General features: G+C 72.4%; 46 protein-coding genes, 1 tRNA gene and 4 pseudogenes. 25 read left to right on the top strand and 26 right to left on the bottom strand.

The window, feature by feature from the left end; translation table 11 throughout:
* A pseudogene (locus tag MCBG_RS27480) lies at positions 1 to 846 on the bottom strand (alpha/beta fold hydrolase); the annotation flags it as partial.
* 247 nt (positions 847 to 1093) lie between these two features.
* Entirely contained in the window at positions 1094 to 1423 is a 330-nt protein-coding gene (locus MCBG_RS27485) for a hypothetical protein (protein ID WP_043329183.1), read from the bottom strand.
* 331 nt (positions 1424 to 1754) lie between these two features.
* Here MCBG_RS27485 and MCBG_RS27490 point away from each other — a divergent pair, with 331 nt between their 5' ends.
* Genes MCBG_RS27490 through MCBG_RS27500 form a run of 3 tightly spaced genes read left to right on the top strand, consistent with a single transcriptional unit; the run spans position 1755 to position 4280 of the window.
* Positions 1755 to 2246: a DUF3145 domain-containing protein gene (locus tag MCBG_RS27490; RefSeq protein WP_013287841.1), complete on the top strand. Its 492-nt coding sequence runs from the start codon at positions 1755 to 1757 to the stop codon at positions 2244 to 2246.
* A gap of 33 nt (positions 2247 to 2279) precedes the next feature.
* The gene (locus MCBG_RS27495; protein WP_043329186.1) at positions 2280 to 4004 is read left to right on the top strand and encodes a glycoside hydrolase family 3 protein; all 1725 of its coding nucleotides are present in this window, start codon (positions 2280 to 2282) and stop codon (positions 4002 to 4004) included.
* A 57-nt stretch (positions 4005 to 4061) separates the two neighbouring features.
* On the top strand, positions 4062 to 4280 hold the full coding sequence (locus MCBG_RS27500; protein ID WP_043331041.1) for a hypothetical protein: 219 nt from the start codon (positions 4062 to 4064) through the stop codon (positions 4278 to 4280).
* An 89-nt stretch (positions 4281 to 4369) separates the two neighbouring features.
* On the opposite strand, the gene fabF is transcribed toward MCBG_RS27500, so the two are convergent.
* The 5 genes from fabF to MCBG_RS27525 form a co-directional block, all read right to left on the bottom strand.
* On the bottom strand, positions 4370 to 5596 hold the full coding sequence (gene fabF / locus MCBG_RS27505) for a beta-ketoacyl-ACP synthase II (protein ID WP_030503633.1): 1227 nt from the start codon (positions 5594 to 5596) through the stop codon (positions 4370 to 4372).
* 2 nt (positions 5597 to 5598) lie between these two features.
* Positions 5599 to 5838: an acyl carrier protein gene (locus MCBG_RS27510; RefSeq protein WP_007072348.1), complete on the bottom strand. Its 240-nt coding sequence runs from the start codon at positions 5836 to 5838 to the stop codon at positions 5599 to 5601.
* 83 nt (positions 5839 to 5921) lie between these two features.
* A complete protein-coding gene (locus tag MCBG_RS27515) occupies positions 5922 to 6866 on the bottom strand; it encodes a beta-ketoacyl-ACP synthase III (RefSeq protein ID WP_043329189.1) in 945 nt (314 codons plus the stop codon).
* Positions 6867 to 8033, bottom strand: a complete 1167-nt coding sequence (locus MCBG_RS27520; protein ID WP_043329191.1) for an acyltransferase domain-containing protein — start codon at positions 8031 to 8033, stop codon at positions 6867 to 6869.
* A 98-nt stretch (positions 8034 to 8131) separates the two neighbouring features.
* Positions 8132 to 9406, bottom strand: a complete 1275-nt coding sequence (locus MCBG_RS27525) for a PucR family transcriptional regulator (protein WP_274479170.1) — start codon at positions 9404 to 9406, stop codon at positions 8132 to 8134.
* A 100-nt stretch (positions 9407 to 9506) separates the two neighbouring features.
* Between MCBG_RS27525 and MCBG_RS27530 the strand changes: the two genes are divergently transcribed.
* The gene (locus MCBG_RS27530) at positions 9507 to 9836 is read left to right on the top strand and encodes a hypothetical protein (protein WP_043329196.1); all 330 of its coding nucleotides are present in this window, start codon (positions 9507 to 9509) and stop codon (positions 9834 to 9836) included.
* Positions 9837 to 9880: 44 nt separating this feature from the next.
* On the opposite strand, the gene MCBG_RS27535 is transcribed toward MCBG_RS27530, so the two are convergent.
* On the bottom strand, positions 9881 to 10549 hold the full coding sequence (locus MCBG_RS27535) for a hypothetical protein (RefSeq protein ID WP_043329199.1): 669 nt from the start codon (positions 10547 to 10549) through the stop codon (positions 9881 to 9883).
* A gap of 191 nt (positions 10550 to 10740) precedes the next feature.
* On the opposite strand from MCBG_RS27535, the gene MCBG_RS27540 reads away from it, so the two are divergent.
* Positions 10741 to 11331 (top strand): copper resistance CopC family protein, encoded by a 591-nt coding sequence (locus MCBG_RS27540; RefSeq protein WP_043329202.1) that lies wholly within the window; start codon positions 10741 to 10743, stop codon positions 11329 to 11331.
* Positions 11332 to 11507: 176 nt separating this feature from the next.
* Here the strand turns inward: MCBG_RS27540 and gltX are convergent, their stop codons facing one another.
* The 3 genes from gltX to MCBG_RS27555 all read right to left on the bottom strand — a co-directional run bounded on the left by gltX (position 11508) and on the right by MCBG_RS27555 (position 15610).
* A complete protein-coding gene (gene gltX / locus MCBG_RS27545; protein ID WP_082931128.1) occupies positions 11508 to 12917 on the bottom strand; it encodes a glutamate--tRNA ligase in 1410 nt (469 codons plus the stop codon).
* Positions 12918 to 13022: 105 nt separating this feature from the next.
* Complete coding sequence (locus MCBG_RS27550; protein WP_043329208.1) at positions 13023 to 14300, bottom strand: MFS transporter; 1278 nt, start codon at positions 14298 to 14300, stop codon at positions 13023 to 13025.
* On the bottom strand, positions 14297 to 15610 hold the full coding sequence (locus MCBG_RS27555; RefSeq protein WP_043329210.1) for a GH1 family beta-glucosidase: 1314 nt from the start codon (positions 15608 to 15610) through the stop codon (positions 14297 to 14299). Before MCBG_RS27555 ends, MCBG_RS27550 begins: the two co-directional genes overlap by 4 nt.
* A 201-nt stretch (positions 15611 to 15811) precedes the next feature.
* Here MCBG_RS27555 and MCBG_RS27560 point away from each other — a divergent pair, with 201 nt between their 5' ends.
* The gene (locus MCBG_RS27560; protein ID WP_030503643.1) at positions 15812 to 16258 is read left to right on the top strand and encodes an SRPBCC family protein; all 447 of its coding nucleotides are present in this window, start codon (positions 15812 to 15814) and stop codon (positions 16256 to 16258) included.
* Between the two features lie 135 nt (positions 16259 to 16393).
* On the opposite strand, the gene aceE is transcribed toward MCBG_RS27560, so the two are convergent.
* A complete protein-coding gene (aceE, locus tag MCBG_RS27565) occupies positions 16394 to 19138 on the bottom strand; it encodes a pyruvate dehydrogenase (acetyl-transferring), homodimeric type (protein ID WP_043329212.1) in 2745 nt (914 codons plus the stop codon).
* Between the two features lie 189 nt (positions 19139 to 19327).
* On the opposite strand from aceE, the gene MCBG_RS27570 reads away from it, so the two are divergent.
* From MCBG_RS27570 to MCBG_RS27605, 8 genes and pseudogenes are all read left to right on the top strand, one after another.
* Entirely contained in the window at positions 19328 to 19732 is a 405-nt protein-coding gene (locus tag MCBG_RS27570) for a secondary thiamine-phosphate synthase enzyme YjbQ (RefSeq protein WP_043329214.1), read from the top strand.
* 56 nt (positions 19733 to 19788) lie between these two features.
* Positions 19789 to 20271 (top strand): MarR family winged helix-turn-helix transcriptional regulator, encoded by a 483-nt coding sequence (locus tag MCBG_RS27575; RefSeq protein WP_043329216.1) that lies wholly within the window; start codon positions 19789 to 19791, stop codon positions 20269 to 20271.
* A gap of 63 nt (positions 20272 to 20334) precedes the next feature.
* Positions 20335 to 20913, top strand: coding sequence for a hypothetical protein (locus tag MCBG_RS35350; protein WP_369799334.1), 579 nt, complete (start codon positions 20335 to 20337; stop codon positions 20911 to 20913).
* 665 nt (positions 20914 to 21578) lie between these two features.
* A pseudogene (locus MCBG_RS27585) lies at positions 21579 to 23509 on the top strand (transketolase C-terminal domain-containing protein); the annotation flags it as partial.
* Between the two features lie 110 nt (positions 23510 to 23619).
* Positions 23620 to 24054, top strand: a complete 435-nt coding sequence (locus tag MCBG_RS27590; RefSeq protein ID WP_013287823.1) for a DUF3052 domain-containing protein — start codon at positions 23620 to 23622, stop codon at positions 24052 to 24054.
* Positions 24055 to 24062: 8 nt separating this feature from the next.
* Complete coding sequence (locus MCBG_RS27595) at positions 24063 to 24530, top strand: peroxiredoxin (protein ID WP_043329219.1); 468 nt, start codon at positions 24063 to 24065, stop codon at positions 24528 to 24530.
* 82 nt (positions 24531 to 24612) lie between these two features.
* Positions 24613 to 24684: transfer RNA gene (locus MCBG_RS27600), tRNA-Val, on the top strand.
* 286 nt (positions 24685 to 24970) lie between these two features.
* A complete protein-coding gene (locus MCBG_RS27605; protein ID WP_223201351.1) occupies positions 24971 to 26086 on the top strand; it encodes an FUSC family protein in 1116 nt (371 codons plus the stop codon).
* Between the two features lie 175 nt (positions 26087 to 26261).
* Here MCBG_RS27605 and MCBG_RS27610 read toward each other — a convergent pair whose 3' ends face one another.
* Positions 26262 to 26468: a hypothetical protein gene (locus MCBG_RS27610; protein ID WP_043329221.1), complete on the bottom strand. Its 207-nt coding sequence runs from the start codon at positions 26466 to 26468 to the stop codon at positions 26262 to 26264.
* 123 nt (positions 26469 to 26591) lie between these two features.
* Here MCBG_RS27610 and MCBG_RS34875 point away from each other — a divergent pair, with 123 nt between their 5' ends.
* On the top strand, positions 26592 to 26723 hold the full coding sequence (locus MCBG_RS34875) for a hypothetical protein (RefSeq protein ID WP_255358637.1): 132 nt from the start codon (positions 26592 to 26594) through the stop codon (positions 26721 to 26723).
* A gap of 442 nt (positions 26724 to 27165) precedes the next feature.
* Here the strand turns inward: MCBG_RS34875 and MCBG_RS27615 are convergent, their stop codons facing one another.
* From MCBG_RS27615 to MCBG_RS27630, 4 genes are all read right to left on the bottom strand, one after another.
* A complete protein-coding gene (locus MCBG_RS27615) occupies positions 27166 to 27732 on the bottom strand; it encodes a hypothetical protein (protein WP_140946364.1) in 567 nt (188 codons plus the stop codon).
* Between the two features lie 173 nt (positions 27733 to 27905).
* The gene (locus tag MCBG_RS27620; RefSeq protein WP_043329224.1) at positions 27906 to 28391 is read right to left on the bottom strand and encodes a hypothetical protein; all 486 of its coding nucleotides are present in this window, start codon (positions 28389 to 28391) and stop codon (positions 27906 to 27908) included.
* Positions 28392 to 28454: 63 nt separating this feature from the next.
* Positions 28455 to 29012 (bottom strand): RDD family protein, encoded by a 558-nt coding sequence (locus MCBG_RS27625; protein WP_043329225.1) that lies wholly within the window; start codon positions 29010 to 29012, stop codon positions 28455 to 28457.
* A gap of 108 nt (positions 29013 to 29120) precedes the next feature.
* Positions 29121 to 29768, bottom strand: coding sequence for an XRE family transcriptional regulator (locus tag MCBG_RS27630; RefSeq protein ID WP_369799335.1), 648 nt, complete (start codon positions 29766 to 29768; stop codon positions 29121 to 29123).
* 133 nt (positions 29769 to 29901) lie between these two features.
* On the opposite strand from MCBG_RS27630, the gene MCBG_RS27635 reads away from it, so the two are divergent.
* The 3 genes and pseudogenes from MCBG_RS27635 (at position 29902) to MCBG_RS34425 (ending at position 31914) form a co-directional block, all read left to right on the top strand.
* Complete coding sequence (locus MCBG_RS27635; RefSeq protein ID WP_043329227.1) at positions 29902 to 31098, top strand: helix-turn-helix domain-containing protein; 1197 nt, start codon at positions 29902 to 29904, stop codon at positions 31096 to 31098.
* 267 nt (positions 31099 to 31365) lie between these two features.
* Positions 31366 to 31743, top strand: a pseudogene (locus MCBG_RS35355) (hypothetical protein); the annotation flags it as partial.
* Positions 31729 to 31914, top strand: coding sequence for a hypothetical protein (locus MCBG_RS34425; RefSeq protein WP_222949147.1), 186 nt, complete (start codon positions 31729 to 31731; stop codon positions 31912 to 31914). The pseudogene MCBG_RS35355 and the gene MCBG_RS34425, both read left to right, overlap by 15 nt.
* A 4-nt stretch (positions 31915 to 31918) precedes the next feature.
* Here MCBG_RS34425 and MCBG_RS27645 read toward each other — a convergent pair whose 3' ends face one another.
* From MCBG_RS27645 to MCBG_RS27660, 4 genes are all read right to left on the bottom strand, one after another.
* Positions 31919 to 32428 (bottom strand): hypothetical protein, encoded by a 510-nt coding sequence (locus tag MCBG_RS27645; protein ID WP_043329229.1) that lies wholly within the window; start codon positions 32426 to 32428, stop codon positions 31919 to 31921.
* 133 nt (positions 32429 to 32561) lie between these two features.
* Positions 32562 to 34277, bottom strand: coding sequence for an ATP-binding cassette domain-containing protein (locus tag MCBG_RS27650; protein WP_223201352.1), 1716 nt, complete (start codon positions 34275 to 34277; stop codon positions 32562 to 32564).
* 201 nt (positions 34278 to 34478) lie between these two features.
* On the bottom strand, positions 34479 to 36326 hold the full coding sequence (locus MCBG_RS27655; RefSeq protein ID WP_043329230.1) for a glycoside hydrolase family 15 protein: 1848 nt from the start codon (positions 36324 to 36326) through the stop codon (positions 34479 to 34481).
* Between the two features lie 58 nt (positions 36327 to 36384).
* Positions 36385 to 37356: an NAD(P)/FAD-dependent oxidoreductase gene (locus tag MCBG_RS27660; RefSeq protein WP_043331048.1), complete on the bottom strand. Its 972-nt coding sequence runs from the start codon at positions 37354 to 37356 to the stop codon at positions 36385 to 36387.
* 79 nt (positions 37357 to 37435) lie between these two features.
* Between MCBG_RS27660 and MCBG_RS27665 the strand changes: the two genes are divergently transcribed.
* Positions 37436 to 38020: a helix-turn-helix domain-containing protein gene (locus tag MCBG_RS27665; protein ID WP_043329231.1), complete on the top strand. Its 585-nt coding sequence runs from the start codon at positions 37436 to 37438 to the stop codon at positions 38018 to 38020.
* A 52-nt stretch (positions 38021 to 38072) separates the two neighbouring features.
* Positions 38073 to 38870 carry an alpha/beta fold hydrolase gene (locus tag MCBG_RS27670; protein WP_043329232.1) on the top strand — a complete coding sequence of 266 codons (798 nt, stop codon included), beginning with the start codon at positions 38073 to 38075 and terminating at the stop codon, positions 38868 to 38870.
* A gap of 1 nt (position 38871) precedes the next feature.
* Here MCBG_RS27670 and MCBG_RS27675 read toward each other — a convergent pair whose 3' ends face one another.
* On the bottom strand, positions 38872 to 40299 hold the full coding sequence (locus MCBG_RS27675; RefSeq protein ID WP_043329233.1) for an MFS transporter: 1428 nt from the start codon (positions 40297 to 40299) through the stop codon (positions 38872 to 38874).
* Between the two features lie 74 nt (positions 40300 to 40373).
* The gene (locus tag MCBG_RS27680; protein ID WP_043329234.1) at positions 40374 to 40832 is read right to left on the bottom strand and encodes a MarR family winged helix-turn-helix transcriptional regulator; all 459 of its coding nucleotides are present in this window, start codon (positions 40830 to 40832) and stop codon (positions 40374 to 40376) included.
* 131 nt (positions 40833 to 40963) lie between these two features.
* On the opposite strand from MCBG_RS27680, the gene MCBG_RS27685 reads away from it, so the two are divergent.
* Together MCBG_RS27685 and MCBG_RS27690 are read left to right on the top strand one after the other, a co-directional pair.
* The gene (locus tag MCBG_RS27685; protein ID WP_043329235.1) at positions 40964 to 41815 is read left to right on the top strand and encodes a universal stress protein; all 852 of its coding nucleotides are present in this window, start codon (positions 40964 to 40966) and stop codon (positions 41813 to 41815) included.
* Positions 41816 to 41998: 183 nt separating this feature from the next.
* Entirely contained in the window at positions 41999 to 43225 is a 1227-nt protein-coding gene (locus tag MCBG_RS27690) for an ROK family transcriptional regulator (protein ID WP_043329236.1), read from the top strand.
* 92 nt (positions 43226 to 43317) lie between these two features.
* Here the strand turns inward: MCBG_RS27690 and MCBG_RS27695 are convergent.
* Together MCBG_RS27695 and MCBG_RS27700 are read right to left on the bottom strand one after the other, a co-directional pair.
* Positions 43318 to 44248: pseudogene (locus MCBG_RS27695) on the bottom strand (phosphotransferase family protein).
* A 40-nt stretch (positions 44249 to 44288) separates the two neighbouring features.
* Positions 44289 to 44864, bottom strand: coding sequence for a dihydrofolate reductase family protein (locus MCBG_RS27700; protein WP_043329237.1), 576 nt, complete (start codon positions 44862 to 44864; stop codon positions 44289 to 44291).
* A gap of 92 nt (positions 44865 to 44956) precedes the next feature.
* Between MCBG_RS27700 and MCBG_RS27705 the strand changes: the two genes are divergently transcribed.
* Together MCBG_RS27705 and MCBG_RS27710 are read left to right on the top strand one after the other, a co-directional pair.
* Positions 44957 to 45535: a TetR/AcrR family transcriptional regulator gene (locus tag MCBG_RS27705; RefSeq protein WP_043329238.1), complete on the top strand. Its 579-nt coding sequence runs from the start codon at positions 44957 to 44959 to the stop codon at positions 45533 to 45535.
* A gap of 74 nt (positions 45536 to 45609) precedes the next feature.
* The gene (locus MCBG_RS27710) at positions 45610 to 46755 is read left to right on the top strand and encodes a polysaccharide pyruvyl transferase family protein (RefSeq protein ID WP_043329240.1); all 1146 of its coding nucleotides are present in this window, start codon (positions 45610 to 45612) and stop codon (positions 46753 to 46755) included.
* A gap of 9 nt (positions 46756 to 46764) precedes the next feature.
* Here the strand turns inward: MCBG_RS27710 and MCBG_RS27715 are convergent, their stop codons facing one another.
* The gene (locus tag MCBG_RS27715; RefSeq protein ID WP_043329242.1) at positions 46765 to 46971 is read right to left on the bottom strand and encodes a hypothetical protein; all 207 of its coding nucleotides are present in this window, start codon (positions 46969 to 46971) and stop codon (positions 46765 to 46767) included.
* Positions 46972 to 47056: 85 nt separating this feature from the next.
* Here MCBG_RS27715 and MCBG_RS27720 point away from each other — a divergent pair, with 85 nt between their 5' ends.
* Complete coding sequence (locus MCBG_RS27720) at positions 47057 to 47578, top strand: DinB family protein (RefSeq protein WP_043329243.1); 522 nt, start codon at positions 47057 to 47059, stop codon at positions 47576 to 47578.
* The last annotated feature ends 197 nt before the right edge of the window (positions 47579 to 47775 follow it).

The raw sequence follows: 47775 nt of genomic DNA on the forward strand, positions 1-47775 counted from the left end.
TCGTTCACCTGGTCCGGGCGCTCCATCATCAGCATGTGACCGGCGCCCGGGCAGACGGTCAGCTCCGTGGTGGGCAGCGCCGCCGCGATCGACTCGGGCACGGCGGCGGGGTGAGCCGGTCCCGGTCCCCGACCAGCGCGGGGCCGGCAGCCCGCCCAGCGCGGCGAGCGTCTCCAGCCGGTGCTGCGCCCCGATCGAGGCGCGGAACCCGCCGATCGAGCGCAGCGTGGCCCGGGCCACCGCCGAGGTGACCAGCCGGATGTCCGCCGGGTCGCAGCGGTCGCCGAACAGCATCCAGCGGATGCTCGGGCGCAGCGCGCGCAGCAGCGCGTGCGGTGGCCGCCAGCCGCCGCACCGGGCCAGCACCCCGGCGCCGGTGGTCTCGGCGAGCCGGATCAACCTCGTGATGCGGGGGGACAGGCCGTAGACGGTGTGCGTGTGCCCCTCGGCAGTGGTCGAGACGAAGACCAGCCCGGCGGTACGCGCCGCGAACCGGTCGGCGTGGCGGTGGGCGTACTCCATCACCGTCATTCCGCCCATCGAGTGCCCGACCAGCACGATCGGCCCGGACGGGGCGATCTCGTCGACCACGGTGGCGAGGTCGTCGCCGAGCTGGGCGAGCGTGGCGTCGCGCAGCGCCAGGCAGCTCGACCGGCCGTGGCCGCGCGCGTCGTAGGTGACCAGGCGGACCCGGTCGCCGAACCGTTCCCGCAGCTCGGCGACCTGACGGTGCCAGCTGCGGCCGTCGAGCGTCCAGCCGTGCAGCATCACCACGGTGACCTCGGCGTCGACCGGCCCGGTGACCGTCACGTGCAGGCGTACGCCGTCCGGAAGCCGCAGTTCCATGTCGCCACCCCCGAGCCCGTCCGGTTTGCGTCCACCGGGTGTCCCGGCGGTGACACCGGCGTTACCCGTCATGACACCACGGCAACCGGGGCGGGGAGAAGATTCGCGTCCGGCCTATGGACGAGCCGGACGCGCATCCGCCGGCGATCCGCCACCGGTGAGGTGACGCTGCTGCCGCAGGAGCAGACGCGAAACCGCCCGCCGGGTGATCCCGGCGGGCGGTCGCGGTGGTGCGGGTGAAGGGTGCTCAGCCCTCGAAGACGCCGGCCTCGACCAGGCGCTTCTCGGTGGCCTCCCAGCCGTGGTCCGGGTGGGCGGCGGCGAGGCCGTTGATCTCAGCCCGGATCTTGGCGGCGTGGCCGGCGGCGGCCAGCACCCGGATCTCCTCGACGAAGGCCTCGGAGTCGGTGCGCAGGTGCGCGGTCTTGCCGTTGGTCAGGTTGCGCACGTAGGCGTGCTTGCCGCCGTTGAGCGGGATCAGGTACTTGAACTCGCCCAGCACGCTGAGGGCGCCACCCTGGCCAGCCTGGCCGGCCCGGACTGACGCGCGCGCGGTCTTAGAGGTGTTGCTCGCCACGGAGGTACTCCTTGCAGACGTACGGTGGGGACGGAAAGCCGTCCGGGGGCTGTGCGAGTGACGCCCGGGTTGAGCGCCTGCCCGCGAAGATGTACGGCGGCACACAGAACCGCCCAGAGAACTGTACACGACCGCGACACCTGGCTGGTCGTCGCGGCGTCAGAGGGCACAACCGGCTCCACCTCCCGGGTATTTCCCGCCGGCTGGGACCGGCGAATTTTCCGATTCGCTGGCGCACCACCAGTCACACGGGTCATCATGTGTGTCCAGGTACCACTCGGTAGGACGAGGTCGTAGGGGAAGACGCACCTCGGCTCACCGGGAGGTCACCGTGCCAACGCGTGGCGTCGTATACGTCCACTCGACCCCGCTCGCCGTGTGCTCGCACGTCGAGTGGGCGATCGCGCGCGTCCTCGCCGCGCCGGTCAACCTGCACTGGACGGCGCAGCCCGCCGATCCGGGCGCTCGTCGCGCCGAGTGCGGCTGGACCGGCAGCCCGGGGACCGGCGCGGAGCTGGCCGCTGCCCTCCGGCAGTGGCCCATGATCCGTTTCGAGGTCACCGAGGAACCCAGTCCCGGCGTCGACGGCGAGCGTTTCATGTACGTACCGGGCCGGGGCCTGTTCCGGGCCGCCGTCGGCGCGGCCGGTGACATCCAGCTCGGCGAGGACCGGCTGCGCAGCCTGATGGCCGCCGCCCGCAGCCCGGAGGCGCTCGCCCACGCGCTGGACAAGGCGCTGGGCACCGCCTGGGACGCCGAACTGGAGCCCTACCGTTACGCCGGCGACGGCGCCCCGGTGACGCTGCTCACCCGGGTCGGGTGACGGCGGCCGAGTTGCCCCGATACGGTGGGCCGCGTGTCGATTTCCCCGCGGCGCTCCGCCGTCGCGCTCGCCGCACTGACCGCGCTGCTCGTCTCCGGGTGCTCGGACGGGCCGGACCGGCCCCGTCCCACCCCGACGAGTCCGGCGCCGTCGTCGGCCGCGCCCGCGCCGAGCGAGTCCCCGGCCGCTGACCCGGCCGCCCGCGCCGCCGCGCTGGTCGGCACGCTGAGCGACGAGGACCTGGTCGGGCAGGTGCTGATGCCGTACGCCTACGGCAGCTCGGCCACCGAGGTCTCGGCCGGCTCGGCGGCCGGCAACCGCGCGCTGGCCGGCGTCGACACCCCCGCCGAGATGGTGGCGAAGTACCGGCTCGGCGGCGTCATCCTGGTCGGCTTCAGCGCCGACGACCCCACCTCCGGCAACCAGGCCACCACCAACGTCGACAACCCGAAGCAGGTCCGGGCGCTCACCGACGGGCTGCGCGCCGCCGCCGGCAAGCTGCCCGCCGGCGCCGCGCCGTTCCTGATCGGCACCGACCAGGAGTACGGCGTGGTCACCCGGATCACCGACGGCGTGACGCTGCTGCCCAGCCCGCTCGCGGCCGGCGCCGCCGGGAACCCGGCGCTGACCGAGGCCGCCTGGCGGGCCGCCGGGGCCGAGCTGGCCGCGATGGGCATCAACCTCGACTTCGCCCCGGTCGCCGACGTGCTCGTCACCCGCAGCACGGTGATCGGCTCCCGGTCCTTCGGCGCGGACCCGGCGACCGCGTCCCCCCAGGTGGCCGGCGCGGTACGCGGCCTGCAGGCCGAGGGCGTCGGCGCGGCGGTCAAGCACTTCCCCGGGCACGGCCTGAGCGCCGAGGACTCGCACACCGAGCTGCCCGTGATCAAGCAGTCCCGCGCCGATCTGGACCGGATCGCGTTCCCGCCGTTCCGGGCCGGGATCGGCGCCGGGGCCATGGCGGTGATGTCGGCCCACCTGGACGTCAAGGCGGTCGACCCGGGCACCCCCGCCACGTTCTCCCGCAAGCTGCTCACCGACGTGCTGCGCGGCCAGCTCGGCTTCCAGGGCGTGGTGATCACCGACGGGATGAACATGGCCCCGGCCAAGAAGTGGTCACCCGGTGAGGCGGCCGTGCGCGCGCTCAACGCCGGCAACGACCTCATCCTGATGACGCCGAACGTCACCCAGGCGTACGACGGGCTGCGCGCCGCGCTCAAGGACGGCTCGCTGCCCCGCGCCCGCCTGGTCGAGGCGGTCACCCGGGTGCTCACCATGAAGTTCCGGCTGGCCGGGCGGGACACGCCAGCGCTGTCCACGCTCGACGGCGCGGCACACCGCAAGGCCGCCGACGACCTCGCCACCGCCGCGGTGACTGTGCTGCGCGGCAAGTGCGGCGGCGCGGTGACCGGACCGGTGAGCGTGACCTCCTCCGGTGGCCGGGAGCGCACCCGCAAGCTGCTGACCGAGGCGCTCACCGCGGCCGGCGTCAAGGTGGTGCCCTCCGGCGGCACGGTGGTGCACCTGGTCGGGTACGGCGACGGCGCGAAGGACCTGCGCGCCGACGCCGCCGTGACGGTGGCGATGGACACGCCGTACGTGCTGTCCGGGGCGAAGTCCCCGACGCTGATGGCGACCTACTCGTCCACCCGGGCCTCGATGAACGGCCTCGCCGCGGTGCTCGCCGGCAAGGCCCGCCCGGGCGGCCGCTCCCCGGTGCCGGTCTCCGGCCTGCCCGCCACCACCTGCCGCACCTGACCGCCGCCGCCGGTAACTCGGGTGCGGCCCGGGGCGGCCGGCTGGCAGGGTGGCGCCATGGGAGAGGCAGCACAGGGATTCCGGTACGTCCAGCGCGCCGACGGCACGGTGGTGATCACGCATCACGGCCGGGTCGCGGGCACGCTTCGCGGCGGCCGGGCGGCGCAGTTCCTGGCCGAGGTCGACGACGATCCGCAGCGGGCCATGGCCCGGTGGACCGGCAACTACCGGCGGGGCAACGAGCGCACCGCCCGCCTACACCCCCGCAACCGCTGAGGTGTAAGGAAGGGCCCCTTCTTAACGCCTGCGGTAGAGGAAGGGCCCCTTCTTAACAGTCGGCTGTTAAGAAGGGGCCCTTCCTTACGTCAGGGGCGGGTGAAGACCAGCGCCACGTTGTGCCCGCCGAAGCCGAACGCGTTGTTCAGCGCCGCCGGGATCTCCATGTGCCGCGCCTTGTGCGCGGCGACGTCCAGGGTGAGGCCCTCGTCCGGGTCGTCCAGGTTGATCGTCGGCGGGATCACGCCGTCCCGGATGGCCAGGATGGTGGCGATCGACTCCAGCGCGCCGGCCGCGCCGAGCAGGTGCCCGGTCATCGACTTGGTGGCGGTGAGCACCGGGTGGTCGCCGACCGCCTGGCGCAGCGCGCCGATCTCCAGCATGTCCCCGACCGGGGTCGAGGTGGCGTGTGCGTTGACGTGCACGATGTCGGTACGGGCCACGTCCGCGTCGGCGACCGCCCGGGCGATGGCCCGGATCGCGCCCTCGCCCTCGGCGTGCGGCTGCACGATGTCGTACGCGTCCGAGGTGATCCCCGCGCCGGCCAGGCGCGCGTACACCCGGGCGCCCCGGGCGGCGGCGTGGTCGGCGCGCTCCAGGATCACCACGCCCGCGCCCTCACCGAGGACGAAGCCGTCGCGACCGGAGTCCCACGGCCGGGAGGCCCGCTCCGGCTCGTCGTTGCGGGTCGACATGGCCCGCATCGAGCTGAAGCCGGCGATCGGCAGCGGGTGGATGACCGCCTCGGTGCCGCCGGCCACCACCACGTCGGCCCGGCCGGCGCGGATGATGTCCAGACCGAGCGCGATCGCCTCCGCGCCGGTCGCGCAGGCGCTGGCCACGGTGTGCACGCCGGCCTTGGCGCCCAGCTCCAGCCCGACCCAGGCGGCCGGACCGTTCGGCATCAGCATCGGGATGGTGTGCGGGGAGACCCGCCGCGGGCCCGACTTCTCCAGGATGTCGTCCTGGGCGAGCAGGGTGGTGGCGCCGCCGATGCCCGAGCCGACGCTGACCGCCAGGCGCTCCGGGTCCGGCCCGGCCTCGGCCAGCCCGGCGTCGGCCCACGCCTGCCGGGCGGCGATGATGGCGATGGCCTCCGAGCGGTCCAGCCGGCGCAGCTTCACCCGGTCCAGCACCTCGGACGGGTCCACCGCCAGCTGGGCGGCGATCCGGACGGGCAGGTCCGCCGCCCACTCCTGGGTGAGCGCACTCACCCCGGAGCGGCCGGCGAGCATGGCGTCCCAGGTCGACGCGACGTCCCCGCCGAGCGGGGTCGTCGCGCCGAGCCCGGTGACGACGACGTCGGGACGACTCATGATCAGGACTGCGCCTCGATGTAGCTGACCGCGTCACCGACCGTCTTGAGGTTCTGCACCTCGTTGTCCGGGATCTTGACGCCGAACTTCTCCTCGGCCGCCACCACGACCTCCACCATGGAGAGCGAGTCGACGTCGAGGTCGTCGGTGAAGGACTTCCCCTCGGCCACGTCGTCCGGGTTCACCCCGGCAACCTCTTCGAGGATCTCGGCGAGGCCGGCGGTGATCTCGTCACGGGTCATTACGGTTGGTTCCTCTCATCGGGGGTTACCGGTGACCGGCGTCGCCGGTCACGCGCCTCGGCGCGTTCGCGCCCGAGGGGGTCTCAGGGGCAGCGCACGACCTGACCGGCGTAGGTCAGGCCGCCGCCGAAGCCGAACAGCAGGACCGGGGCGCCCGAGGGCACCTCGCGCCGCTCGACCAGCTTCGACAGGGCCAGCGGGATGCTCGCCGCCGACGTGTTGCCGGACTCGACGATGTCCTTGGCGATGATCGCGTCCGGAATGTTCAGCCGCTTCGCGATGCCGTCGATGATCCGGCCGTTGGCCTGGTGCGGCACGAACGCGGCCAGCTCCGACGGGGCCACGCCGGCCCGCTCGCAGGCCTGCAGCGCGAGCGGGGCCAGCGCGGTGGTGGCCCAGCGGAACACCGACTGCCCCTCCTGCGCGATGTACGGCTGCCAGCCCTCGATGCGTACCGCGTCGCTCTTCTCCGGCGCGGAGCCCCAGACCACCGGCCCGATCCCGGCCGGCTCGTCGTCGGCGGTCGCGGTCACCACGGCCGCCCCGGCGCCGTCGGCGAAGATGATGCAGGTCGAGCGGTCGGTCCAGTCGGTGAAGTCGGAGAGCTTCTCGGCGCCGACGACGATCGCGTTGCGCGCCGCGCCGGCCCGGATCGCGTGGTCCACGGTGCCCAGCCCGTACGCGAAGCCGGAGCAGGCGGTGTTGAGGTCGTACGCGGCGGGCGCGGTGACGCCGAGCTTCGCCGCGACCCGGCAGGCCACGTTGGGACTGCGGTCCACCGACGAGCAGGTGGCCACCACGACCATGTCGATGTCGGCGGCGGTGAGGCCGGAGTTGGCGAGCGCCTTGCCGGCGGCGGCGGTGGCCATGTCGGCGACCGTCTCGTCGCCCGCGATCCGCCGGGTGGCGATGCCGACCCGGTCCCGGATCCATTCGTCGCTGGTGTCCACCATCTGCGCGATCTCGTCGTTCGTGACGACGCGGGAGGGCTGGTAGTGCCCCATCGCGACGATCCGGCTGCCGGCCATTTAGTGCGTTCCTCCGATGCGGACGAGGGGCTGGCCCGGGGCGACCGGGTCGTCGTGGTGCGCGAGCCACTCGGTGAGCAGCCCGTTGTCGTGTGCGGTCACCTCGACCGGCCCCTGCGCTCCGGTGACGTGGCCGAGGACCTGGCCGGCGCGTACCTCGGCGCCCACCGTCGCCTCGGCCGCCCGGGCGAGGCGGCCGGCGGCGGGGGAGACGACCATCCGGAACCACGGCGCGTACGGGCGGGCGGGACCGGCGTGCCGGGCGACCAGCCGCCGCGCGGCGGGCAGGTCGGCGGGGGTGTTCAGGGTGACGATCTCGGGCGCGCCCTCGCCCTTGAGTTCCCGCTTGACCAGTCCGGCGAGGGTGCCGGCGGGCGGCAGCTCGATCACGCCGGTGACCCCGAGGTCGGCCAGCGTACGCATGCACAGGTCCCAGCGGACCGGGGCGGTGACCTGCCGGACCAGCCGCTGCAGCGTCTCCGGGCCGTGCCCGACCGGCGCGCCGTCGAGGTTGGACAGCAGGATCCGGGCCGGGGCGGAGGCGGTGACACCGGCGGCGACGGCGGCCAGCGCGGCCTCGGCCGGCGCCATGTACGGCGTGTGGAACGCGCCGGCCACCTGGAGCCGGATGATCCGGGTGCGGGCCGGCGGTTCGGCGGCGAGCTTGTCCAGCCCGTCGATCGCACCGGCGGCCACGATCTGACCGGCGCCGTTGCGGTTGGCCGGGTGCAGCCCGTGGGACTGGAGCGCGGCGAGCACCTCGTCCGGGTCACCGCCGAGCACCGCGGCCATCCCGGTCGGTTCCAGCGCGCAGGCCGCGGCCATCTCGTGTCCGCGTACGCCGGCGAGCGTCACGGCGGCCTCGGCCGGCAGTGCCCCGGCCAGGGCGGCGGCGCCCAGCTCACCCACGCTGTGCCCGGCGACCAGCGCGACGTCGTGCATCGGCAGGTGCTCGGCGGCGAGCAGCGCGGCGGCGACCAGCAGCGGCTGGGTACGGGCGGTGTCCTTGATCTCGTCCGCGTCCGCCCGGGTGCCCAAATGGATCAGGTCCACCCCGGCCAGGGCCGACCACCAGCGCAGGCGCGCCTCGACACCGTCGAGGTCGAGCCACGGAGCGAGGAAGCCGGGCTTCTGCGAACCCTGTCCCGGAGAGAGTACGGCGAGCACGTGTACGACTCTGACGGATACTCGCGGGTCGCGCTGTAACGCACGGCACGAAACCGCACTAGAACCTTTGGAGGAAACCTACAAAAATCGGTGGGCGGTCATCGCCGGTCGGAGACCCCCGGTACCACCGGGTCGAGCCTACCCACAGTCAGCGCCACCTGCAGCGCGAAGGCGTCGCGCGGGGCCAGCGGCGAGAAGGCGGTCACCTCGGCGATCCGCTTCAGGCGGTAGCGCACGGTGTTCGGGTGCACGAAGAGCGCCCGGGCGGCGCTCTCCAGCGTGCCACCGGCGGCGAAGAACGCGTCCAGCGTCTCCAGCAGCTCGCCGCCGGAGCGGGCCAGTGCCGCGTACACGTCGTGGCGCAACCGGCGGCGGGCCTCGGTGTCGCCGGCCAGCGCCCGTTCCGGCAGCAACTCGTCCGCGGCGACCGGGCACGGCGCGGTCGGCCAGGCCGGCGCGGCCCGGAAGCCGGCCAGCGCGGCCCGCGCCGACTCGGTGGCCTCGTCCAGGCTGGGCACCGCCGGGCCGACCACCACCGGCCCCTCACCGAAGGCGGTACGCAGCTTCTCCGTGGCCGCCACCGGGTCGGCCGCCCCGCCCAGCACGATGACCAGCCGGTCGCCGTGCACGCCGCCGATCACCTCGACGCCGATCCGCCGGGCCTGCCGGTAGACGGTGTGCAGCACGGCGGCCACCTCGCCGCCGGGGGAACGGCCGACCGCCACCGCGACCGGTGGGGCGTCCGTCCAGCCGAGCGCGGCGGCCCGGCTGGCCAGCACGTCCGGGGAGTCGCCGCGCAGCAACGCGTCGACCAGGAGCGCCTGCAACCGGGCGTCCCAGGAGCCGCGGCTCTCGGCGGCCCGGGCGTAGACCCGCGCGGCGGCGAACGCGATCTCCCGGGAGAAGCGCAGCACCGCCTCCCGCAGCGACTGCTCCTCGCCCGGCACGGCCAGCTCCGACACCTGCTCCTCGACCACGTCGATGGTCACCTTGATCAGCGCCACGGTCTGCTGGAGGCTGATCGAGCGGGCCAGCGCCTGCGGCGCGGCGGCGAAGACCTCGTCCGACACCTCCTGGGTGCGGTCGGTGGCGCCGCCACCCTGGCGCAGCCACTGCACCAGTGACCGCACGCCGGCCTGGGCCACGAGCATGACCCAGGAGCGCTGGTCGGCGGGCAGGTCGCGGAACCAGGGCAGTGTCTCGTCCATCCGGGCCACGCTGGCGGTGGCCAGGCCGCCCGCCGCCCGTTCGATACGGCGCAGCGTCGCCGACGTCTCCGTGCCGCCCGGTTCGCTCACCGCACCAGCCTGACATGCGCTGAGCAGCGGTTCCACTCCGAGGTGGCGGCTTCGCCGTGGCGTGACGATCTCCACCGGTACGCGCTGGCGATCTTGTCCGGGTGGGCCAGTACGGTGTCAGGGCGCGCCCGGGCTGTTCCGGCGGGCGCGCGAGGGCGACGGTGAGGAGGCCGGGATGGCGCAGGGGGAGGCCGAGCACGGTTGCGCCCAGGGCGAGCCGTGCCGGCGTGGCCACGACCAGCCGGTCACGGCCACGCACCCGCGTCGGCCGTGCCTGCACCACCAGGGCGAGCAGGCCGTCGGCCGGGCCGCGGAGCGCGCCGAGGACGAGCCGGCGGTGCCCCGTCAGCGGGCCGTCGAGCCGGCGCATCTCGCGGACGAGGCGTCGCCGGAGCAGGGTTGTCGCAGCGACCTGGCGGGCTGGGCGGGCGCCCACCGCCACGGCGCGGTACGCCCACGCAACCGTACGGTCCGCCGGGAGCGCCCGCCGCGTCGCTGGTGCTGACGCGGAGCCGGGCGGGTTGACGCCGACGCGGTGTCGGGCCGGGCTCAGCGGGTGCGGCGGCGCACCAGCAGCGCGATGCCGGCGAGCCCGGCGGTGATGACCAGCACGACGCCCACGTTGAGCAGCAGCAGCCGCTGGAGTTCGCCGAGGGCGGTGTCGAGTTCGCCCACCGGGTCGAGCGCCTCCTCCGGCAGTACCCGCTCGCCGCCGCCGATGCCACCGGCGAGCGTGTCGAACTGCGCCGGCAACGGCACGCCTACCGAGCGCAGCGTCTCCGGCATGTTGAGCCGCCCGAGGAACCAGCCCGCGCGGAGGTTGCTCCGGTCCGGCTGCTTCGCCGGCCGGTAGACCCGCGGGCCGCCCTTGGCCAGGGGAAAGAGGTCGTAGGTGCGCTGCGGACCGGCGGCGACGTGCACCACCACCGTGTACTTCGGACCGAGGTCCGCGGCGGCCGGGCCGCGCAGCTGGCCGGTCGCGCCCAGCCACTTGATCTGGTCGATCACCAGGTGGACGTCGGCCGACCGGCTGTCGGTGCGCAGCCGCAGCGGCTCGTCGAGCTTGTCGCCGGTGATGTCGACGCCGGTCGGGGCGGGCGCGGGCGTCGGTTTCGGGGCGGCGTAGGCCGCCGTCGCGCCGGTCAGAGCCAGTGTGCACGCGATGGCCGCCATCGTCCCGGTCACGGCGATCAGCAGCCGTCTCACCTTCCGGATCATCGCCGCCTCCTCGCCCCGTTCGATGGCTGGCTTCCGCTGCAGTCACACTGGACCGGTGTCCACCACAAAGACTCCGCAGAACGGCGCTCGGTTGCAGCAGGTGGAAGAGTATTTGGAACTATTTGCGAGCTGAGACCGACCAACGAGCGGTCGATGATCATCGGCCGGATCTTACCCGGACGGAGGGAACCATGGGGGGCAGGGTCGCCCGTACGGCGCGTACCTGGCTGGTGGTGCTCGGGGTGGTGGCGGCGTTCGCGCTGCTGCCGGCCGCGCCGGCCGCCGCGCACAACTCGCTGACCGGCAGCGATCCGCGCGACGGGGCCCGGCTGGCCGCCGCGCCGGAGCGGATCGAGCTGCGGTTCCTGGCCACGCCGAAGGAAGCCACGACCGAGGTCACCGTCACCGGGCCGGACAACGTGGCCGCTGCCGGCGGCGCGCCGACCTTCTCCGGCAAGCGGGTGACCGTGCCGTTCCGGCCGGGCGCGGCCGGGCTCTACATCGTCACCTACCGGCTGGCCTCCGACGACGGCCATCCGATCAAGGGGGAGATCCGGTTCACCCTGACCACCGGCACCCCCGCCGAGGCGCCGTCGGCGAGCGCGCCGCCCACGAGTGCCGCGCCCGCCGCGCCTACCAGCGCGGCGCCGAGCCCGACCCCGGCCCCCGCCGAGGCGGACGACGACGGGGGTACGGGCTGGCTGTGGGCGGCCGGCGCGGTGGTGGTGCTGGCCGCTCTGGGCGGCGGGCTGCTGCTGCGCCGCCGGGCCGCCCGCCGCTGACGCCGGCCGGTCAGCGGGAGCCGGCTCGCGGGGAATACTCCGCGTGACGCGGCCGGCGCAACGATCGCCGAAAACGCATATGCCTCTGAGTCATAATCATGACTCAGAGGCATATCGCTCGACAGGGTCACCTTCTCCCGGCCACGACACGCCCGGGCCGTCGGCGGGCCTGCCGCTCAGACCAGGCGTACGCGGGCGGCGCGCAGCCGGGTCAGCGTACGGTCGCGGCCGAGCACCTCCAGCGACTCGAACAGCGGCAGCCCGACGGTGCGGCCGGTGACCGCGACCCGTACCGGCGCCTGCGCCTTGCCGAGCTTCAGCCCGCGCTCCGCGCCGACCGCCTCCAGCGTGGCCTTCAACGACTCCGCGTCCCAGGACTCCAGCGCCTCGAACGCGACGATCGCCGCGTCCAGCAGGTCGGCCGCGCCCTCCTTCATCGCCTTCGCCCACGCCGCCTCGTCGATCAGCGGGTCCGCCAGGAAGAGGAAGTCGACGTTCGGCACGATCTCGCTGAGCACCGCGATCCGGGTCTGCGCCAGCGGAGCCACCGCCGCGAACGCGGCCGGGTCGAACTCCTCGGGCTGCCACGGCGGCGGGGCGATGGTGTCGGTGCCGGTGAGCCACGGCTGGCAGGCGGCGACGAAGTCCTCCACCGGCAGCGCCCGGATGTAGTCGCCGTTGAACGCGCGCAGCTTCTTCTCGTCGAAGAACGCCGGGGACGGGTTGACCTCGTCCAGCCGGAACTCCTCCTCGATCACCGACCAGGGCACGATCTCCCGGTCGCCCGACGGCGCCCAGCCCAGCAGCATCAGGTAGTTGCGCATCGCGTCGGCGAGGTAGCCCTCGTCCCGGTACGCCTCCAGCGCGACCTTGTCCCGCCGCTTGGACAGCTTCTGCCGCTTCTCGTTCACCACCACCGGCACGTGCGCCCAGATCGGCGGCTTGACCCCGAGCGCGTCCCACAGCAGCTGCTGCTTCGGGGTGTTCGGCAGGTGCTCCTCGGCCCGGATCACGTGGGTGATCCCCATCGACATGTCGTCCACGACGTTGGCCAGCAGGAACACCGGGGAGCCGTCGCCGCGGGCGATGACGAAGTCCTCGATCAGCTTGTTCTCGAACGTCGGCTCGCCGCGCACCAGGTCGACCACCACGGTCTCGCCCTCGTCCGGCGTACGGAAGCGCAGCGCCCGGCCCTCGCCCGGTCCCAGGCCGCGGTCGCGGCAGAAGCCGTCGTAGCCGCGCTGCTGCGGCCCGGTACGCGCCTGCACGTCCTCGCGGGTGCAGTCGCAGTAGTAGGCCCGGCCGCCCTCGTACAGCCGCTGCGCGGCGGCCCGGTGCTCACCGGCGTACGAGGACTGGAAGTACGGACCCTCGTAGCTGCCCCGCGCGATCCCGATCCACTCCAGCGCGGACAGGATGCCCTCGGTCCACTCGGGCTTGTTGCGGGCCGCGTCGGTGTCCTCGATGCGCAGCACGAACACCCCGCCCTGCTGCTTGGCGAAGATCCAGTTCTGCAGCGCCGAGCGGGCGCCGCCGACGTGGAACATACCGGTCGGGGAGGGGGCGAAGCGTACACGTACCGTCACGTCCCCCAGCCTACGGCGGGCCGCCACCGAGAAAGGAAGGGCCCCTTCTTAACGCCTCCGGAGGTGAAGGGGCCCCTTCTTAACAAGCGCGGCAGCCGGCGGGCGTCACGGCACGGAGCGGATCTTCACGACCAGGGCGCTGCCGAGCAGCGTGACCGCCGCGGTCACCGCGTACAGCGTCGGGTAGCCGCCGAGGTGCACGACGATCGGTGCGGACAGCGCCGGACCGAGCACCTGCGGCGCCGAGTTGGCGATGTTGATCACGCCGAGGTCCTTGGCCCGGTCGGTGGCGGCGGGCAGCACCTGCGTGATCAGCGCGGCGTCCACCGACAGGTAGACGCCGTACCCGGCGCCGAGCAGCAGCGCCGCGACGATCGCCATCGGCCAGGTGGGTGCCACCGCCAGTAGCGTCGCCGCCACCGCCATGATCAGCCCGGAGGCGATCACGAAGACCTTGCGCCGGCCGGAGCGGTCGGACATGCGCCCGGCGACCACGGCGGTCAGCATCATGCCGACCGTGTAGAGCAGGATCAGGATCAGCAGCGAGCCCTCGGGGTCGGCCACCCGTACCCCGTCGGTGAGGAAGTAGAGCAGGTAGAGCGTGCCCAGCGCGTTGCCGGTCTGCACCAGGAACCTGGTGAACCACGCCCAGGCGAAGTCGGGGTGGCGGCGCGGGCTGATCCACATCGAGGAGAACAGCGAGCGCAGCCGCAGCGGCGAGCGGTGCTCCCGGGGCAGGTGGTCGTCCTGGGTCAGCAGCGCGAACGGCAGCGACAGCAGCAGCACGGCGAGCGCGATCGCGGCGTACCCGGCGGCGTTGCCGGTCACCACGGCCGTCACCAGCACCGCGCCCAGCACCAGGCCCAGCGCCTGCGGGATGCCCACCCAGCCGGACACGCCGCCACGCTGCGCCACCGGCACCCGATCGGGGATCGCCGCGGTGAGGCTGGCCAGCATTGCGTTGAAGCAGACCTGCGCGGCCACCCAGGCCACCGCCACCCCGGCGATCGTGTTCTGCCGGGCCAGCAGCACCAGGGCGAGCGCGCCGATCACCGCGCCGAACGCGGTCCAGACGTGCCGGCGGCCGAAGTGGCGGTTGGCCAGCCGCAGCGAGGTGCGGTCGGACAGCGCGCCGGCGAGCGGGTTCGCCAGCACCGCGGCGAGCGCGCCGATGCCGGTGACCACCGCCAGCATCGCCTCCTTGTCGGCCGGCGCGATCCGTTCCACCTGCTGCGGCAACAGCACCTGGATCGGGGTGAAGAACGCCATCCAGACGCCCAGGTTGGCCGCGAAGATCAGCGCGATCCAGCTCCGCCGTACCGGCACCGTCGGTTCGGCGAGCGCCGCCGGCAGCGAGGCCGGCGTCGGGTTCACAGTGGTCACCGCCGGACCAGGTCCCGGAACCAGGCGTACGACGACTTCGGCGTCCGCCGCTGCGTGTCGAAGTCGACGTGCACCAGGCCGAACCGCTTGGTGAAGCCCTCGGCCCACTCCCAGTTGTCCAGCAGCGACCAGACGAAGTACCCGGTCACCGGCACGCCCTCGGCCATCGCCCCGCGCACCGCGCGGATGTGCCCGTCCAGGTACGCGATCCGCTCCGGGTCGTGCACCCGGCCGTCGGCGTCCGGCGCGTCGTCGTACGCGCAGCCGCTCTCGGTGATCTGGATCGGCGGCAGCGCGTCGCCGTACCGCCGGTGCAGTTGGAGCAGCAGGTCGCGCAGGCCGTCCGGGGCCACCGGCCAGTCGAACGCGGTACGCGGGTAGCCCTCCAGCGGCACGATGTCGAACGGCAGCGGAGAGCCCGCCTCGGGCGCCCGGATGGCGGTCGGGTTGTAGTAGTTGACCCCCAGCACGTCGATCGGCGCGGCCAGCACGTCCAGGTCGCCGTCACGGATCACCGCCGGGTCGAGGCCGGGAGCGTCCGGGTAGCCGCGCCCGAGCAGCGGATCGGTGAACAGGAGGTTGTGCAGCGCGTCGTACGCCGCGGCGGCGGCCCGGTCCGCGTCGGTGTCGCCGGCGACCCGCACCGGGGAGTAGTTGTTGGCGATCGCCACCGGGGACGTGGTGCGGGCGCGCAGCGCGGAGACCGCGAGACCGTGCCCGAGAAGCTGGTGGTGGGCCACCGGGAAGGCGTCGAACAGCAGCATCCGGCCGGGGGCGTGCACGCCCATGCCGTAGCCCATGCTCATGTGGATGAACGGCTCGTTGAGCGTGATCCAGAGCTTCACCCGGTCGCCGAGCCGGGCGGCGGCCAGGTCGGCGTACTCGGCGAAGCGCGCGGCGGTGTCCCGGTTCAGCCAGCCGCCGGCGTCCTCCAGCGGCTGCGGCAGGTCCCAGTGGAACAGCGTGGCGACCGGGTCCACCCCGGCGGCGAGCAGGCCGTCCACCAGCCGGTCGTAGAAGTCCAGCCCGGCGGCGTTGGCCGGGCCCGTGCCGTCCGGCTGGATCCGGGGCCAGGCGAGCGAGAACCGGTACGCGGACACCCCCAGCCCGGCCAGCAGCGCGGTGTCCTCGGCGTACCTGTGGAAGTGGTCGCAGGCCCGGTCGCCGGTGCTGGCGTCGGCGACCCGGCCCGGCTCGTGCGCGAACGTGTCCCAGATGGACGGACCGCGACCGTCGGCAGTGGTCGCGCCCTCGATCTGGTACGCGGAGGTGGAGACCCCCCAGCGGAAGCCGGCGGGGAACTCGGGCATCGGCGCGGTCGTCAAGGCACCCTCCAAGACATGAAGCGTGCTCGCGACTCTAGGGCTCGGCGGACCGCCGCGCCATAGGCCGAGATGACTGGGTGGCGCAAGGGAGTTCGGCGTGTCTTTTCCGAACCCGTCCGCTTAAGTCCGATTTACACATAGAGTGCCAAATATCGCGGATGTGATTTAAGTGGGGGAAAGATACTCATGATCCTCGTGGAACGAAGCGCGCACGTGGCGGCGCCGGTGGATGTGGTCTGGGACGTGGTGCAGCGCGCCGAGCAGCTGCCGGCCTGGCTGGCGGGAGTCCGCGCGGCCGAGGTCCTGTCCGGGGAGGGATTCGGGCGGCGGCAGCTGGTCCAGGCCGGACGCGGCGCCGCGCACGAGGCCGAGGTGATCGCCTTCCAGGAACCGACCCTGATCGGCTGGCGCGAACGCGCGAAGGGTGCCGGCGCCCGAGCCGAGGCGCGCACCGAGATCTACGTCCAGCTGACCCCGGACGAGGAGGCCGGCGGCACCGTCGTACGCCTGATCGTCGTGCGGTGGCCCGCCGGACCCGTCAAGGCGGCCCTGCTCCGGCTCGGCCTGCGCCGGGTCGGCGCCGACCTGGAGGACTCGCTGGCCCGGCTGACCGACCTGGCCGCCGTCGGCTGACCGAGCCCAGTCCCGGCGTCGCCCGCGATGGTGACGGCCCGGCGTTCCCGCCAGGGACGCCGGGCCGTCGTTCTACCCGAGGTGTTAAGAAGGGGCCCCTCCTCTACCGGAGGCGTTAAGAAGGGGCCCTTCCTTTCAGCTGTCGCCGCCGGTCTCGCCGACCGGGGCGGCGTTGACGTCGTCCAGCGCGTACTTGCGGGCCGCGTCGGCCGGCACGTGCGCCGGCACCACACCGCGCAGCGCGAGCTGGCGCAGCGTGGCCACCGCCACCGACTCGGCGTCCACGTGGAAGTGGCGGCGCAGCGCGTGCCGGGTGTCCGACATGCCGAACCCGTCGGTGCCGAGCGAGGTGTAGTCGCCGGGTACCCAGCGGGCGATCAGGTCCGGTACCGCGCGCATCCAGTCGCTGACCGCGACCTTCGGCCCGTCGGCGTCGGCCAGCTTCCGCGCGATGTACGGCACCCGCGGCTCCTCGCCCGGGTTGAGCAGGTTGTGCTCCTCGCACTGGACCGCGTCGCGGCGCAGCTCGGTCCAGGACGTCACCGACCACACGTCGGCGGCCACGCCCCAGTCCTCGGCGAGCAGCTGCTGGGCCTTGAGCGCCCACTGCATGCCGGTGCCGGACGCGAGGATGTTCGCCTTCGGCGCGTCGTCGCCGACCTGCGGCGCGGGGGAGTAGCGGTGGATGCCCTTGACGATGCCCTCGACGTCCACGCCCTCCGGCTCGGCCGGCTGGAAGATCGGCTCGTTGTAGACGGTGAGGTAGTAGAAGATGTTCTCCTGCGCCTCGCCGTACATCCGGTGCAGGCCGTTCTCCACGATGTGCGCCAGCTCGAAGGCGAACGCCGCGTCGTAGGAGACCACCGCCGGGTTGGTGGCGGCGAGCAGCAGCGAGTGGCCGTCCTCGTGCTGCAGGCCCTCACCGTTGAGCGTGGTCCGGCCGGCGGTCGCGCCGAGCACGAAGCCCCGCGCCATCTGGTCCGCCGCCGCCCAGAACCCGTCGCCGGTGCGCTGGAAGCCGAACATCGAGTAGAAGATGTACAGCGGGATCATCGGCTCGCCGTGCGTCGCGTACGCCGTGCCGGCGGCGGTGAACGAGGCCACCGAACCGGCCTCGTTGATCCCCTCGTGCAGGATCTGGCCGGTGGTCGACTCCTTGTAGGACAGGAACAGGTCCCGGTCGACGGCGGTGTAACGCTGGCCGTGCGGCGAGTAGATCTTCTGCGTCGGGAACAGCGAGTCCATACCGAACGTACGGGCCTCGTCCGGGATGATCGGCACCCAGCGCTTGCCGAACTCCTTGTCCTTCATGATGTCCTTGAGCAGGCGGACGAACGCCATCGTGGTGGCGACCTTCTGCTTGCCCGACCCGCGCTTGACGTCGGAGAACCGCTCGCTGCCCGGGATGGCCAGCGTCTTGCGGGCGGTGCTGCGCGTGGGCAGGTAGCCGCCGAGCTGCTGACGCCGGTCCTTCAGGTAGGTGATCTCGTCCGACTTCTCGCCCGGCGTGTAGTACGGCGGGAGGTACGGGTTCTCCTCCAGCTGCTTGTCCGGGATGTCCAGGTAGAGGCGGTCGCGGAAGAGCTTCAGGTCCTCCAGCGTCAGCTTCTTCATCTGGTGCGTGGCGTTGCGGCCCTCGAAGTGCGAGCCGAGCGTCCAGCCCTTGATCGTCTTGGCGAGGATCACCGTCGGCTGGCCGGTGTGCTCCATCGCCGCCTTGTAGGCCGCGTAGAGCTTGCGGTAGTCGTGGCCACCCCGCTTGAGGTTCCAGATCTCGTCGTCGGACAGGTGCTCGACCATCTTGCGGGTCCGCGGGTCGCGGCCGAAGAAGTGCTCCCGCACGTACGCCCCGGACTCCGCCTTGTAGGTCTGGTAGTCGCCGTCGGGCGTGGTGTTCATCAGGTTGACCAGCGCGCCGTCGGTGTCCGCGGCGAGCAGCGGGTCCCACTCCCGGCCCCAGACGACCTTGATGACGTTCCAGCCGGCGCCCCGGAAGAACGCCTCCAGCTCCTGCATGATCTTGCCGTTGCCGCGGACCGGTCCGTCCAGGCGCTGCAGGTTGCAGTTGATCACGAAGGTGAGGTTGTCCAGCTCCTCGCGGGCGGCCACGCCGATCGCGCCGAGCGACTCGACCTCGTCCATCTCGCCGTCGCCGAGGAACGCCCAGACGTGCTGCTGGGAGGTGTCCTTGATGCCCCGGTGCTGCAGGTAGCGGTTGAACCGCGCCTGGTAGATGGCGTTCAGCGGCCCGAGACCCATGGAGACGGTCGGGAACTCCCAGAAGTCCGGCATCAGCCGCGGGTGCGGGTACGACGGCAGCCCGCCACCGGGGTGCGACAGCTCCTGCCGGAACCCGTCGAGCTGGTTCTCGCTGAGCCGGCCCTCCAGGAACGCCCGCGCGTACATGCCGGGGGAGGCGTGGCCCTGGTAGAAGATCTGGTCGCCGCCGCCCGGGTGGTTCTTGCCCCGGAAGAAGTGGTTGAAGCCCACCTCGTAGAGCGACGCGGAGCTGGCGAACGTGGAGATGTGGCCACCGACGCCGATCTCCGGGCGCTGCGCCCGGTGCACCAGCATCGCGGCGTTCCACCTGATGTACGCCCGCAGCCGCCGCTCGACGTGCTCGTCACCCGGGAACCACGGTTCGCGCTCCGGCGGGATCGTGTTGATGTAGTCGGTGGTGGTCAGGGACGGCACCCCGACCTGCCGCTCGCGGGCCCGCTCCAGCAGGCGCAGCATGACGTACCGGGCTCGCTTTGTCCCGCGCTCGTCGATGACACCGTCGAGCGACTCGACCCATTCGCTGGTCTCTTCAGGGTCGATGTCCGGAAGCTGGCTCGGCAGACCAGCGGTGATCACCGGGCGCTTGCGTTCCGTAGCCACAGGCGTTCCCTCGGTTTCGTGTGGGATAGGTCTCTAGCGCCATCCTGCCCCCTGGTGGCGCGTGCCGTCACCTCTCCCACCCTCAGACGCGACGCTGAACACAGGTACCCATCAGTAACTTTGCGCGATCACCGGATGCGCTATCGGCGGGCGCGGCGGGGAACCGGGCACTGCGGCAGAATGCGCCGTATGCGCAGTGAGGTGATCACCGTCCGGACCGGCTCCCGGCCGACCGTCCGGGACATCACGAGCGAGGCCGAACGGTTCGTGTCCGGCGCCGGCGACGGCCTGCTGCACGTCTTCGTCCCGCACGCCACCGCCGGGCTGGCGATCATCGAGACCGGCGCCGGATCCGACGACGACCTGCTGCGGGCCCTGGACGACCTGCTTCCCACCGACGACAGGTGGCGGCACCGGCACGGCTCGCCCGGGCACGGACGCGACCACGTGCTGCCGGCGTTCGTGCCGCCGTACGCGACGCTGCCGGTGCTCGGCGGCCGGATCCAGCTCGGCACCTGGCAGTCGATCTGCCTGGTCGACACCAACGGCGACAACCCCGACCGCCAGGTGCGCTTCTCGTTCCTGCCCGGCTGAACGGCGGGCAGATAGTGGAGTACGTCAATTGTTGACTGGTCACGTACAATCGACTGATGGCGCACTCCACTGTCTCCGCTGAGCAGCCCGGCCCGGGTGACCGGCTGGGCCTGGCCGGGGACACCGTGCGCCGGATCCTGCACGTCGCCGCCGCGCTGCGCCACCACCAGGACGAGGCGTTCGCCGACCTGGGGCTCACTCCGGCGGCCGCCCGCGCGCTGCACCAACTGGACCCGGACCGCCCGCTGCCGGCCCGCGACCTCGCCGAGCAGCTCGGCTGCGACAGGTCGAACGTCACCGGCCTGGCCGACCGGCTGGAGCGGGCCGGGCTGGTGGAACGACGCACCGACCCGGCCGACCGGCGGCAGAAGGCGCTCGTGGTCACCGAGCGCGGCCGGGAGGTCCGCGAGCGGGTCGCCCACGTCATGTCCGACCCCCGGCTGCTCGACGACCTGAGCACCGCCGAACTGGCCGCGCTACGTGAACTCGTCTTCAAGGTCTCCGACGGCGGCTGTCCGGAGGAGTGCGGCGAGGTCTGAGCCACGCCGGGCGGAACGTGTCCGACTGGGCGCGGCGGGCCCGAGTCGGTAATGCTGTCCGACGTGACCACCCCGCACGATCTCGACGACCGGCTCCGGGCCGAACTGGCCGCGCTCGGGGCGCCCGAGAAGCGGCGCGACCTGGGCGAGCGACTGCCCGACGGCGGGCCGCTGACCGGGGCGCAGGCGCTGGCCCTGTTCGACGCGCAACTGACCAGCCGGCTGCTCGACCTGGCCGGGCAGTGGCTGCACGGCTTCGGTGAGGGGTACCACACCATCGAGTCGGCGGGGCACGAGGGCAACGCCGCCGTGGCCGCCGCGCTGCGGCCGACCGACCCCGCGCTGCTGCACCACCGCTCCGGGGCGTTCTACTGCCTGCGCGCCGCCCAGGCCGCCGGCGCCTTCCCCACCGCCCCGCCGCCGCCCGTCCCGCCGACACCCGCCCCGGAGGCCGATCCCGACGCCGCCGTGGACGCCTCGCCCGATGCTGGTCCCGGCACCGTCGTCGACGGCTCGCCCAGTGCTGCTCCGCCGGCTGCCGCCGCCGGCTCGCCCAGTGCTGCTCCGCCGGCTGCCGCCGCCGGCTCGCCCAGTGCTGCTCCGCCGGCTGGCGCCGCCGGGCTCGCCCCGGCAGCGCCGTGACAGCTCGCCCGGCACCGCCGCCCGACGGCTCGCCAGGCAGCTAAAATCCTCCTGTCTTGGGGCTAGCGTCCAACAACACGTTTGCTTAGGGAAATCGATCCACCCGCGGTACGAATTTTCCCCGCCTTCGATTGAAAGTGCTTTTTGGTCTAGCGAGCTTAAGTGTTGCGAGGTCCTTAGATGGACGGGGGGGACATCGATGGCCTTAGTGGGCCTGTCACTTTAATTCCACTGGCGCCAAATTCAGTTTTCTGATTAGACGCCCAGTCTTGTGCAGTTGGTTCCTAATTCCCGGGGACATCGTTTTGGTAAGTGTGGAGCCTTTCCGCTGAAATTTTCCGCCAATTTGTCTAAGACAGGTAGTAGGTCAATCCTGCGCTGCTCGGCTGTCGCCCCCGCTCCGTCTGCTGTCATCCCGGACCCGGCGGCCGCCCCGGCCCTGCCGGCCGCCGTGCACGAATCGCACGACCTGCCCGCCCAGCGCGGACCGGCAGGATGCGCACATCAATCCCACCTCCCAGGAGCAACGTTCCACCCTCCGGGAACCGGAGAGATCTTGGAACGAAAGTGCCCATATAGGGGCCGTTTCGTACCAAGATCTCGAACGGCCGGGGGCGGGCGGCGAGGCGGGCAGCCTTCCCGTGGGAGCCTCGATCGTGGTGGACGCGGACGGTGACGCGACTGTCGGCGTACCCGATCTGCCACAGCCCGCGCCCGACGACGCGTTCGCGGCGGCGGCGCGCGACGTGCTGCGCGGCATTGTCGCGTCCGCGGAGGAACCGGCCGCCGGCGGCCGGCAGAAGCTCTTCGGCCGCGCCGACCTCGCGGTCGTGCCGACCCCCGCGAGCGCCGGCTCGCACCTGCCCCGCGCGGTCGGTCTGGGGCTGGCGCTGGAGCGGCTGCGCCGGGGCGCCCGGCCCGCGGACGGCGAGCCGGAAGCGGCGGCCTGGCCCGCGGACTCCGTGGTGGTCTGCTCCTTCGGCGACGCCTCGGTCAACCACGCCACGGTGACCGCCGCGCTCAACACCGCCGGCTGGTACGACCACACCCCTGCGTCCCGGTGCTGTTCGTCTGCGAGGAACAGCGGTGGCTCCGCCGAGGGTGGGTGGCGACGACGCTGCGGTCCCGGCCCGGCATCCGCTACTTCGCGGCCGACGGCACGGACGTGGCCGAGAGCTACCGGGTGGCGGCGGAGGCGGCGGCTGGGTGCGCCGGCACCGCCGGCCCGCCGTGCTGCACCTGGGCGCGGTCCGGCTGATGGGCCAGGGTGACGCGGCCCGCGACCCGCTGCTGGCCACCGCGCGGCTGCTGGTCACCTCCGGGTACGCCGGGGGGCGAGGAGCTGCTCAGCCGGTACGACGAGCGGGGCTGGCAGCTGCGCCGCATCGCCGAGGAGGCGCTGGACGAGCCGAAACTGGCGTCCGCTGTCGACGTCGTGCGGGAGCTGGCGCCGCGGCGGCCGGTCCGGGTGGCCCGGGCGGTGGCCGAGGCGGCGGAGCGGGCGGCCGGGCCGGGCGCCGGGGCGCGGGCGGAGGCGTTCGGCGGCAAACCGCCGGAGCTGACCGGGCCGCTGACGCTGGCGCAGAGCATCAACGCGGCGCTCGCCGACGGCATGCTCGACCACCCTCGGATGGCGGTGTTCGGCCGGGACGTGGCCGCCGGCGGCGGGGCGCACGGGGTGACCGAGGGGCTGCGGGACCGGTTCGGGGCGGCCCGGGTGTTCGACACGCCACGGGACGAGACCTCGATCCTCGGGCTCGGGCTGGGTGCCGGCCTGGCCGGGATGCTGCCGGTGCCGGAGATCCAATATCTGGCGTATCTGCACAGCGCCGAGGATCAGCTGCGCGGCGAGGCGGCCACCATGCGGTTCTTCTCCCGGGGCGCGTTCCGCAACCCGATGGTGGTGCGGGTGGCCGCCCTGGCGGGTGAGGACGGGCTCGGCGGCCACGCGCGCAACGACAACTCGGTGGCGGTGCTGCGGGACGTGCCGGGGCTCGTGGTCGCCGTGCCGGCGCGGCCGGACGACGCCGCGCCGATGCTGCGTACGTGCCTGGCCGCGGCCCGGGTGGACGGCAGCGTCTGCGTCTTCCTGGAGCCGGCCGCGCTCTATGACGCCCGTGACCTCTACGCCGACGGCGACGGCGAGTGGACGGCCGAGTACGCCGAGCCGGGCGCCTGGGCGGACCGGCACGTGCCGATCGGGCGGGCCCGCGTCTACGGGATCGGCTCGGCCGAGGACCTCACCATCATCACCTTCGGTAGCGGGGTGCGGATGTCGCTGCGCGCGGCGGCCACCCTCGCCGCGGAGGGCGTGGGCAGCCGGGTGGTGGATCTGCGCTGGCTGGCCCCGCTGCCGGTGGCCGACATCATCCGGGAGGCCTCGGCGACCGGCCGGGTGCTGGTGGTGGACGAGACGCGACGCTCCGGCGGGGTGGGCGAGGGCGTGGTGTCCGCGCTCGTCGACACCGGGTACGTCGGCGCCGCGCGCCGTGTGGCCGGACTTGACTCGTTTGTACCATTAGGTCCGGCCGCTCGTCAGGTTCTGGTCTCCGAGGAAGCCATCACCCAGGGTGCCCGTACGCTGCTGGCACGGTAAATTCCGTTCCACCCGGTGCGCCACTTGCGCGGCGAGCCGCAACTGTGTGGACTGGGCCCGACGGTGTCACCCGACGCCACGAGCAGGGATAGATGAGGAGGCACGCGACAGTGAGCGCGACCGCTGGCCAGGCCGACGGGGTACGCAGCCTGGCGGACCGGTTCGGTATCGAGCCGGGCATGGTCGTCATGGAGATGGGCTACGACGACGACGTCGACACCGATCTCCGGGACGCCCTGACCGACCGCTGTGGGGAACTCGTCGACGAGGACACCGACGAGGTGGTCGACGCGGTTCTGGTCTGGCACCGCGACGGCGACGGTGACCTCTTCGAGCTCCTCGTGGACGCCCTCGGGCCGCTCGCCGACAACGGCGTGGTCTGGCTCCTGACCCCGAAGGCCGGCCGCGACGGCCACGTCGAGCCGAGCGAGGTCGCGGAGAGCGCGCAGACCGCCGGCCTCCAGCAGACCTCCACCATCAACGCCGGCCGCGACTGGAGCGGAGCCCGCCTGGTCATGCGGCGCGGCTCCAAGAGCAAGAAGTAGGAGCGCACATGCCCGTCGAGGTTGGCGCCGAAGCGCCCGACTTCCTGCTCAAGGACCAGAACAACCAGGAGGTACGGCTCGCCGACTTCCGCGGCCGCAAGACCGTCCTGCTCGTCTTCTACCCGCTCGCCTTCACCGGCGTCTGCCAGGGCGAGCTGTCCGAGGTGCGGGACAACCTCGACGAGTACGCCAACGACGACGTCCAGGTGCTGACCGTCAGCGTCGACTCCGTGTACGCCCACAAGATCTGGGCCGAGCAGGAGGGCTTCCAGTTCCCGCTGCTCGCCGACTTCTGGCCGCACGGCGCGGTGGCCCAGGCGTACGGCGTCTTCAACGACGTCGCGGGCATCGCCAACCGGGGCACCTTCGTCATCGACAAGGCCGGCGTGGTCCGCTTCGCGGAGATGAACATGCCCGGCGAGGCGCGCGACCAGCAGGGCTGGCGCAAGGCGCTGGCCGAGGCCGCCGCTGCCTGAGTCCCACACCCAGGTACGTCGTTCGACCGGGCCGGAGGCGGGCAGGTAAGCTGGCCGCTCCGGCCCGCCGTACGGGCGTTCCGGGCGCGTAGCTCAGTGGGAGAGCACTCGCCTTACAAGCGAGGGGTCGCAGGTTCGAAACCTGCCGCGCCCACCTTTCACATCAGCGGGAACCGTCCCGAGAAGATCACTCCCCGGGGCGGTGACTCGACGGGCTCCACGTGTTAGATCCGTTGCCATTGATGCCGGGACCAGGGCGGCTGGGGTCCGGGAGAATGAGCCTGTGGCCTCTGACCAGGAAGCGCTTCCGCGCCTGCGGGAATGCCCTACCGGGCCGGCGCTGCATTACGCTGCCAGGCCACACCTCGCAGGACCGCTACCTCCCCCGAGCGGTTGCCGCAGACGTAACCCTCGCCTGCACTGCTCCTCGGAGGTGAGACGTGGCTACCGTGGACCCGGGTTTGCGGCCAGAGATGGTGCAACGAGAAGGCCGGGAAGCTTTCGAGCGGCTTCGCACGTACTCCATAATCGCTGTTCAGGCGGGTGTGGCCGCTGGATTGTCCTGGTTCATCGCCAGCGACGTGCTGCACAATCCACAGGCGTTGTTCGCCCCCGCCGCCTCGATCGGCACGGTCGCAGCAGCCCTCGGCAATCGGATCAGGCGAGCGGCGGAACTCATCGCCGGGGTGATCCTCGGGGTGGCGGCCGGGCAGTTGATCATCTTCGCCATCGGGACGGGGCCGATACAGATCGCCGTGATCGTGGCATTCGCGATCTCGTCGGTAGCCGTGATTCGCGGGGGCGGCGCCGTGATGGTGCACGCAGGAAGCACCGCGGTGCTGCTGGGGACGCTGACTGCGCAGCAATCCCACCTGGCTGTGGCGCGGACGGTCAACGCGTTGATCGGGGGCGCGACGGCCATCGCCGTGGCGTTGCTGATCCTGCCGGCCAACCCTGTGCGCGTCGTGCACCGCTCTGCCGGTCCGTCGCTGGATGTTTTCGCCCGTGCTCTCACGGCTGTCGCCGAGGCGTTGGATCGGCGTGAGGTTCAACAGGCCGACGACGCCTTGCAGCGCCTGATCGCGGTAGAGCAGGAAAGAGACAAGACGATCGAGATGGTCGCCGCGGCGGGGGAGATCGCGCTTCTCTCACCCTGGCGGTGGCGACGATTGGGCATCCTGCGCCGGTATCAGCGCGCCTCCGAGCACCTCCAATCCGCCTACTCCAACAGCCGCGAATTGGCGCACTGGGTCGTATCGGCGGTACGGCTGCGTGAACCCGTACCCGCCGGCCTCTCAGCGTCGATCGAGCACCTCGGCCAAGCGGTGCGGCTGCTGCATCGCGATTTCGTCGCCGGCCGAGAGCCCGACCTTGCACGCGCGCGGGCGCAACAGGCCATCGAGGAGGTCAACCAGGCCTGCGCCGAAGAGATCGGATTCTGCGAGATGGTCCTCATTTCCCGGCTGCGCCTTGCCATCAGCGACGTGCTTCAAGCGTCCGGACTGCCAAAGGCAGAGGCAAATCAGCAGGCGGGGTTGGCCGCCGACTCGAGCTGATTCAACAACAGGTGTTCTTGCCGCGTTGCGGAAGCCGCAGCCGCGACTAGCGGCGGACGACACGGGAGAGCAAGCGACAGCTCGCAGCTCCGAACCGGCCGCACCCGCCGCTCACGCCAGCCAAACCGCCGGTGCGGTGACGGCACGAGTAGCCCGTTGACGACCTGCAATGAGGTCAGGCGCTCCAGCCACCGACGCCACCGCTGCCGGTGTTGCCGCCGTCCGTCCGGTTCCGATGGTCGTCGAGCCTGCGGCGGGCCTCGGCGGATGCCTGGAGGTCACGCACCTGGCCGCCGTCGACTGGTGTCTTCCGGCTATGGCGCCACAGTGCGACCGCAGCGACGGCCGCCGCGATGATGATCAGAACGATGAGCCAGCGCACTTCGACCTCCCTGGGTGAGATGCCTGCCCCCACTGTGAGGCAGCCGGTCAAGGCTGGTTCCAGGGCGCCTCGACAACGAATGAGCCGCCGGAGATCAGGCTCGGAGCCGTACCCTCCGGGGCTGTGGAACTGGACGATGCATCGTGGGGCAGGGCACTGGTCCTCGTTCGGGAACTGCGCGACCCCGCCATTCCTGACGTCGAGGGGTTCGGGGCGACCGACCTGCGCCCTGTTGACCTTCATGCGAGGATCTGAGGTGTGATTCTCCACCGAAGGGGCAGTGCCTCGTAGGCAGCCCCAGCCCCGATCACTTCGCCGCCGCGTGCGCATCACGCGAAGCCCGTGGGCCCGTTATCGGGATGTTCCTGGACTCTCCGGTTCCGCGAACGCTGCCATCCGTCTGGTGGAAGGGCGGCGGTGGCTCCCGGGCACGGTGGCCGCCGCCATCAGGATCTGGGGCGCGCATGCGTACGGCAGCCGGCATCGGTGGAAGCCGTGGGAAGCGGAGTTCGCCTGTTCCTGCTGTGGCGAAGCCTGGGCACGACTGCGCTTGGAAGAGGCAATCGTCTCGCTGCCAAGCCATGCCGGGCGAGAGCTTCAGGTAGTTGTCGACCGCCTGGACGACGCATTGTTGAGGCGTACCCATCACGATCCTCAAACGCCCGGTCACGACCCCTGGTGGCTGCGCCGCTGTTGATCAAGCGGAAACGCTCTTACTACGTCGTTTTCGTCGGGTGAACCGCCGGTAGATGGCAGGTAGGAACAGCAGAATCAGGACGACGATCGCTGCTCCCACGAGTAACGGTGGCCCCAGCGAGTCAGCGAGGCGGATCCCGCTCGGTGCCGAGGTGTGCTGAGGCGCGTTCGGGTTGTCAGGGCTTCCGGCGAACGAGCCCCGATTTGCGATGAACGCCTGGCCGCAGCAGAGGGCCATTGGAATGGTCAGGATGCAGGTCATCGTATGTGCCCACGCTCTGCCTCGCACGAGACCCACCAGCGACAGGAGCAGGCCGGCCATAGCGAGACCGGACAGGACCACCGTCAGCCGGCCGACGACCTCGGCCCCCAGGTCGGCAAGCCCGTTCCGGTTCGCTGCCTCCTCCGGCGACACGTGGTACACGACGTCCCAGTGCGTGAGGTCATAGAGGACTGTTACGGCGTTGAGCGTCAACCCGAGCACCAGTAGGCCGACCGCGACGGCCGGTGCGAACAGCGGCCATCGAGACGTCGACCCTCGCCGGCGGTTGGCCCTCTTGATGATCACTCGGCGGACCATACACAAGCTGATCTGGCGTCAGGGGCACATCGCTCTTGGGGTGACAGCAACGCCGATAGCAAGAGGCCCGGCGAGCGGCGGATGGCTGGAGATCAGGCTTGGAGCCGTACCCTTCGGGCTGCGGATCCTGCGCTGCCCGGACGTCATCACCCTGATGTTCTTCAACCAGCCCGAGTTGACGGACGAGGAGGTGATAGATGGTCGTGCAGGAACGACCGCGCCGCCTCCTTCATGGCCGCCACCGCCTCCTCCGTCTGATCCGGCGCTGCGCCGCAATCGGCGTACAGGTGTAGGAAGCGGTAGCCCACCTCGCGCAGCTCCGCAGAGGGAAAGTAGGACGACTGCCAGTAGATCTCGTGCGCCAGGTCCTCGGGATCGCCCTCTCCGTCGATGATGCTCGCCGCTGCCGCCCGCATGAGGTGCAGCCGGGCGCCGCTCTCGTCCGGGACCGGCGAGCCGAGTTCCTCCATCGCCTGCCGGAACAGGTCGACGGCTTCCCGGGACTGGCCCTTCGACAGACCGGCGAGCTCACGCAGGCTCGGCGAGTCGACACCACGGGCCAGAGCGTGCGCGGCCGCCATCGCCAGGTCGTCGCCGACCGGCTCGTCCATCGCCAGCCGGACGGCAAGGTCGCGCAGTCGCTCCATCCCCGAGAGGCTAGGCGGTACGTGGGGCCGTGTCCGCCCATGGGGACGCGATTGCGCGACGGGTCAGCGAATGCCCGCGTCGTGGAGCCGCCGGGTGGCACCCGGATCGATGGTGGTCCGCACGAGCGAACCGGGCGCGTCTGAGGATCCGGTACTGAACGCGGTCACCACCAGCACGACGACCAGCACCGGCATCAACAGCGTCCGGACCAGCATGGCCCAGCACGCCTTGAGGCCGACCCGGCCGCCGTCCTTGGCCCTGACGAGTTGGGTGCCGGTGAGCAGCGCGCCGAGCGCCCGGCCGTTGCCGTAGCAGAGGCCGTAGAGCAGCGGCACCACCACGAGCAACGAGAGGCTCGCCCCGGCGGCGAAGTTGTCGGACAGGGTGACCGCGCGGTCCACCAGGGACAGGGCGACGACGCCCGCCCCGACACCGAACAGGAACACCGTGAAGTCGACGAGCCAGGCCAAGGCCTGCGCCCCGGTGCCGGCCCGGACGTACAGGCCGCCGTTGCCGAACGTCGCGATCCGCTTTGCCTTCCGGGGGCCGAGTACGTGCTCCGCCTGCGCCTGGGCGGCTGCCAGCCGGGTCAGTGGGTGGCCCGTGGCGCGGACTGTCACAGCGCTCTCCTGTTGTGTCGTGGGCACCGGGCGTTTCGCTGGATCCGGACGCCGTGCCGTGTCGTACCCCGAGTGCAGAGTAGTCGGCGCCAGAACAAGGCCACGGCGCTATGTCGCTGAGGTGTTGTACCGGTCCAGCGTCGCCTTGGAGGTCGACGCGTCGCGGAAGACGAGCTCCCACGGGCCGGTGTTCACATCCATGTCCTTGCCGAACCCGACCCGCTTTCCGGCCATCCGCCGGCCCGTCGGCTCGGCCAGGAGTTGGATCGCTCCGTGATAGCGGGCACCCCGGTAGTAGCCGGCCGGGTCGGTCTGCTCCACCCAGGTGCCGGTGACAACGGCCCCGTCCACGGTCAGGTCCAGCGACAGAGATGAGGACGCCGACCCGGGCAGGCTGCGCGCGGTCAGCCTGTCGCCGTGCTGAAGCAGGACGACGAAGTGCTGTCCGGCGAAGGACTCCTCCCGTCCGCTGGAGTAGTACTGGTAGCGGCTGAGCCACACGCCCTCGTACGACCTGTGCGCCGTGCTGGGCTTGGCAGCCGGCGTCGGCGTGGCCAGGTTCGATACGGGTGAGGTCAGGTCGTGGCCACCCTGCTGGTCGTCGGCCACGTGCCCACCGGGCACCGCGGCGAAGCCGAGCAGTGAGATGGGCAGGCCGGTGACGACCTCCAGCGCGCGTGCGAAGTCGTCCTGGTTCATGCGCATCCCGTTATGGAGGGCGCCCAGGGCCGTGTCGGGAGCGGCCATGAGCGACACGATAGCGCTGTGTCGCAGTGGTGTCACCGTTGGTGCGTGGCTCGTAGGTCATCGACGAGCGGCGTTTCGGGGTACGGTCGACAGAATGGCGGCCGGGTGAGTTCGCCGGGCCTCTTGAGCTTGGAGCTGGGCTATGGCTTCCTCCGTCGATCCGCGCTTCGGGGCAGCTCTGCGCGAGTTTCGGGAGCGGCGTGGTCTGTCGCTTCGGTCCCTCGGGCAGCTCGCCCATCGAAGCAAGAGCCATCTGCACGAGCTGGAAGCAGGGCTCAAGGCTCCGACTGTCGACACGGCGCGCCACTTGGACCGGATTCTCGACGCCGGAGGTGTGCTTGCTCGGCTGGTCGATGCGCCGATCGACCATGCGGCCGAGGCGGGCGAGTTGCGGGCGAGGGTTGCCGCCAGTGATGTCAGCGGTGAGGTGCTCGAACGGATCGAGCAGGGCGTCGACGACCTCGCCAGCTCCTATCCGACTATGGCGCCGGCGGATCTGTTGCCGCTGGTGCGGCGACATCTGGCCTATGTGGTGCGGCTGCTGGACGGACGGGTCACGCTTGCTCAGCAGCGTCGGCTGTTGGTTGCGGGCGGTTGGTTGGCGGTGCTGCGGGCCACCGTTCACATCGACCTGCGGCAGCGCGGTGCGGCGGCTGCTCATCTGCGTGCTGCTCGTGAGCTTGCCGAACACGCCGAGCATGCGGAGATCCAGGCGTGGTGTCTGGAGACCCGGGCCTGGGACGTGTTGACGCAAGGTGACTACCGGACGGCACTCGATCTGTCTCATCAAGCACAGCGGGTCGCGCCGAAAGGCAGCTCGGCCAGGATTCAGGCGACTGCCCAGGAAGCTCGCGCGTGGGCGCGGATCGGTGATGTGGCCGCCACCCGGCGAGCGCTGGAGCGGGTGGAGCGTTTGACGGCGAATCTGCCCGTTCCGGAACGGGCCGAGCATCACTACCGCTACGACCCCGCGAAGGCCGCCGCCTATATGGCCACGACGTTGGCGTGGGCCGGTGACCCGGCTGCCGAGCAGGTGGCGCGGGCGGTACTGACCGATCTGGACCCGCACGGTGATGGGGGAGCGCGTCCTCGCCGTTCCGCGTCGGCGCGTCTCGACCTCGGACTTGCCCTGGTCGCCGCCGACCAGCCGGATGAGGCGGTTGCGCTCGGGGCGCAGGCGGTGGCGTCCGGGCGGGTGGTGCCGTCGAACTGGTGGCGAGCCGCGGAACTGCTCGCGAAGGTGGAGCAGTCGGGCGTGCCGGAGGCCGCGATGTTGCGTGACCTGTGCGTCGAGTACGCCCCCGCCCGCCGATTGACAGCGGGCAGCACACCTGGTTAGCGGACAGTCACCTCCTGGATCGTGGACGCGCTCGGCGTGACGCTGGATCTCCACCGGGCGCGGATAGGCACATCAGCAGGTGTCCTCCGTGCCCTCACCACGGAGGGCCGGACAGATGACGGTGACCATTGGGCTCCTGCGACGGCTCGTCGGTCGGTACCTTCCGCCGTCGACGGTGTCCGGCTTTGGCGAGCGCATCCAGGCGATGGAGCAGGAGATCGCCAGACGCCGTTTGCTGGACCAGGCGCGAGGCGGGCAACGGTCCCCGGACGGCGACGCCTCGCGGGAACGCCGCGTCTCGTACGACACGTACCTGTCGGCCGCCGCGTTGACGTTCGCCCGGCGGCATCGGCCGGTGTGGTGCTGGCGGCGGTGGAGACGGGTTTGCTGGTGCGGAGCCGAGCTGCCCTGTCATTCGCGGCATCGGCTTCCGATCAATCGTGGTCACTGGCCACAGGCGAGCGACAAGTGATCGCCGGGCCGGAGGAGATGATCCTCGCGGTACACGTGCGGGGACTCGACGGCATGTGTGCCGGGCGCCGGGCGTGGTGGGCACGGCTCACGCCGTACCCGTGCTGGCAGGCGGAATGGGCGACGAGTCGGCAGGCGCGGGCGATCACCGCGCGGTTCCTGGAGGGTGCGCGCACTCGCAGGCGTGAGCTGCGGGCGGAGTACGCCGGCGCGCCGGTGTCACTGGCTCTGTATCTCGGCGCCTATCTCGTGCAAGCCTCCGAGGACATGCCCTGGGCGCCTGCCGGTGCGCTGCACCGCCGCTTCGTCGGGTGGACCCGGGAGGCGGGTCCGCAGGGGCGGTGACTGCTCAGAGTCGTCGCTCCCGCAGCCGCCGCCGGAACCGCATCCACTCGGCCGGTACGACGAGGCAGCCCGCCACCGCGGGCGGCACGGTCACCAGGAAGTCCGGCCACCGCCAGATGGGCGCGTCCGCTTCCCTCAGGTGGGTGGGGTGCCGGGGGTCGTACCGGACCGCTATCACGTCGCCCGCGGCCGGCCGGTGCACCGGGTTCTCCAGGATCGCCGTCGCGCCCACCGGCCCTGACAGGTAGACGACGTTCAGGGACTTGCCGGGCCCTTCGTAGTTGGCGCGCACCACCTGGGCGTCGCCGATCCGGCCCCTGGTCTCCAGCATGCGGTTCTCCCACACCTGCCACCCGGCGAAGGTCAGGAACAGCGCGGTGAACAGGGACGTGACGAGCAGCCAGAGACCGGCTGTCAGCACGGTCGCCCCCTCGCCCCGTAGCAGGCCGAGGACGACCTCCTCGTAGCGCGAGGGGCGGCTGACGGGGCCGGCGCCCGCTCCGTCGACAGACATCCCGCCGCTCCTTCGCCGACTGCCCTGGACATCCACGGTAGCCAGCGCGCCCAGCCCGGTGGGGAATAGGTGACGAGAAGTCGATATGACTGAGAGGCATAAATATGCCTCTCAGTCATATCGCTCGAAGCACTCAGTCTTCCGGCCGGGCATCACCCTCCGTGACAGAACGGCCTGGCGCCGCCGGGGCGGTGAGCGACAGCGTGGGCCACGCCGCCAGGTCGTGGAGCATCTGCCGGTCGTGGGTGGCGACGACCACCGCGGCCCTCGTCGTCAGCAGGGCGGCGGTGAGGTCGTCGACCAGCGGCGCCGACAGGTGGTTGGTGGGTTCGTCGAGGATCAGCAGGTCGGGACGTTCGGCCAGGCGCAGCGCCAGGTTCAGCCGCCGTTGCTGTCCGTGCGACATCCGGCCCACGGGAGTACGCCGGGCCTCGGCGTCGAGCAGGCTCGTCGCGCTCAGCGGCAGGGCCGTGCCGGAGCCGACGCGCCCGGCGGAGCGCAACCGGCCCACGTGCTGCTCGTACAGGTCGTGGGCGAGCAGCGCCGGTGGCCAGTCGGGCACCTCCTGACCGAGGTACGCGACGCGCGCGCCGGACAGGTGCCGGACCTCCCCGGTCGACGGCGTGAGGTCACCGGCCAGCGCGGAGAGCAGCGTCGACTTGCCCGCGCCGTTGGGTCCGGTCACCAGCAGGCGGTCCCCGCCGTCGAGCGTGAGCGTGACCGGGGTACGCAGGCGCCCGGCCACCGTCACGTCGTGGCAGCGCAGGGTCGGCAGTCCGGGACGGGTGTCCAGCGGTGGCCAGCGCAGCGGCTGCGGTGGCTCCGGCACGGTGACGCGGTGCGCGTCGAGCGCCTCCTGCCGGCGGCGCAGCGCCTGGACCAGTCCGGGCGCGCGGGACTGGCGCTGGTGCTTGCCGTGTCCCTTCTCCGGCCGCCAGCCGGTGCTGAGGCGGTCCTGCGCCTGCCGTACCCCGTCGGCCAGCCGCTGGTGCTCGGCCTGCTGCGCCTCGTGGTCGCGTACCCAGTGCGCGAAGTCGCGGCGGCGCCCGTCCTGCCAGGCGGCGTAGTCCCCGGCGTAGCGGCGCGGGCGCCCGTCCGCGCTGGGGTCGAGGTCCAGGAACTCCGTGGCGACGTCCCGCAGCAGGGCGCGGTCGTGGGTCACCAGCACGACGCCGCCCGGGTGGTCGCGTAGCCGGGCGGTGAGGAAGGCCAGGCTGTCCGCGTCGAGGTGGTTGGTCGGCTCGTCCAGCATCAGCAGGTCCACCCGCGCTCCCAGCAGGCATGCCAGCCGGACCCGGTAGCGCTGGCCGACGGACAGCGTGGCCAGTTCCCGGTCCCGGTCCGGGCAGGCGTCGAGGCCGGCCAGCGCCACGTCGACGCGCCGCTGCGCGTCCCAGGCGTCCAGCCGGGTCGCCGCGTCCAGGGCGGCGGCGTACGCGTCGTCCGCGCCCGCCCGGCCCTCGGTGAGCGCGATCGCGGCCTCGTCGAACGCCCGCAGCGCGCGTTCGGACTCCCGGATCGCCTCCCGGACGAGCGTGCCCACGGTCTCGCCGTGGCGCGACTCCAGGTTCTGCCGGGCGACGCCGATCGCGCCCAGCCGTTCCACCACGCCCTGGTCGGGAGCGATGAGGCCGGCCAGCACGTGCAGCAGGGTGGTCTTGCCGCGGCCGTTCTCGCCGACGACCGCCAGGCGGGAACCGGCGGAGACGGTCACGCTGACGTCGGACAGCACGACCCGGCCGCCGAGTACGACGCGGACGCCGTCGGCCCGCACGTGCGCCCGGTGCCCGGCGGGCAGCGAACCGCCCGAGGTGGATGGGAAGGAAGGAATGTTGTCGAGGTTGTGCACAGTCCGCTCTTCGGCTCGTCGTGGAGCCGGGCAGCGCGAGGACACCGCCCGGCGGGAACGCCGGGACGGCGGAGCAGAGCTGGTACGTCAGAAGAAGCCGGTCACCCTGCCGCCGTCAGCGGAGGGACCAGGGCTTCATGACAGCGGCGAAGAACCTCATGCGGTAAACAGTACCCGGCTCCGGGCCGGAGATCACCGGAGTTACCGGCGGAGGCGGGCGGAGGCCTCGGCGTCGAGCAGGTCGTTCACCGCCAGCGCCGAGTTGATCAGGGCGAGGTGGCTGAACGCCTGCGGATAGTTGCCGATCTGCTCACCGGTGGAGGCGATCTCCTCGGCGTAGAGCCCGAGGTGGTTGCTGAAGGTGAACATCTTCTCCAGGGTGAGCCGGGCGTCGTCCAGCCGGCCGGAGCGGGCCAGCGCCTCGACGTACCAGAACGTGCACATGTTGAACGTGCCCTCGTGACCGGGGAGCCCGTCGGGGGAGTGGACCGGGTCGTACCGGTGGACCAGGCTGTCCGAGACCAGGTCCCGCTCGATCGACTCGAGGGTGGACAGCCACAGCGGGTCGGTGGGCGTGACGAAGCCGACCGCCGGCATGTAGAGCAGGGCGGCGTCGAGCACGTTCTCGTCGTACGCCTGCACGAAGCTGCCGCGTTCCCGGTGGAAACCGCGGGCCATGACCTGGTTGTAGATCCGGTTGCGTTGTTCGGTCCAGCAGTGCATGTCGCCGGGCCGGCCGGTGCGGGTGGCCAGCCGGATGGCGCGGTCCAGCGCCACCCACGACATCACCCGGCCGAACGTGTAGTTGCGGGGGTGGTGGCGGCTCTCCCAGATTCCGGCGTCGCGTTGGTCCCAGTTGTGGCAGAGCCAGTCGATCAGGCGCACGGTGCTCTTCCACACCTGGTGCGACACCCGGATGCCCTGCTCGTCGGCGAGGTGCATGGCGTAGAGCGCCTCGCCGTGGATGTCGAGCTGGAGCTGGTCGGCGGCGCCGTTGCCGATCCGCACCGGACGGGAGCCGCGGTAGCCCTCCAGGTGGTCGAGCACCTCCTCGTGCAGGTCCGAGGACCCGTCCACCCGGTACATGATCTTCAGTGGGTCCTGGTGGTCGCCGGCCTCGCGGATGCGCTCGTCCAGCCAGTCCATGTACCGGCTGACCTCCTCGGTGAACCCGAGGCCGAGCAGCGCGTGCACGGAAAACGAGGTGTCGCGTACCCAGGTGTAGCGGTAGTCCCAGTTGCGGGAGCCGCCGACCAACTCGGGCAGCGCGGCGGTCGGCGCGGCGATCATCGCGCCGGTCGGCGCGTACGTCATGAGCTTGAGCGTGATGGCCGAGCGCTCGACCATCTCCCGCCAGCGCCCGGTGTAGCGGGAGCGCTCGACCCAGCGCCGCCAGTAGTCCCGGGTCCACTCGAACATGCCCTGGACCTCTTCCGGCGGGATGATCCTGGGCTCGTCGATGCCGGTCTCCAGGACCACCCCGCCGGTGTCGCCCTCCTGCAACGTGCCGTAGGCGATCAGGTCGCCGTCCTCCATGCGGATCTCGCCGGTCTTGGCCCAGAGCTGCCGCACCGGATCGATCGGGTTGAAGGCGAGCGTCGCCGACCGGCTCCGGAACAGGTAACCGTTGCGGTGCCGCTCCAGCTCGTGGCTCTCCCGGGCGAAGTCGAAGCGCGGCCGGCACTCCACCCGGAACCGCATGCTGCCGCGCACCATGTTGACCATGCGCACGATGCGGTGCGAGTCGGTGACCCGCTCGCCGGTCACCGGCATGAAGTCCATCACCTCGGCGACGCCGTCCGCGCTGATGAACCGGGTGATCAGGATCGGCGTGCCGGGGAGGTAGAGCTGCTTCGTGACGTACCGGACGTCGTGCGGGGCGATCTGGAAGAAGCCGCCCTTGTCCTTGTCCAGCAACGCGCAGAAGACGCTGGGCGAGTCGAAGCGCGGCGCGCAGAACCAGTCGATCGTCCCGTCACAGGTCACCAGCGCCGCGGTCTGAAGGTCGCCGATGAGCCCGTGATCCTCGATCGCCGGATAGCTCTTCACGTCGCCCCCCAGGTTCCGACTGCCCTCTCCGACTCAACCTAGGGGAAGAATTGTCAGGTTAGAGGGGATTCGTGGTCACCCACCCTCGCGCGTCACGCCGCGCCTCGACCGCCCGGCGGGTCTCCTCGTTCACCAGTTCCGCGTTGATCATCGCTGCGGTCCGGGCACCAGCCGCGGCAGCGGCCCCGACCTGCGCCGACAGGTCGGTCACGTTGCCCGCGACCCACACCCCGGGCACCTCGGTACGCCCCGACTCGTCGGCCGGCAGGTACTCGCCCATCCCGCTGGGGTGCGGTTGCGGCCGCAGTCCCAGTCCGGCCAGGAACCCGGTGCGCGCGACCATCCGGGGCGCGACGGTCAGCACCTCCCGGTCGACGGTGCGGCCGTCGCGCAGGCGTACCCCGGTCACCCGGTCCCCGGCCGTCTCGACGGCCGCGACCTCGCCCTCGACCACCGGCACGCCGCGGGCGGCGAGCTGCTCGGCCTGCTCGTCGGTCAGCGGCGGCGCGGTGTGCCGCAGGTAGACCACGTCGTCGCTCCACTGCCGGAACAGCAGCGTCTGGTGCACCGACATCGGGCCGCTGCCGATCACCCCGATCGGCCGGTCCCGCACCTCCCAGCCGTGGCAGTACGGGCAGTGCACCAGGTCCCGGCCCCAGCGCTCGCGCAGGCCGGGCACCTCGGGCACCTCGTCGACCAGGCCGGTGGCGACGAGCACATGACCGGCGCGTACCCGCCGGCCGTCGGCGAGCGTCACCTCGAAGCCGTCGCCGTCGCGGCTCACCGACTCGACCCGGCCCTCGGTCAGGTGCCCGCCGTAGCGGTGGACCTCGTCCCGGCCGCGCGCCAGCAGCTCGGCCGGCGGTACGCCGTCGTGGCCCAGCAGCGCGTGCACGCCGTCGGCGGGCGCGTTGCGCGGTTCGCCGCCGTCCACCACGAGCACCGACCGGCGTGCCCGGGCCAGCATCAGCGCGCCGCTCAGCCCGGCCGCGCCGCCGCCGATCACCAGTACCTCGTAGTTCTCGGTCATCGTGACCACCTCCGCGACCAGACTGCGGCGGGGAAGCGCAGAACCGCAAACTCTCTTGCTGATGTGGCAAACTGGGGGCATGGACGTCGACCTCGACCAGGCCCTCGACGCGGTCGGTCCCCGGCTGCGCGCGCTGCGGCGTGAGCGGGAGACCACGCTCACCGATCTCTCCGCCGCCACCGGCATCTCGGTGAGCACGCTGTCCCGGCTGGAGTCCGGCGGCCGCAAGCCCACCCTCGAACTGCTGCTCCCGCTCGCCCGCGCGCACGGCGTGACGCTGGACGAGCTGGTCGGCGCCCCGCCCACCGGCGACCCGCGCGTCCACCTGCGGCCGGTCGCCGCGTACGGGATGACCATGCTGCCGCTCACCCGCCGCGCCGGCGGCATCCAGGCGTACAAGCTGATCATCCCGGCCGGCGGCCGGTCCGAGCCCGAACCGAAGACCCACGAGGGGTACGAGTGGGTCTACGTGCTCAACGGGCGGCTGCGGCTCGTGCTCGGCGAGCACGACCTGGTGATGGTCCCCGGTGAGGCGGCCGAGTTCGACACCCGCGTACCGCACTGGTTCGGGCGTGCCGACAGCGAGGGGGTGGAGTTCCTCAGCCTCTTCGGCAGCCAGGGCGAACGCGCCCACCTGCGCGCCCGCCCCCGCGCGTCGAGCTGAGCGGCGACGGTAAACACGCCCGCCGCGGCATCGGCGGCGCGACGATCGGCGGGTGAGCTATGCGGACGTCGGCGGGCTGCGGATCTGGTACGAGGAGCACGGGGCCGGCAAACCGTTGGTCCTGCTGCACGGCGAGTACGGCTCGACGGAGACGTTCGCGCCGGTCCGCCCGGCGCTGGCCACGCGCCGGCGGCTGATCGCCGTCGACCTGCAGGGCCACGGCCGCACCGCCGACGTGGACCGGCCGCTGCGGTACGAGTCGATGGCCGACGACGTCGCCGGGCTGCTGCGTCACCTCGGCCTGCCCCGGGCCGACGTGCTCGGCTACTCCCTCGGCGGCGGGGTGGCCCTGCGTACCGCGATTCAGCACCCCGACCTGGTCCGGCGCCTGGTGCTGGTCTCCACGCCGTTCCGGCGGCGCGGCTGGTACCCGGAGACGCTCGCCGCGATGTCCGCCCACGACGAGCGCGTCGCGCAACGGATGCGCGGCACCCCGCTCCACGAGCGGTACGCGCGGGTGGCGCCCCGCCCGCAGGACTGGCAGGCGCTCTGGGCCCGCGGCGGCGAGCTGCTGCGGCGGGACTACGACTGGTCCGCCGAGGTGGCCGCGCTGCCGATGCCGGTGCTGCTGGTCTTCGCCGACGCGGACGAGATCCCGGTGAGCCACGCGGCGGAGTTCTTCGGCCTGCTCGGCGGCGGCCACCGGGACGCGGGCGGCGACGGAACCGGCCGCCCCGCGTCCCGGCTGGCGGTGCTGCCCGGGCTGACCCACTACGACGTGCTGACCTCGCCCGCGCTGCCGGCGGCGGTGCTGCCGTTCCTCACCCATCCGGCGCGCGCCCCGGGCTGACTCAGCCCACCAGCGCCGGAGCGTCCGCGCCCGCCGTCGTGCGCGGGCGCAGCAGCGCGTACGCGAGCCCGACGGCGACCACGAGCAGCCCGGCGCCGATCGCGAACGCCAGATGGAACCCGCTGGTCAGCGCGGCGGCCCGGTCGTCGCCGAGCGCGACCCGGTCCGCGGTACGGGCGGCGGCCAGCGTGGACAGCACCGCTACGCCGAACGCCATGCCGAGCTGCTGGGTGGTGTTGAACAGCCCGGAGGCGAGACCGGCGTCGTCGGGGCGGGCGGCGGACATGCCGAGCGCGGTCAGCGCCGGCAGCACCAGCCCGAACCCGCCGGCGAGCAACATCACCGGGAGCACGTCGGGCAGGTAGCGGCCGTCCACCGGTACGCGGGCCAGCAGCACGAACATGGCCACCAGCAGGACGAGCCCGGCCAGCAGCACCGCCCGCTCGCCGAACCGGGCGTTGAGCCGGGCCGAGACGCCCAGCGACACCGCGCCGATGACGACTGCCGCCGGGAGCAGGGCCAGCCCGGTGCCTGTGGCGTCGTAGCCGAGCACCTGCTGGAGGTAGAGCGTGACGAGCACCTGGAACGCGAACGTCGACGCCACGGTGAGGATCTGGACCACGTTCGCCACCACCACGCCGCGCGAGCGCAGGATCCGCAGCGGCATGAGCGGGCGGCGTGCGGTCGCCTGCCGGACGACGAACCCGGCGACCAGCGCGACGGCGAGCGCGCCGAGGCCGAGCGTGCGCGCCGACGTCGCCCCGTACCGCTCGATCGTGACCACCGTGTAGATGCCGAGCACCAGTCCGGCGGTGACCAGCAGCGCGCCCGCCACGTCGGCCCCGGCGGCCAGGCCCAGGCCCCGGTCGGCGGGCAGCGTACGGACCGCGAGCGCGATCGTGGCCAGGCCGATCGGCAGGTTGATCAGGAAGATCCAGTGCCAGCCCAGCGCGTCGGTGAGCAGGCCGCCGGCGACCTGGCCGATGGCCGCCCCGGCCGCGCCGGTGAAGGCGAACACGGCGATCGCCCGGCCCCGCTCGGCGGCGTCGGGAAAGAGCGTGACCAGGATGCCGAGGCTCACCGCGACCGCCGCCGCGCTGCCGACACCCTGGAGGAAACGGGCCGCGACGAGCGTGGCGCTGTTCGCCGCGAGCCCGGCCAGCACCGAGGCGGCGGTGAACAGCGCGGTGCCGCCGAGGAACATCGCCCGCCGTCCGACCAGGTCGCCCAGGCGGCCGGCGAGCAGGAGCAGGCTGCCGAACGCGATCAGGTACGCGTTCACCACCCAGCTCAGGCCGGCCGGGGAGAAGCGCAGGTCGCGCTGGATGGCCGGCATCGCCACGGTGACGATGCTGCCGTCGAGGATGGTCATCAGGGCGCTGGTGGCGAGTACGCCGAGCGCGACCTGACGCGAGCGGGGAGCGGACATGGAGTCCTCCTGTCGAGAGGTGCGACAGGAAAGACCGTAACGGATAGTCCCGTTGCAGACAATCTATTGAGGGACTATTGGCGGGCTCGGCGGGCCGGCTTCGGGCTCTGCACCGGCGTGGCCAAATGGCCGGCGGCCAGGCGCTCCAGCGCGCGCAGGAAGACCGCCCGCTCGTCCGCCGGCAGGCTCGCCAGCGCCTCGGCGTGCACCCGGTCGACGATCTCCTGGCTGCGCGCGGCCACCCGGGCGCCCTCCTCGGTGACCGCGATGATCCGGGCCCGCCGGTCGGTACGCGACGGACGCCGCACCGCCAGCCCGGCCTGCTCCAGCGCGTCCACCGTCACCACCATCGTCGTCTTGTCCATGTCGCCCATCTCGGCGAGCTGGATCTGCGTACGCTCCTCGGGCAGCGCGTGCGCGAGCACGCAGTGCATCCGCGCGGTCAGCCCGATCTCGGCCAGGGCCGCCGCCACCCGGGTGCGCAGCACGTGACTGGTGTGGTCGAGCAGGTACGACAGGTCCGGGGTGCTCATCCGCCCAGCGTACCGATGGGTTCGTGGCGGATGATCCGGCGCGGACCCGGTCGGACCGCGGATACGATCTTGTGAGATGTCGTCGGCAGGAGAGGTTCGGTGCGGTGAGCGACGTGCACGGCAGGCAAGTGATGGTGGGTTACGACGGGTCCCCGGCCGCGAGCGCCGCCATCGAGGCGGGCGCGCTGCTGTTCCCCGGCGCGCACGCATGGATCGGGCATCTGTGGACGCCACCGTTCGCCAGCGAGGAACTGCGTAAGCGCCTCTGGACCGGCAAGCGCAACATCAACGCGTTCGTGGAGGCGATCGAGCGCGAGGGCGGCCGGGAGGCCGACCGGCTCACCTCCGTCGGCGTGATGCTGGCCCGCGCGGCCGGCTGGGACGCCGAGCCGCTCGTGTGCCGCAGCTACGGCGGGGAAGGGCTCCGGCTCGCCGAACTGGCCGACGAGAAGCAGACCGACGTGCTGCTGCTCGGCTCACGCGGGCTGGGCGGCGCCCGGGCCGTGCTCGGCAGCGTCTCGGACATGGCTGTGCACTACAGCCCGCGACCAGTCCTGGTGGTGCCGCACCCGCTGCTCACCGACGAGCACGACGCGCTCGCCGCCGGCCCGGTGGTGGTCGGCTGGGACGCCTCCACCGGGGCCGAGGCGGCGCTCGACTCCACCCGGCGCCTCTTCCCCGAGCGGGACGTCGTCCTGGTCGCCGTCGACGGCGACGAGGGGGAGACGCCCACCCCGGAGACGGCCGGCGGATCGGTCACCGTCGTGCGGGTGAGCGCCGGGCGCGGCACCCCGGGGCGCGCGGTGGCCGAGGCGCTCTCCGCAGTCGCCACCGAGCACAAGGCGAGCGCGGTGGTGGTCGGCTCGCGCGGACGGACGGCGATGCGCAAGATCCTGCTCGGCAGTGTCGCCATGGCCACCCTGCACCGTGCCCACCGGCCGGTGATGGTGGTGCCGCAGAGCCCGGTCCGCGAAGCGGAGTAACCCGGCGGCGCACGGGTGCCTCCCCGGCCGAGGGAGGCACCCGCTTCGTCACCGCTGCCCGCGGCGCGCCGGTCGGGCCCGCGATGGTTGAGGCAGCCGTCCCCGGAGGCGGGCGCTGGCACCCGTCGATGCGCGGCAACTATTCTCGGGTCACAAGCCAGTCGCCGTCTGACGGAGTGGTCGATGCGGAAGGGCCTGGTCGCGGACCGGCATGCGCAGGGGGACGGCCGCAGAGCCAACCTCGGCGCGCTGCTCCGGCGCGTCCACCTGACCGGCCCGGTCACCCGCGTCGAGCTGGCCGAGTGGATGGGCGTCAACCGCAGCACGGTCATGGCGCTCACCGCGGAACTGGCGTCGGCCGGTCTGGTCCGGGAGGTGGCGGCCGGCGGCAGCGGACGGGCGGGGCGACCCTCGCTTGTGGTCCGCCCGGCCTCGGACACCTTCTACGTGCTCGCCTTCGACATCGCCGTGGACCGGCTCGTGGCCGCCCGCGTCGGGCTCGGCGGCGTGGTGTCGGCCCGCCTGGAGGCGGAACGGCCACGGGCCGGGGCCGACCTCGACTCCGTCGTCTCGGTGCTCGCCGACTTCGGGCGGGCCCTGCACCACGCCGCGCCGGCCGGGTCGGTGTGCGTGTGCGTGGGCGCCTCGTACTGCGGCATGATCCGGCCGGGTGACGGGATGGTCCGCTTCGGACCGGACATGGGCTGGGTCGACCAGGCGTTCGGTGCCGAGCTGGCCCGGCGGCTCGACCTGGGCCTGCCGGTCCTGGTCGGCAACGAGGCGCACCTGGGCGCGCTGGCGGAGCACCAGCGGGGCGCCGGAGTCGGCGTGCAGAACGTCGTCTACCTGCACGGTGACGTGGGCGTCGGCGGCGGGATCATCGTCGGCGGTGAGCTGCTCGACGGCGACGGCGGGTACGCCTCCGAGGTCGGGCACATGCTCGTGAACCCGTACCAGGGGCGGCCCTGCGGCTGCGGCTCGCGCGGGTGCCTGGAGGCCGAGGTCGGCGAGCGGGCACTGCTCGACGCCGCCGGCCGCCCGGCGGGGGAGAAGGGGCGCGAGGCGGTACGGGCCGTGGTGGCCGCCGCCGCGCGGGGCGAGCCGGCCGCCCGGGACGCGGTGCGGCACATCGGTGACTGGCTGGGCATCGGCGTGGCGAACGTGATCAATCTGTTCAACCCCGGCGTGGTGATCTTCGGGGGCACGCTCAGCGAGGTCTTTCCGGTCTGCGCCGACCACGTCCGCAGCCGGATCGCCGCCAACGTGCTGCCCATCTCCCGCGACAAGGCCCGCCTGCGGGTGTCCGCGCTCGGCTACGACGCCACCTTGATCGGCGCCGCCGAACGGGGCTTCACCCCGTTGTTCGCCGACCCCTTCGGCACCCTCACCCGCGCCTCGGCGCTTCGCTGATCTTGGAGTTGTGGCGCCTGGGATGTCGCTTTGGTGAGCCTTGTGAGGCGCCACAACTCCAAGATCGACGGCGGCACGCGCCCGACGGCGGGTCAGGGGGTCAGGCGGTGGGTCAGCCAAGGGAGGAGAGCCTCGCCCTGTTGGCGCTGGAACGCTCGTACCGTGGGGATGCCGGGTGGGGGTGGCTGGCGGGCGCCGTCCAGGAAGAAGCCGGTGAGGCCGACCAGCACGCCGGTCAGGTCGGCCGGGTCCACATCGGCGGTCAGCGGCTGGGCGGCCAGCAGCGCGTCCGGGTCGTGTCCGCCGTACACCTGGACGTTGACGACGGTGAACAGGGTGTCCAGCCAGGCCGGCCCGCGACAGGCCCACGGCCAGTCGACCACGGTGACCGATCCGTCCGGGCCGACAGCAGGTTGTCCGCGCGGACGTCGACGTGGCAGAGCGTGTCACCGGCGAGCGCGGCCAGGCCCCGGTCGGCGGCGGCGCACAGCTCGGGCAGGTGGGACCGGGCCCACGGGTCGAGGTCGGCCGGCGGGTCGGCGGCGAGGCGCCGCCAGCCGCCGAAGTCGTGCGCGAGGTGTTCGGCGGCGGTGGTGGTTCCGGCGGCGGCGGGCGCCGGGGTGAGCGTCACCGCCATCGCCTCCAGCGTGGACAGCACGGCGGTCAGCTGACCGGTACGCACGGGGTGGCCGGATGCCGGCCCTCGACGTCGGCGAAGACGAGCGCGATCCAGTGGCCGTCGTCGTAGCTGCCGAGCAGCCGGGGCGCGGGCGCGTCCGGGGGCAGGGCGGCGGCGATGCGGGCCTCGGCGCGGTGCAGGTGGGGACTGCGGTCGTTCTGCGCCGGGCTGACCGCCTTGACGAAGGCCCGGCCACCACCTGCGGTACGGACGCGGTCGGCGGTGCCGGGGGAGAAGCCGCCCGGCTGCGAGTGCGCCTCCACCACCCGGTCGCCGAGGACGCCCTCGACGCCGTCGCGCACGTGCCCGGGCAGTTCGTGCCAGTGCAGCCGAGTCTTCGTCACCGTCCCACGGTGCGTGCCGCCCGCCGCCGGGGCAACCGGGTTACTCGTTGCGCGTGTAGTGCAGGACGACCACGCCGGCGTCGAACGGGCGCGCCGAGGTGAGCGTGAGCCGGCGCGGATCGAAGCCGCTGTCGACGAGCTTGACGCCGCTGCCGACGACCACCGGGTTGAGCTTGACCACCAGCTCGTCGATCTCGTCGAGGAGCTGACCGGCGAGCTGCCCGCCGCCGCAGAGCCAGATGTCGCGCCCGGGTTGCGTCTTCAGCTCGCGGACGAAGGCCGCCGGGTCACCGGCGACGACGTTCACGTCCGGGTAGTCGGCAGGGGGCAGGGAGCGGCTGAACACGTACTGCTTCAGGTGGGCGTACGGGCTTGTCGCGCCGATCGCCAGGCCGGGCTCGTAGCTGCCGCGGCCCATCAGCACGGTGTCGAAGCGGCCGGCGGGCGGGGACTCGATGCCGAGCTGGGGGTGGGCGAACGTGGGCAGCGTCTGGGGCCACTCGGCCACCAGGTGGGGCGCCAGGTCGGGCGTCAGCGGGAGGAAGTCGAACGACCCGTCGGGCGCGGCGATGAAGCCGTCGAGGGTGCTGGCGACGAAATACACGAGCTTGCGCAAACCGGCTCCGATGTCCGAGGTGATCCACGACGGCTGTCGTGGTTCGGCGACGAATGTACAACACCTGTCGTAGTTCTTGCTAGTGTGTTCGCGTGGCCAGGAACCCGGAACGCCGTACCCTGCTCGCCGACGCCGGACTGCGGATCCTCGCCGACGCGGGCGCGCGCGGGCTGACCCACCGGGCGGTCGACGCCGAGGCGGGCGTGCCCACCGGCACCACCTCGAACTACTTCCCGTCCCGCGCGGCTCTGCTCGCCGGCCTGGCCGAACGCATCTTCGGCCGGATCGCGCCCGACCCGGCCGTGCTGGCCGACCTCGGCCGCCGCGAGCCGTCGCTCGCGCTGATGACCGACTACCTGCGCGACATCGTCGCGCGCACCACCCGCGAGCCGGGCCTCACCCGCGCGCTGTTCGAACTGCGGCTGGAGGCCGCCCGCCGCCCGGAGCTGCGGTCCGCGCTCGGCGGCGTGCTGCGCCAGGGGTACGCCGACGACGTCGCCCACCACACCGCCGCCGGACTACCCGGCGGGGCGTACGAGGTGGCGCTGCTGCACTACGCCGTCGACGGGCTCCTGCTCGACCTGCTCACCACCTCGATCGACGCCGGGTTCGACACCGATCAGGTGGTCTCGGACCTCGTCTCCCGTCTGGTCGGCGGCGCCACCGGTTGAGTCTCCTCGCCGTGCGTTAACCCGGGGCGACCAGCGGGAACGCTGGCCCGGATGCCCCTGGGAAGGAGCAACGGATGAGGGAACGCACCGGACTGACCATCGGCGTGCTCGGCTCCTACGGCGGTCGCAACCTCGGCGACGAGGCGATCCTCACGGGTCTCCTGGACGACCTGCGCCGGCACGAGCCGAACGCCCGGATCATCGTCTTCTCCCGCAACCCCGCGCACACCGCGCTGGCCCACCCCGATGTCGAGGCGGTGCCGTGGGAGGGCGTCAGCCGCGTCGACTCGTCCCCGGTGCTCAACCAGCTCGACCTGCTCATCCTCGGCGGCGGCGGGATCCTCTACGACAAGGAGGCCCGGCGCTACCTGCGGGTGGTCCGGGTCGCCCAGGAACGCGGGCTGCCGCTGCTCACGTACGCGGTAGGTGTCGGTCCGCTCAGCGACACGCTCGACAGCGGCATGGTGCGCGAGACGCTGGCGCAGGCGGTCGAGGTGACCGTCCGGGACCAGGAGTCGCGGATGGTGCTGGAGGAGGCGGGCCTGATCAATCCCATCACCGTCACCGCCGACCCGGCGTTCCTGCTGGAACCGGAGGAGTTCCCCGAGCAGTGGCTGCGCGAGGAGGGCGTGCCGGCCAACTCCCGGCTGGTCGGGCTGAGCGTGCGCGAGCCGGGCCGGGCGGCCGAACGGCTCGACGTGGACGGCTACCACCGCCTGCTCGCCCAGATCGGTGACTTCCTGGTGCACCGGATCGACGCGCATGTGCTGTTCGTGCCGATGGAACGCGACGACATCCGGCACTCGCACGGCGTGCTGTCGCACATGACCGCCGCCGACCGGGGCCGGATCCTGCACGGCGACTACCGCCCGGCGCAGATCCTCGGCCTGATGCGCCACTTCGACCTCGCGGTCGGCATGCGCCTGCACTTCCTGATCTTCGCGGCCATGATGGGTACGCCGTTCCTGCCGCTGCCGTACGCCGGAAAGGTCTTCGACCTGGCCCAGCGGCTCGGTGTGCCGGCGCTGCGCGGCGTGGAACGGGAGGTCGAGGGCCCGTTGCTGGCCGAGGTGGACCGGCTGTGGGACGAGCGGGCGGCGCGGGCCGACGAGACCGCGCGCCGGGTGGCGGAGGTCTGCGAGCAGGCGCGGGGCACCTCGCAGGTGACCCGCAGCGTGCTGGACAGCATCCGCGCCCGGTCGCTGACCCCGGCGGTGTGAGCCGGCTCGTCAGACCGCCGGGCCGCGCCAGGAGTAGACCCACTCCCGGCCCGGCTGCTCGTCCGACTCCAGCTCGTAGATCTCTGCCTCCGCGAGCCCCTTCGACCCGAGGTGGTGGTGGGTCAGCGGGGGACGGCCGTTGCTGTCCAGCTCGACGGTGACGGTCTCGCCGTCGGCCGCGCCGCCCACCAGAGGGATCTGCACCGTGGAAGCCATGCGCCCATCCTGCCCCGGCCGGCCCGCCCGCGCAGGGGATCACGCGGGGCAGCGAAACGGGCACAGCGCGTACTAGGGTCCGGGAATGGCGCACCCGACGATCGATCCGACTCTCGGTCCGGTCCTCGCCCGTACGGGCGGCGAACGGGCGATCCTCGACGCGTTCCTCGACTTCCACCGCGGCACCGTGCTGCGCAAGGTGCGCGGCCTGACCGACGCCGACGCCACCCGGCGTCTGGTGCCCTCACTCACCACGCTGGCCGGGCTGCTCCGGCACCTGACGGTGGTCGAGGGGAACTGGTTCCGCTGCCTGTTCGCCCCGGAGCCGGGCGACGTCTACCTCACCTCCCAGACCGACGCCGACGCCAGCTTCGCGCTGCGCCCCGGCGACACGGTCGAGACGCTCGCCGCCGCGTACGAGGCGGCCTGCGACAGGTCCCGCGAGGTGGCCGCGCGGTTCGACCTCGACCACGTGGTGCCGCACCCGCAACTCGGCGAGGTGTCGCTGCGCTGGGTGCTGGTGCACCTGATCGAGGAGACCGCCCGGCACGCCGGGCACGCCGACATCCTGCGGGAGCTGACCGACGGCGAAACCGGCGCGATCTGACGCCTCAGGCGCGGGGGAGCAGCCCCTCCGGGTACTCCATCCCGTCGTGCGTACAGGCCGCTGCGGGCCACCCGGGCGGCGTACCGGGCCGCGTCGAGCACGTCCGCGCCCGCGCAGCCGGGCGGCGATCACCCCGGCCGCGAACGCGTTCCCCGGCACCGTTCGTGTCCACCACCGGCCCGGGGGGGTGGCCGCGG

This window comes from Micromonospora sp. M42 (genome assembly GCF_000568915.1).
Taxonomy (GTDB): domain Bacteria; phylum Actinomycetota; class Actinomycetes; order Mycobacteriales; family Micromonosporaceae; genus Micromonospora; species Micromonospora chalcea.

Bases quoted from the DNA above. Each gene is read 5' to 3' on its own strand.
- MCBG_RS27715 (WP_043329242.1), bottom strand. From the start codon at position 46,971: ATGGCTTCCACGGTGCAGATCCCTCTGGTGGGCGGCGCGGCCGACGGC.
- MCBG_RS27595 (WP_043329219.1), top strand. From the start codon at position 24,063: ATGCCCGTCGAGGTTGGCGCCGAAGCGCCCGACTTCCTGCTCAAGGAC.
- MCBG_RS27690 (WP_043329236.1), top strand. From the start codon at position 41,999: ATGCGGAAGGGCCTGGTCGCGGACCGGCATGCGCAGGGGGACGGCCGC.
- MCBG_RS27540 (WP_043329202.1), top strand. From the start codon at position 10,741: ATGGGGGGCAGGGTCGCCCGTACGGCGCGTACCTGGCTGGTGGTGCTC.
- MCBG_RS27510 (WP_007072348.1), bottom strand. From the start codon at position 5,838: ATGACCCGTGACGAGATCACCGCCGGCCTCGCCGAGATCCTCGAAGAG.
- MCBG_RS27685 (WP_043329235.1), top strand. From the start codon at position 40,964: ATGGTGGGTTACGACGGGTCCCCGGCCGCGAGCGCCGCCATCGAGGCG.
- MCBG_RS27555 (WP_043329210.1), bottom strand. From the start codon at position 15,610: ATGCCCGAGTTCCCCGCCGGCTTCCGCTGGGGGGTCTCCACCTCCGCG.
- MCBG_RS27635 (WP_043329227.1), top strand. From the start codon at position 29,902: ATGGCTTCCTCCGTCGATCCGCGCTTCGGGGCAGCTCTGCGCGAGTTT.
- MCBG_RS27575 (WP_043329216.1), top strand. From the start codon at position 19,789: ATGGCGCACTCCACTGTCTCCGCTGAGCAGCCCGGCCCGGGTGACCGG.
- MCBG_RS27645 (WP_043329229.1), bottom strand. From the start codon at position 32,428: ATGTCTGTCGACGGAGCGGGCGCCGGCCCCGTCAGCCGCCCCTCGCGC.
- MCBG_RS27660 (WP_043331048.1), bottom strand. From the start codon at position 37,356: ATGACCGAGAACTACGAGGTACTGGTGATCGGCGGCGGCGCGGCCGGG.
- MCBG_RS27710 (WP_043329240.1), top strand. From the start codon at position 45,610: ATGAGGGAACGCACCGGACTGACCATCGGCGTGCTCGGCTCCTACGGC.
- MCBG_RS27570 (WP_043329214.1), top strand. From the start codon at position 19,328: ATGCGCAGTGAGGTGATCACCGTCCGGACCGGCTCCCGGCCGACCGTC.
- MCBG_RS27665 (WP_043329231.1), top strand. From the start codon at position 37,436: ATGGACGTCGACCTCGACCAGGCCCTCGACGCGGTCGGTCCCCGGCTG.
- MCBG_RS27530 (WP_043329196.1), top strand. From the start codon at position 9,507: ATGGCGCAGGGGGAGGCCGAGCACGGTTGCGCCCAGGGCGAGCCGTGC.
- fabF (WP_030503633.1), bottom strand. From the start codon at position 5,596: ATGAGTCGTCCCGACGTCGTCGTCACCGGGCTCGGCGCGACGACCCCG.
- MCBG_RS27675 (WP_043329233.1), bottom strand. From the start codon at position 40,299: ATGTCCGCTCCCCGCTCGCGTCAGGTCGCGCTCGGCGTACTCGCCACC.
- MCBG_RS27535 (WP_043329199.1), bottom strand. From the start codon at position 10,549: ATGATCCGGAAGGTGAGACGGCTGCTGATCGCCGTGACCGGGACGATG.
- MCBG_RS27680 (WP_043329234.1), bottom strand. From the start codon at position 40,832: ATGAGCACCCCGGACCTGTCGTACCTGCTCGACCACACCAGTCACGTG.
- MCBG_RS27620 (WP_043329224.1), bottom strand. From the start codon at position 28,391: ATGGAGCGACTGCGCGACCTTGCCGTCCGGCTGGCGATGGACGAGCCG.
- MCBG_RS27720 (WP_043329243.1), top strand. From the start codon at position 47,057: ATGGCGCACCCGACGATCGATCCGACTCTCGGTCCGGTCCTCGCCCGT.
- MCBG_RS27560 (WP_030503643.1), top strand. From the start codon at position 15,812: ATGATCCTCGTGGAACGAAGCGCGCACGTGGCGGCGCCGGTGGATGTG.
- MCBG_RS27500 (WP_043331041.1), top strand. From the start codon at position 4,062: ATGGGAGAGGCAGCACAGGGATTCCGGTACGTCCAGCGCGCCGACGGC.
- MCBG_RS27515 (WP_043329189.1), bottom strand. From the start codon at position 6,866: ATGGCCGGCAGCCGGATCGTCGCGATGGGGCACTACCAGCCCTCCCGC.